The sequence below is a fragment of the Aliiglaciecola sp. 2_MG-2023 genome, from assembly GCF_030548145.1.
In the GTDB taxonomy this organism is placed as follows: Bacteria; Pseudomonadota; Gammaproteobacteria; order Enterobacterales; family Alteromonadaceae; genus Aliiglaciecola; species Aliiglaciecola lipolytica_A.
Window position 1 is genome coordinate 57672 of the sequence record NZ_JAUORY010000015.1, and the last position, 57671, is coordinate 115342.

The 57671-nt window shown below is 41.8% G+C and carries 45 protein-coding genes (1 of these 45 only partly in view); 31 read left to right on the forward strand and 14 right to left on the reverse strand.

Features of this window, described 5'->3' with window-relative positions:
- Both Q4567_RS14895 and Q4567_RS14900 read right to left on the reverse strand, forming a co-directional pair.
- Window positions 1-997, reverse strand: the 5' portion of a protein-coding gene (locus Q4567_RS14895; protein ID WP_303500904.1) for an acyl-CoA dehydrogenase family protein. It extends 767 nt beyond the left edge of the window; 997 of the gene's 1764 nt are visible here — the first part of the coding sequence; the start codon lies at window positions 995-997; its stop codon lies beyond the left edge, outside the window.
- A 101-nt stretch (window positions 998-1098) separates the two neighbouring features.
- Window positions 1099-1785 carry an NUDIX domain-containing protein gene (locus tag Q4567_RS14900; RefSeq protein WP_303500905.1) on the reverse strand — a complete coding sequence of 229 codons (687 nt, stop codon included), beginning with the start codon at window positions 1783-1785 and terminating at the stop codon, window positions 1099-1101.
- A gap of 194 nt (window positions 1786-1979) precedes the next feature.
- On the opposite strand from Q4567_RS14900, the gene Q4567_RS14905 reads away from it, so the two are divergent.
- From Q4567_RS14905 to Q4567_RS14920, 4 genes are all read left to right on the forward strand, one after another.
- Entirely contained in the window at window positions 1980-3047 is a 1068-nt protein-coding gene (locus Q4567_RS14905) for an efflux RND transporter periplasmic adaptor subunit (RefSeq protein WP_216047569.1), read from the forward strand.
- A gap of 10 nt (window positions 3048-3057) precedes the next feature.
- Entirely contained in the window at window positions 3058-6168 is a 3111-nt protein-coding gene (locus Q4567_RS14910; protein WP_216047568.1) for an efflux RND transporter permease subunit, read from the forward strand.
- A gap of 70 nt (window positions 6169-6238) precedes the next feature.
- Window positions 6239-7360, forward strand: a complete 1122-nt coding sequence (locus Q4567_RS14915; RefSeq protein ID WP_216047567.1) for a hypothetical protein — start codon at window positions 6239-6241, stop codon at window positions 7358-7360.
- A gap of 2 nt (window positions 7361-7362) precedes the next feature.
- Window positions 7363-8001 carry a triacylglycerol lipase gene (locus Q4567_RS14920; protein ID WP_216047566.1) on the forward strand — a complete coding sequence of 213 codons (639 nt, stop codon included), beginning with the start codon at window positions 7363-7365 and terminating at the stop codon, window positions 7999-8001.
- 622 nt (window positions 8002-8623) lie between these two features.
- Here Q4567_RS14920 and rpoD read toward each other — a convergent pair.
- The 4 genes from rpoD to rpsU form a co-directional block, all read right to left on the reverse strand.
- Entirely contained in the window at window positions 8624-10453 is a 1830-nt protein-coding gene (rpoD, locus tag Q4567_RS14925) for an RNA polymerase sigma factor RpoD (protein WP_216047565.1), read from the reverse strand.
- A gap of 287 nt (window positions 10454-10740) precedes the next feature.
- The gene (gene dnaG, locus Q4567_RS14930) at window positions 10741-12525 is read right to left on the reverse strand and encodes a DNA primase (RefSeq protein WP_303500906.1); all 1785 of its coding nucleotides are present in this window, start codon (window positions 12523-12525) and stop codon (window positions 10741-10743) included.
- 126 nt (window positions 12526-12651) lie between these two features.
- Window positions 12652-13095, reverse strand: coding sequence for a GatB/YqeY domain-containing protein (locus Q4567_RS14935; protein WP_216047563.1), 444 nt, complete (start codon window positions 13093-13095; stop codon window positions 12652-12654).
- Between the two features lie 105 nt (window positions 13096-13200).
- Window positions 13201-13416 carry a 30S ribosomal protein S21 gene (rpsU, locus tag Q4567_RS14940; RefSeq protein ID WP_008845199.1) on the reverse strand — a complete coding sequence of 72 codons (216 nt, stop codon included), beginning with the start codon at window positions 13414-13416 and terminating at the stop codon, window positions 13201-13203.
- A gap of 234 nt (window positions 13417-13650) precedes the next feature.
- Here rpsU and tsaD point away from each other — a divergent pair, with 234 nt between their 5' ends.
- Window positions 13651-14664, forward strand: coding sequence for a tRNA (adenosine(37)-N6)-threonylcarbamoyltransferase complex transferase subunit TsaD (gene tsaD, locus Q4567_RS14945; RefSeq protein WP_216047617.1), 1014 nt, complete (start codon window positions 13651-13653; stop codon window positions 14662-14664).
- Window positions 14665-14819: 155 nt separating this feature from the next.
- Here the strand turns inward: tsaD and plsY are convergent, their stop codons facing one another.
- A complete protein-coding gene (plsY, locus tag Q4567_RS14950) occupies window positions 14820-15440 on the reverse strand; it encodes a glycerol-3-phosphate 1-O-acyltransferase PlsY (RefSeq protein WP_216047562.1) in 621 nt (206 codons plus the stop codon).
- 124 nt (window positions 15441-15564) lie between these two features.
- Between plsY and folB the strand changes: the two genes are divergently transcribed.
- The 4 genes from folB to Q4567_RS14970 are packed head-to-tail and all read left to right on the forward strand — an operon-like array spanning window position 15565 to window position 17652.
- Window positions 15565-15918: a dihydroneopterin aldolase gene (gene folB, locus Q4567_RS14955; RefSeq protein ID WP_216047561.1), complete on the forward strand. Its 354-nt coding sequence runs from the start codon at window positions 15565-15567 to the stop codon at window positions 15916-15918.
- A gap of 3 nt (window positions 15919-15921) precedes the next feature.
- Window positions 15922-16425, forward strand: a complete 504-nt coding sequence (gene folK, locus Q4567_RS14960) for a 2-amino-4-hydroxy-6-hydroxymethyldihydropteridine diphosphokinase (RefSeq protein ID WP_216047560.1) — start codon at window positions 15922-15924, stop codon at window positions 16423-16425.
- Window positions 16422-17222 (forward strand): undecaprenyl-diphosphate phosphatase, encoded by an 801-nt coding sequence (locus Q4567_RS14965; RefSeq protein ID WP_216047559.1) that lies wholly within the window; start codon window positions 16422-16424, stop codon window positions 17220-17222. The genes folK and Q4567_RS14965 overlap by 4 nt, the downstream gene beginning before the upstream one ends.
- Before the next feature lie 58 nt (window positions 17223-17280).
- A complete protein-coding gene (locus tag Q4567_RS14970; protein ID WP_216047558.1) occupies window positions 17281-17652 on the forward strand; it encodes a histidine triad nucleotide-binding protein in 372 nt (123 codons plus the stop codon).
- Here Q4567_RS14970 and Q4567_RS14975 read toward each other — a convergent pair.
- Window positions 17649-19535, reverse strand: coding sequence for a bifunctional diguanylate cyclase/phosphodiesterase (locus tag Q4567_RS14975; protein ID WP_303500909.1), 1887 nt, complete (start codon window positions 19533-19535; stop codon window positions 17649-17651). The genes Q4567_RS14970 and Q4567_RS14975 overlap by 4 nt on opposite strands.
- 229 nt (window positions 19536-19764) lie before the next feature.
- The gene (locus tag Q4567_RS14980) at window positions 19765-21450 is read right to left on the reverse strand and encodes a Zn-dependent hydrolase (RefSeq protein WP_303500911.1); all 1686 of its coding nucleotides are present in this window, start codon (window positions 21448-21450) and stop codon (window positions 19765-19767) included.
- Window positions 21451-21722: 272 nt separating this feature from the next.
- On the opposite strand from Q4567_RS14980, the gene Q4567_RS14985 reads away from it, so the two are divergent.
- Window positions 21723-22556, forward strand: a complete 834-nt coding sequence (locus Q4567_RS14985; RefSeq protein WP_216047556.1) for an HDOD domain-containing protein — start codon at window positions 21723-21725, stop codon at window positions 22554-22556.
- Window positions 22557-22650: 94 nt separating this feature from the next.
- Here Q4567_RS14985 and rdgC read toward each other — a convergent pair whose 3' ends face one another.
- Entirely contained in the window at window positions 22651-23550 is a 900-nt protein-coding gene (gene rdgC / locus Q4567_RS14990) for a recombination-associated protein RdgC (protein WP_303500912.1), read from the reverse strand.
- 203 nt (window positions 23551-23753) lie between these two features.
- Window positions 23754-25481 (reverse strand): sensor histidine kinase, encoded by a 1728-nt coding sequence (locus tag Q4567_RS14995; protein WP_303500913.1) that lies wholly within the window; start codon window positions 25479-25481, stop codon window positions 23754-23756.
- A gap of 298 nt (window positions 25482-25779) precedes the next feature.
- Between Q4567_RS14995 and phoB the strand changes: the two genes are divergently transcribed.
- The 6 genes from phoB to Q4567_RS15025 all read left to right on the forward strand — a co-directional run bounded on the left by phoB (window position 25780) and on the right by Q4567_RS15025 (window position 35562).
- Window positions 25780-26469: a phosphate regulon transcriptional regulator PhoB gene (gene phoB, locus Q4567_RS15000; RefSeq protein WP_216047553.1), complete on the forward strand. Its 690-nt coding sequence runs from the start codon at window positions 25780-25782 to the stop codon at window positions 26467-26469.
- Between the two features lie 54 nt (window positions 26470-26523).
- Entirely contained in the window at window positions 26524-27855 is a 1332-nt protein-coding gene (gene phoR / locus Q4567_RS15005; RefSeq protein ID WP_303500915.1) for a phosphate regulon sensor histidine kinase PhoR, read from the forward strand.
- A 14-nt stretch (window positions 27856-27869) separates the two neighbouring features.
- Complete coding sequence (locus tag Q4567_RS15010) at window positions 27870-28814, forward strand: phosphate ABC transporter substrate-binding protein (RefSeq protein WP_216047615.1); 945 nt, start codon at window positions 27870-27872, stop codon at window positions 28812-28814.
- A 36-nt stretch (window positions 28815-28850) separates the two neighbouring features.
- The gene (locus Q4567_RS15015) at window positions 28851-29687 is read left to right on the forward strand and encodes a 2OG-Fe(II) oxygenase (RefSeq protein WP_216047551.1); all 837 of its coding nucleotides are present in this window, start codon (window positions 28851-28853) and stop codon (window positions 29685-29687) included.
- A gap of 271 nt (window positions 29688-29958) precedes the next feature.
- A complete protein-coding gene (locus Q4567_RS15020; RefSeq protein WP_303500917.1) occupies window positions 29959-32757 on the forward strand; it encodes a hypothetical protein in 2799 nt (932 codons plus the stop codon).
- Window positions 32758-32910: 153 nt separating this feature from the next.
- Window positions 32911-35562 (forward strand): TonB-dependent receptor, encoded by a 2652-nt coding sequence (locus tag Q4567_RS15025; protein ID WP_303500918.1) that lies wholly within the window; start codon window positions 32911-32913, stop codon window positions 35560-35562.
- Between the two features lie 318 nt (window positions 35563-35880).
- Here the strand turns inward: Q4567_RS15025 and Q4567_RS15030 are convergent, their stop codons facing one another.
- From Q4567_RS15030 to Q4567_RS15040, 3 genes are read right to left on the reverse strand one after another with little or no spacing between them, the layout of a single operon-like run.
- Entirely contained in the window at window positions 35881-37479 is a 1599-nt protein-coding gene (locus Q4567_RS15030) for a general secretion pathway protein GspF (RefSeq protein ID WP_303500919.1), read from the reverse strand.
- A gap of 23 nt (window positions 37480-37502) precedes the next feature.
- Window positions 37503-39971 (reverse strand): LamG domain-containing protein, encoded by a 2469-nt coding sequence (locus Q4567_RS15035; protein WP_216047547.1) that lies wholly within the window; start codon window positions 39969-39971, stop codon window positions 37503-37505.
- Window positions 39972-39973: 2 nt separating this feature from the next.
- Window positions 39974-41125 carry a hypothetical protein gene (locus Q4567_RS15040; protein WP_303500920.1) on the reverse strand — a complete coding sequence of 384 codons (1152 nt, stop codon included), beginning with the start codon at window positions 41123-41125 and terminating at the stop codon, window positions 39974-39976.
- 903 nt (window positions 41126-42028) lie between these two features.
- Between Q4567_RS15040 and Q4567_RS15045 the strand changes: the two genes are divergently transcribed.
- From Q4567_RS15045 to Q4567_RS15115, 15 genes are all read left to right on the forward strand, one after another.
- Window positions 42029-44761 (forward strand): hypothetical protein, encoded by a 2733-nt coding sequence (locus Q4567_RS15045; RefSeq protein WP_303500922.1) that lies wholly within the window; start codon window positions 42029-42031, stop codon window positions 44759-44761.
- A gap of 12 nt (window positions 44762-44773) precedes the next feature.
- Window positions 44774-45514, forward strand: coding sequence for an SH3 domain-containing protein (locus Q4567_RS15050; RefSeq protein ID WP_252728916.1), 741 nt, complete (start codon window positions 44774-44776; stop codon window positions 45512-45514).
- Entirely contained in the window at window positions 45484-46128 is a 645-nt protein-coding gene (locus Q4567_RS15055; RefSeq protein WP_216047544.1) for an outer membrane beta-barrel domain-containing protein, read from the forward strand. Before Q4567_RS15050 ends, Q4567_RS15055 begins: the two co-directional genes overlap by 31 nt.
- 37 nt (window positions 46129-46165) lie before the next feature.
- Window positions 46166-46678, forward strand: a complete 513-nt coding sequence (locus Q4567_RS15060; RefSeq protein ID WP_216047543.1) for a TlpA disulfide reductase family protein — start codon at window positions 46166-46168, stop codon at window positions 46676-46678.
- Between the two features lie 83 nt (window positions 46679-46761).
- On the forward strand, window positions 46762-46980 hold the full coding sequence (locus tag Q4567_RS15065) for a DUF4266 domain-containing protein (protein WP_252728931.1): 219 nt from the start codon (window positions 46762-46764) through the stop codon (window positions 46978-46980).
- 13 nt (window positions 46981-46993) lie between these two features.
- Window positions 46994-48136 (forward strand): DUF3570 domain-containing protein, encoded by a 1143-nt coding sequence (locus Q4567_RS15070; RefSeq protein ID WP_216047541.1) that lies wholly within the window; start codon window positions 46994-46996, stop codon window positions 48134-48136.
- A gap of 8 nt (window positions 48137-48144) precedes the next feature.
- A complete protein-coding gene (locus tag Q4567_RS15075) occupies window positions 48145-48681 on the forward strand; it encodes a hypothetical protein (protein WP_252728914.1) in 537 nt (178 codons plus the stop codon).
- Window positions 48682-48732: 51 nt separating this feature from the next.
- The gene (locus Q4567_RS15080; RefSeq protein WP_303500924.1) at window positions 48733-50652 is read left to right on the forward strand and encodes a hypothetical protein; all 1920 of its coding nucleotides are present in this window, start codon (window positions 48733-48735) and stop codon (window positions 50650-50652) included.
- On the forward strand, window positions 50649-53594 hold the full coding sequence (locus Q4567_RS15085) for a tetratricopeptide repeat protein (protein WP_303500925.1): 2946 nt from the start codon (window positions 50649-50651) through the stop codon (window positions 53592-53594). Before Q4567_RS15080 ends, Q4567_RS15085 begins: the two co-directional genes overlap by 4 nt.
- Window positions 53581-54396, forward strand: a complete 816-nt coding sequence (locus Q4567_RS15090; protein ID WP_216047538.1) for a M48 family metallopeptidase — start codon at window positions 53581-53583, stop codon at window positions 54394-54396. Before Q4567_RS15085 ends, Q4567_RS15090 begins: the two co-directional genes overlap by 14 nt.
- Window positions 54393-54737 (forward strand): hypothetical protein, encoded by a 345-nt coding sequence (locus Q4567_RS15095; RefSeq protein WP_216047537.1) that lies wholly within the window; start codon window positions 54393-54395, stop codon window positions 54735-54737. The genes Q4567_RS15090 and Q4567_RS15095 overlap by 4 nt, the downstream gene beginning before the upstream one ends.
- Window positions 54738-54860: 123 nt before the next feature.
- Complete coding sequence (locus Q4567_RS15100; protein ID WP_216047536.1) at window positions 54861-55514, forward strand: MotA/TolQ/ExbB proton channel family protein; 654 nt, start codon at window positions 54861-54863, stop codon at window positions 55512-55514.
- Between the two features lie 6 nt (window positions 55515-55520).
- Entirely contained in the window at window positions 55521-56060 is a 540-nt protein-coding gene (locus Q4567_RS15105; protein ID WP_216047535.1) for a biopolymer transporter ExbD, read from the forward strand.
- Between the two features lie 13 nt (window positions 56061-56073).
- Window positions 56074-56604, forward strand: a complete 531-nt coding sequence (locus Q4567_RS15110) for a biopolymer transporter ExbD (protein WP_303500927.1) — start codon at window positions 56074-56076, stop codon at window positions 56602-56604.
- Entirely contained in the window at window positions 56601-57605 is a 1005-nt protein-coding gene (locus Q4567_RS15115; RefSeq protein ID WP_216047533.1) for an AgmX/PglI C-terminal domain-containing protein, read from the forward strand. The genes Q4567_RS15110 and Q4567_RS15115 overlap by 4 nt, the downstream gene beginning before the upstream one ends.
- Window positions 57606-57671: the final 66 nt, after the last annotated feature.

Genomic DNA, 57671 nt, shown 5'->3' on the forward strand with positions numbered 1-57671 from the left:
CTGGATTCTGCACTAATTGAGGGGCTCTTGATTGTAAACGGTCACGGGCGTAGGCGAGGGCACCTTGATAAGAGCCTTCGGCAATACCTAAACCTTGTAATCCAACCTGAAAACGAGCGTCATTCATCATGGTAAACATGCATGCTAGCCCTTTATGAGGCGCACCTACAATAAAGCCTGTTGCTTGGTCAAAATTCATTACACAGGTTGGGCAGCCTTTTATCCCCATTTTCTTTTCTAAACTACCCACAGAAAGTGAGTTTTCTTCGCCCAGTTCGCCGTTATTAGAGACCATGATTTTAGGAACTGCAAATAAACTGATACCTTTTACACCCGCAGGAGCATCAGGCAATCTGGCCAGTACAAGGTGAATAATATTGTCGGTCCACTCTTGATCTCCACCGGAGATAAAGATTTTATTACCGGTAATTTTATAACTACCGTCTTCTTGAGGTTCGGCTTTAGTCGATAATAAACTTAAATCGGTACCGGCTTGTGGTTCAGTTAAACACATAGTGCCCGTCCACTCGCCAGAAATAAGTTTTCTAAGATAAGTATCTTTTAATGCTTGATCACCGTGTTTGTTAATCGCTAAAACGGCACTTTCGGTTAACATGCTGATTAAACGCCAGCTTATATTCGCTGAGCAAAGCATTTCCTGAACTGGCACTGCCATGGTATGGGGAAGATCTTGACCATCGTACTCAGGGTTCCCGAGCATGGCATTCCAGCCATTAGCAATATATTCATGATATGCAGCTGCAAAACCATCAGGTGTGGTTACTTTGCCGTCTTCCAGCTTACAGCTTTGTTCATCACCTTCACGGTTAAGAGGGGCGATAGCCTGCTCAGCAAATTTAGCGCCTTGGCTAAGTATTTCATTTACTAAGTCCTTGTCGAAGTCTTGAAGACCTAAAGACGAATAATGATCTTCTAATTTCAACCAGTCGTGCAAAAGAAATTGCATGTCTGTTATGGGAGCTGTGTATTGCGGCATATATTTTCACCCTTTTGGTTAATTTAACTGTTCAGACCAGTTGTTGGGTGAAGTATACAGGTTCAGCGGCCAAAATTTAAATTACAGATAGTAATAGATTATTATTTAATGTGCGCAGGTTGGGGTGGTACCGCAGAATCTTCTACTTTATTAAACATATCGCGGACCGCAGTCAACTGCTCTGGGAAACGCCATTGATTGAACTCGGTTGCATAGGGATCCACTAATTGGATAGAAACCACCTCTAAACTGGCCCATTCTGGTACTGGAAATTCGACAAAACTATCATCAAAATTTGCATCCAAATTACATTCGTAAAAACGCATTCCATTGGCACTTGTACCTAGCCACTGGCGAACCTCAACATTAAAGCCGGTTTCCTCCCATGTTTCTCTATGTGCAGTGCATTTGGCTGACTCAAGGTTATCAGATGTTCCACTAGGTAAATCTAGTTTGCCACTAAGCCGATGAGTTACGGTTACTAACTTGTCACCTAACCTTATCAGACAGGCTGCGTTTGCGGTTTGTTGTGGGTATTCGGATTCATCTACTCGACAAACTGGATCGCTTGGGGGCGTTTCGCTGCAAGATGTAAGACAGAATGACGATATTGCTAGGTAGATGACTAATTTATTTTTCACAATAGAGGGTACAATATTGGCTAACCTGAACTCAGGATAAGGAGCGTTTTTTGATAACGCTGTTTTTGAGCCTAGCGTCGTTGTGTTTTTTAGTAATAGCCAGTTATTACTTTCAAAAAAACGCCGTGCTATCCGCAAAAATTTCATAATCGATCGTTATTCACTCATTTGAAGTCGAGCGACTGTGGATAACGGATTGAATTGTTTATTTAATTTATTTTGCATAAACACTTTTTATCCCGAGTTTAAGTTGAATAATTTCTCTACCAGCAGTTTACTACTTTATTACGCCAAATAATAACTGCTTAGATTAAACACACTATATTATTCAGGAACTATTCATGACAATAAAAACAATGCTATCACCAGTATTGATAGCCACGCTTGCCCTTATTGGCCTGCTTGTTTTCTTAAACTATCCAGGTTTTAGTGAGCAAGAAAAGACTGCTAGTAAAGGAAGAACGGCAACACCCGTGGCCTATTTTGAAGTTTTAAGAACAGATTTTCCTGTCATCGTTGAAGCATTGGGTACGGCCAGAGCAAATGAAGCGGTTTCGCTTACTCCGTTGGAGTCAGATGTTATCCAAGAACTGTACTTTGATGATGGCGATGTTGTTAAAAAAGGTCAGCTGTTAATGCGCATGAATGATAGAGAAGAGCAGGCTAGATTGAATGAGCTAAATATTAATTTACAAGAAGCTCAAAGACAGTTGAAACGAATAGTGAACCTGGCCAAAAGTAGTGTGGCTTCGCAGCAATTATTAGATGAACAGCAGGCCAAAGTAAACACCCTAATTGCTCAAATTGAAGTGGCCAATGCACAGCTATCTGAATTGACCTTAAAAGCACCCTTTGCCGGTAAGTTAGGTATTCGTATGGTGAGTGTCGGTGCCTACGTTACACCCAGTGATGTTATTACAACCTTGGATGATCTACGTAAAGTGAAAGTAGACTTTAATATCTCTGAAAGCCATTTACCGTCATTGTCTGAAGGACAACAGGTAAAGGCACTTTCAGTTGCTTATCCAAATGAAGTCTTTATTGGTGAAATTAGGAGTGTGAATTCACGAGTTGATGCTAATACGCGCTCAATTCAAGTTAGAGCACTAATTGACAATCCAGACTTAAAGTTACGTCCCGGAATGTTGTTACAAATAAATTTACAAAAACAAGTTTTAAAATCTATCGTGGTGCCTGAAAAAGCGATTATTCCCAACGAAGATAAACAGTTTGTGTTTGTCATCGAAGGCGATAAAGCCATATTAAAAGAAGTAAAAGTAGGCATGAGACGTCCTGGTCTTGTGCAGATTCTATCAGGTCTAGAGGAAGGTCAGAAAGTTGTCACTGAAGGTGCATTACGATTGGTTAATGGCTCCTCTGTTTCGCTTTTAGAACAAGCGACTTTGTAGGGGAATTACCATGCTTTTATCTGATATTTCTGTTAAACGTCCGGTCTTTGCGTCAGTTGTTAATTTACTATTAATTATTTTTGGCGTAGTTGCAATTAGCCTATTATCGTTGCGCGAGTTTCCGGATATTGATCCACCCATAGTTTCGATAAATACAAATTATCCTGGCGCATCTGCATCCATTGTCGAAACTCGAATTACGCAATTGCTGGAAGACCGTATTTCTGGAATTGAAGGTATTAAAAATATTACTTCAACCAGTCGTAATGGTCGTTCAGACATTAGTATTGAGTTTGATCTTTCTAGAGATATTGATGCCGCTTCCAATGATGTGCGTGAGCGAGTTAGCCGGGCGCTAAATAATCTACCTGATCAAGCTGATCCGCCGGAAGTGTCAAAATCAGATTCTGATGAAGATGTTGTGGTTTGGTATAACTTACGCAGCGATAACATGTCAGTAATGGAGTTAACTGATTACGCCGATCGATTCTTAGTGGATCGTTTGTCGGTGGTCAACGGGATTGCTCGGGTTCAATTAGGTGGTGGCCGCACCTATGCGATGAAAGTTTGGTTAGATCGAAACGCTATGGCTGCTCGAGAGATTACAGTTGCCGACGTAGAAAGAGTGATTCGCTCTGAAAATGTGGAGTTGCCTGCTGGTGAAATAGAGTCAAATGATCGAGACTTTGAAGTTCGTGTTGCCAGAAGCTTCCTAACCCCAGATGACTTTGCTGATTTAACCATAAAAGTGGGTGCTGGTGGCTATTTAGTCAAATTAAAAGAGATAGCGATTGTTGAACTAGCCGCTGAAGATGATGAATCCGAGTTTCGTGGTGATGGCGTCAACATGATTGGTATGGGGATTATCAAACAATCCAAAGCCAATACATTGGAAGTTGCCCGTGAAGCGCGAAAAGCAATTGATGAGATTTCGGAAAGCCTACCTGACAATATTTTTATTGTTCCAAGCTATGATTCTTCAGTATTTATCGATGAGTCAATTAACGAGGTTTACAATACCTTAGGGGTAGCAATGGCCTTAGTGGTCTTTGTTATTTATATCTTTTTAGGCAGTATTCGAGCGACTTTAATTCCGGCGGTCACAGTACCTGTTTCCCTAGTCGCTGCATTTATCGTGATGTATGCGTTGGGCTTTTCGATTAACTTACTGACGCTTTTGGCTATGGTCTTAGCCATCGGGTTGGTGGTAGATGACGCCATCGTGGTGATTGAAAATATTTATCGTCGCTTAGAAATGGGTGAACCGCCTTTGCTTGCAGCTTTTCGAGGAGCAAAAGAGGTAGGATTTGCGGTCATAGCAACCACATTGGTTTTGATTTCTGTGTTTGTGCCACTTGTTTTCTTAGAAGGAAATATAGGTCGTTTATTTACCGAGTTTGCTTTAGCAATCGCTGCTGCTGTGGCTTTTTCTAGCTTTACAGCCTTAACGCTATCTCCCATGTTATCTTCTAAATTGTTGAAACAAAGGTCTCGCAATTCAGGTTTCGGGAAATGGATGGACGATTCTTTTAAGAAAGTAGAAGGGGCTTATTATAATAGTTTAAACCGAACCCTACATCAGCCAATTTTGATTGTAATAATGTTGCTCGCTAGCGTAGTCGCTTTAGTGCAAATGAGCCAAAAAATCCCTAGCGAATTTGTACCTAAAGAAGACCGAGGAAACTTTTTCCTATCACTTCAAGGTGCTGAAGGTGCTAGCTTTGAAAGCAATTCAGTCAACTTAAAGAAGGTTGAAGATTTACTGTTGCCATATCTTGGTGAAGGTGAAATAGAACGAATTATTGTACGTACACCAGGTGGCGGTGGCTCTGCAGGCCGTGCTGTAATAGGTATGGTTCCGTTCGATGAAAGAGAGCGTTCTACTTTTGAGTTAATGGATGAATTGAGTGTTAAATTATCGCAAATTCCCGATGTTCGTGCTTTCGCAATAATGCGTCCAGGTATTGGTGGGCGAGGCTTAGGTCGTCCCGTACAGTTTGTATTGCAAGGCGATACATATGAAGATTTAGTTAAGTGGCGAAATACACTATTAGAAAAAGCGTCTGAGAATCCAAAATTGCTACGCTTAGATTCCGATTACAAAGAAACTCTGCCGCAAATATTGATTAACATTGATAGGCAACGAGCCGCGGATCTTGGCGTTTCAATATCAGATATCGGTAGTACTTTAGAGACCATGCTTGGACAGAGACGTGTGTCCACCTATTTGGATCGAGGGCAGGAGTATGACGTGATCCTTGAAGGACAAGAGGAAGATTACCGGAGTCCACAGAGCATAGAAAACTTGTACGTAAGGTCTGCTACTACCAATCAACTTATTCCAATGGATAACTTACTGACTTTCGAAGAACGAGCCACTTCGGCTCGACTAAATCGCTACAATCGTATGCGCAGTGTGACCATAAGTGCAAATTTAGCCAGTGATTACACTGTAGGAGAAGCGTTAGCCTACTTGGAAAACATTGTTGAAACTGAGTTACCCACAGGAGTTTCAATAGACTATAAAGGTGAGTCTCAACTTTATAAAGAAACTGGTAGTTCGATTATTTTTGTGTTTCTTTTGGCACTGGCAATTACTTATTTAGTATTGGCAGCTCAATTTGAAAGCTGGATCCATCCGTTGGTTATTATGTTAACTGTTCCATTGGCCTTGTTAGGTGCGTTCATTGGGCTCTATGTTTCAGGTGCCAGTTTAAATATCTACAGCCAAATAGGGCTAGTGATGTTGATTGGGCTGGCGGCCAAAAATGGTATTTTGATAGTGGAATTTGCCAATCAATTACGTGATGCTGGAATCGAGTTTGAAGCGGCCTTAAAACGAGCCGCAACTCAACGTCTACGACCGATAGTGATGACCGGTTTTACCACTGTTTTCAGCTCACTTCCTTTAGTGGTTGCGACAGGCCCAGGTTCTGAGAGTAGGGCAGTGATTGGTATCGTCATCTTTTACGGTGTTTTGTTATCAGCTTTGATGACGCTTTACGTTGTACCAATTGCTTATTATTGGTTAGCTAGACACACAGGCTCTCCAGAGCAAATTGCTCACGAACTTGAAGAACTAGATGAAAAAATACCTTATACAAAAGGTGACGCAATTTAGTTTGAAATTAGTCTACTAATTCATTTGAGGTTAGACTGTAAAACATTGTTGATAGTGTTTAAGAGCTCAAATGATTATACGGATATGTTTATTAACGCTTTACGGGTTTTGTTCTGCGGTTTTGGCCGCCGAACAAAACCTGTTAGATAGTGCTGAACAAGCAATTCTTTATGTTGTTGGCGACGATGTTCAGAAGCAACCGTATGAGGATCTCGATTTACAGGCATTAGAAGACGCTGCCGACATACTCAGCAGAACAATTGAGTATTATGATTTGCCACTCGAACGAAACCTTTTTGTTCATCAGGTTTTCATTAAAGCTCTCACAATATTAAACTTTGCAAGAATTGAATTGGACCAAAATGTTCATATTGAACAGTTAGAACGTGGTCTGAAAAAAGTGGACGAACTGCTTGAACACAATCCTAATATTTCGGATTTTGGAGATTTGCTGTTTGAGTCTGGTCACATTGCACGATTTCTATTAGAAGCTCCCCGTTTAGGTTATCAGTATTGGCATTTGTGTGCTAAACACGCCCATGCTGGCTGCATGAATATTCTTGCTTTTAACTACTTTTCCGGCGGTTACGGAATTCGGCAGGACATAGAAAAGTCATACTATTGGCATAATCAAACCTATCTAACTGGGACTCGCTTTCATTGTGCAGGTGTTTATTCTGCAAGGATAGCCAGAGAGATATTATTTTTATTTCCAGAAGTAAGTGACGACAAAAAGTGGCAGGATTGGAGTCCTGAAATTGACGAGCTGATTCGACAGTTAGAAGAGAATGACGAAGCTAATATTGCAAATATGTGTGGCAAAGGTCAGAGTCTTTTAAAACAGTATCTATATGAGTTAACGGATAATAATAAACCCAATGTTGCATTGCTAGAGCACGCGAAAAACATAATTAAATCAGCTCAAACAAGTGAAAATGAAGGTGAACTGATTGAATCATTTGAAATCATTGGACGGGCAGATTTTTTTGATAAATCTCTAAATTTGCTTCAAAAAATTGAAGATCCTTTCGCTAAATGCAATATTGCTTTTAACCATATTCTGTATTCACAAGCACTAAAAGCAACACAACATTCTGACGCTGTTTTTTCCATAATGTCTGCACTGGATTCGGAAATTTGCAAGCAAAATATTACTAGCATTGAATTGATGCGAACTAAAGGTACTTGGTAAAGATGGTGGTTTTGTTTGTTCACGGCATGGGGCGCACGCCAATATCGGCAACTCCTATGTTATGGCGATTGCGTAGACATGGTCACTCGGTTGATGTGGTGGGCTATTTTACAGGCACTGAAACTTTCACTGAGATTGTAAATAGGGTCGGTTTAAAAATTCAAGAAGTGGCGGAGAAAGGAGAATATGTCTTAATTGGGCATTCTCTGGGTGGTTTAATGCTAAGAGCAGCGTTACAAAACATGCCGCTTACCGTCAAATTGCCTAAACATTTATTTCTGTTAGGCTCGCCGGTGACGCCAGCACGATTAGCTCAAAAGAGTCAGCATGAACTGGGATTTCAATTAGTCTCAGGGGATTGTGGACAACTATTGGCTAGCCCAACGAGGTTGTCAAAAATTAGTATGCCAGACGTGCCTACAACGGCCATTGTTGGTACCCGCAGTTTTCCACTGACCAAAAAGTACTTTCTTGACGAAGAAAATGACGGCGTAGTATCGGTAAATGAATGTGCCCACCAAGATATTCATGAAGTCATTAAAGTTGCTGTAGTGCATACCTTTTTGCCCAGCAGTCGAAAAGTCAGCAGGATTATTTTGGATAAAATAAATTCGATTCAATCCAGTTTATTGGCCTTGTAGCATGGTCTTTAGGCCATGGCATTGGTTGGCTTTTTGCGGGGCTAAAGCACCCACCTACAGGTCATGGAACCCCGAATCCAAAAGGAGATGTAGCATGGTCTTTAGGCCATGGCATTGGTTGGCTTTTTGCGGGGCTAAAGCACCCGCCTACAGGTCATAGAACCCCGAATCCAAAAGGAGATGTAGCATGGTCTTCAGGCCATGGCATTGGTTGAGCTTTTCGCGGGGCTAAAGCATCCACCTACAGGTCATGGAACCCCGAATCCAAAGTAGCATGGTCTTTAGGCCATGGCATTGGTTGAGCTTTTCGCGGGGCTAAAGCACCCGCCTACAGGCCAAGGAACCCCGAATCCAAAGTAGCATGGTCTTCAGGCCATGGCATTGGTTTGCTTTTCGCGGCGCTAAAGCACCCGCCTACAGGTCTGGGCATCCTGAATCCAAAGTAGCATGGTCTTTAGGCCATGGCATTGGTTGGCTTTTTGCGGGGCTAAAGCACCCGCCTACAGGCTATGGTATTTGTTGTGCTTTTCGCGGGCTAAATCATCCTGCTACACCAAGAGTGAACACAAACAAAAAAGCCGCTATTAAGAGGCTTTTTAAAGGTTTGTATCTATGCAACCAATTACTCGTCCAAGAAGCTGCGTAATTGTTCAGAGCGGCTTGGGTGACGTAATTTACGTAATGCCTTAGCTTCGATCTGACGAATACGTTCACGGGTAACGTCAAACTGCTTACCTACTTCTTCCAAAGTGTGGTCAGTGTTCATATCGATACCAAAACGCATACGTAATACTTTTGCTTCTCTAGCGGTTAGCCCTGCAAGTACTTCTTGAGTCGCGTCTTTAAGACTGCCGCCAGTGGCAGAGTCGAGAGGCTGTACAATAGTACTATCTTCAATAAAGTCACCTAAGTGCGAATCTTCATCATCACCGATAGGCGTTTCCATGGAGATTGGCTCTTTAGCAATTTTAAGTACCTTACGAATTTTGTCTTCAGGCATGATCATGCGTTCTGACAACTCTTCAGGTGTTGGCTCTCTACCCATTTCTTGTAGCATTTGACGAGAAATACGATTCAATTTATTGATCGTTTCAATCATATGTACCGGAATACGAATAGTTCTAGCTTGGTCAGCAATTGAACGTGTAATTGCTTGTCGAATCCACCATGTCGCATAAGTTGAGAACTTATAACCACGACGGTATTCAAACTTATCAACCGCTTTCATCAAACCAATATTACCTTCTTGGATAAGATCCAAGAATTGTAGTCCACGGTTTGTGTACTTTTTAGCAATGGAGATAACCAAACGTAAGTTAGCTTCAACCATTTCTTTCTTAGCTCTGCGAGCTTTCGCTTCGCCAATCGACATACGACGGTTGATGTCTTTGATATCAGCAATGATAAGCCCAGTTTCTTCTTCAACTTGGTTCATCTTGCTGATAGCGCGTTCTAATTCTTCTTTAACTTCAAGTAGTGCAGGAACATAACTAGCACCACTTTCAAGCACTGTTACCAACCAATCAGTGGTGGTTTCATTGCCTGCAAATGCCTTGATAAAGTCTTTCTTAGGCATTTTTGCGTTTACAACGCAGTGTTTCATTACAATTCGTTCTTGCACGCGCACTCTATTCATCATGCCGCGCATGTTTTTAACCATGCGATCGAATTGTTTTGGTATTAATCTGAACTCTTTAAAGACTTCACTTAGTTCATTAATTTGTTTTCTAGCGTCTTTGTGTGAACGGCCCTTGAGAGCGATTACATCGCGGGCTTTAATGTACTGCTTACGCAACTCATCAAATTTTTCTCTAGCCAGTTCAGGATCAGGACCAGTATCTTCTTCTTCCTCGTCCTCATCATCTTCGTCGTCATCTTCGTCATCCAGTTCTTCTTCAGATAACTCAGAACCAACGTGGGTTGCGGTAGGAGCAACATCGGTTTCATTAGGATCGACAAAACCAATAATAATGTCACTAAGACGAATTTCTTCAGCTTCGAATTGGTCCCATTGGTCAAGCAAATAAGTAATTGCCTCTGGGTATTCTGCAACTGAGCATTGAACTTGGTTAATGCCATCTTCAATTCGCTTGGCAATTTCGATCTCGCCTTCACGGGTCAGAAGTTCAACCGTACCCATCTCACGCATGTACATACGGACAGGGTCAGTTGTGCGACCAATTTCACTCTCAACCGTAGCTAGCGCTTGAGCCGCTGCTTCAGCCACTTCTTCATCGGCTGTCGTTTCTTGCATTAACAATTCGTCAGAATCGGGAGCTGATTCGAATACCTGAATACCCATATCATTGATCATTCGAATAATGTCTTCGATTTGATCAGAGTCGACAATGTCTTGGGGAAGGTGATCGTTTACTTCAGCAAAAGTTAAATAACCTTGCTCTTTTCCTTTTACAATAAGGAGTTTTATCTGAGACTGCTTGCTTTGCGCCATATAACCTACGTTTCTCAAAATCAGTTGAAAGTGTACCTGGAACTGCCCAATCTAAATTGTCAAATCCAGATAAAATCTGCGTGCACCGAGGCGTTTGCGAATTAGCCAGTATAGCAGAAAACCCGTTAGTCAGGCCAGTTAATTAAGCCATTTTCCGGTATTTTATCGTTAAACCTCACAGTTTCTCTTATGTATGGGTGAATAGTTTTTATTCAAGTGCCATTTGAATAAAACATGCGCATAAACAGCGTGTTAAATATTTACCATAAGACAAGGTTGTACAATTTTTATTCGGCACTATAAGTCGCTTTTGTTTGGGTCAGCAATTTTACTTCTTGCATTTCTTCTTTGGTCATCGCTGAACCTTTGGCCATAAGTTGTTGATAGCGAGCTTTAAGCTGTTGTTCAATCAATCGATTAAAACTGTCGACGTAAAGCTTGTCTGGGCGTTTGTCGTCAGCGTCATGGTCAATTTGCAGTAGTTGTTGCAAAAACTTCGCTTCTGGATCACCTCTGAAGTGTTCCAATACATGGCCCGTATTGATCGCTGATTGAGACGCACAAAACGCCTGCATTTTTATCAACACATGCAAACCTTTTATAAAGTCAGGATTTAATGCAGCCGGTTGGATATCTGGGTGTTGTCTGGCTAAATTAGGGTGCAACAATAACAGCCGCAATAATTTTCTAACCGGCGACATGTTATTTTTATTGGGTAATTGGTAGTCGAGCTTTTGCGCTTTGCCTACTCGATTTGCTTGTTTAATATCTTCTAAAATATCGGCTTTGTAGCTGTCACCTTTGATCTTTTTACGTAACTCTTCTTTCAATAGAACCACAAGATTTTCAGCATTGATTTGCTCAATATATTCATTCGCGGCTTTGGTTAACGCAGCTTTTCCTTCGCTACTGCCGACGTTGAATTGCTGAATGAGGTTTTCAAAAAAGAATTGAGACAAAGGTACTGACTTCTCTCTTAAAAGCGTTTCGAATTGTTCTTTTCCGGTTTGTCGCACTAGGGTATCTGGATCTTCGCCATCGGGCAGAAACAAAAACTTCATTTCCACGCCATCTTTAAGTTGCGGCAGGGCATTTTCTAAAGCACGCCATGCTGCTTCACGACCGGCACGATCGCCGTCGTAGCAACAAATTATCTCTGGTGCAGCGCGAAATAGCATTTGTATATGCTCTGGGGTCGTGGAGGTGCCCAATGAAGCTACCGCGTAGTCGATACCAAATTGCGCTAACGCTACTACGTCCATGTAACCTTCAACAATCATTAAACGTTCAAGTTTTCGGTTAGCTTGCTTGGCTTGGTAAAAGCCGTATAACTCATGTCCTTTATGAAAAATGCGAGTTTCTGGCGAGTTTAAATACTTGGGGCCGCCATCTTCAAGTACGCGACCACCAAAGCCAATTATTCGGCCTCGTTTATCGCGGATCGGGAACATGATCCTATCTCTGAAAAAGTCATAACGACGGCGATTATCATTTTCTGTGATCAATTTTAAATCAAGCAGTTGCTGTTGTTTTTCTGGCGTAGTGCCAAACTGTTTATAAATTCCATCCCATTCAGGCGGAGCATAGCCTATGCCAAATGCTTTGACTATTTCACCACTGAGTCCACGTTGCTTTAAATACTCAATCGGCTTGTTTTTTTGCTCGTGCTGCTTGAGTTGATGTTCAAAAAATCGAGAGGCTTGTTCCATCAATTGGTAATCATCAGCAATTTGCGCTTTTTGCTGTGGCGTGGGCCCGGGTTTGGCACCTTGCTCTCGCGGAACTTCTAAACTATGAAATCTGGCTAGCTCTTCTACTGCTTCTGGAAATTCTAGACGGTCGTATTCAATGATAAACGAAATCGCATTGCCATGAGCGCCACAACCAAAACAGTGATAAAACTGTTTGTCTTGGCTAACGGTAAATGAAGGACTTTTCTCACTATGGAAAGGACAGCAAGCTTGGTAATTTTTACCTGCTTTTTTTAATTTAACGCGACTATCGACTAATTCGACTATATCAGTACGAGCAATCAGATCATCGATAAAATCTTTTGGAATTCGTCCAGCCATGAATAGGATTCAAACTTGTAAAAAAGGGGTTAAACAATCATTACTTTATCAGTAAGGGGCAGAAACAAACAAGCCGCAATTTTGCAATTGCGGCTTGGGAATAGTTTTGCGAGTGGCTTAAGGTAATCAGGCAAGCTTAGCTTTAATTTGACCACTTAATTTGCCCATATCAGCACGGCCTTGGACTTTTGGTTTTAACCAGCCCATAACCTTACCCATATCCTGCATCCCCGCAGCCTGAGTGTCTTGCATCGCTTGTTGAATCAAATCATCTAATTCCTGTTCCGTTAACGGTTGAGGTAAAAATGATTGAATAACTTCGATTTCTGCTTTTTCGGTATCCGCCAAATCTTGACGACCCGCATCTTCAAATTGGTTAGCAGCATCTTTACGCTGTTTTACCATCTTGGTTAGCAGTACAATAACATCAGTATCAGTTAACTCAATTCTCTCGTCTACTTCACGCTGCTTAACCGCTGCAAGTGCCATACGTATTGTGCCAAGACGAAGTTTGTCTTTAGCGCGCATTGCATCTTTCATTGCTTGATTTAGTTGTTCAAGAAGGGTCATCTGAAAACTCTAAAACGTAAAACTATTTAGACAGCTTGGCGCTTGAAACTAGGTATTTAAAAAAATTCAAATACCCTTTAAATTTCAAGCAACAGAAGCGAGATATTAGTATAACTTGATGCGACGTGCGTTTTCGCGAGCTAACTTTTTCAAGTGACGCTTTTTAGCAGCTGCTTTCTTACGCTTACGTTCCCAAGTCGGCTTTTCAAAAAATTCGCGACGACGAACTTCTGAAAGAACACCTGCTTTTTCACATGAACGCTTGAAACGACGCAGTGCTACGTCAAATGGTTCGTTCTCTCTTACTTTAACGATTGGCATTAAAATCTCACCTCAAAATATTAAATCTGGTTACCAGCCCAAAAAATAGCCGGTGCGGTCAAAAATGGTGCGGAATTTTAATCATTCGCTGAGCGCTTGTAAAGGGAAGATTGAATATTATTTTACTTTTGCAGTAAGTTTTTTGCTTTTTATTGTTTAAATTAGCAGAACTATAGCGTCTTCGGTGGTGCAAAGGTAAACTTCGAGCAATTTTGATGCAGAGTATAATTGAATATGCGAATTTTAGGAATTGAAACTTCCTGTGATGAAACTGGCGTGGCCATATTGGATGATCAGTTAGGGCTGCTTTCCCATGAATTATATAGCCAGGTAAAGCTGCACGCTGATTATGGTGGTGTTGTGCCAGAGTTGGCATCTCGGGACCACATAAGGAAAATCGTTCCATTAATTAAAAAGGCGTTGTCGGATGCAAATACGACCGCGCAACAGATTGATGGTATTGCATATACTCAAGGCCCTGGATTAATTGGTGCTTTGCTAGTTGGGGCATCTGTTGGCAGAAGTTTAGCCTTTGCTTGGGACGTACCGGCTGTTGGAGTCCATCATATGGAAGGCCATTTGTTGGCACCTATGCTTGATGATCCCAAACCGGAGTTTCCGTTTGTTGCTTTGTTGGTGTCTGGCGGACACACAATGATGGTCAAAGTTGAGGGTATTGGGCAATACGAAGTCTTGGGAGAATCAGTGGACGATGCTGCAGGTGAAGCATTTGATAAAACCGCAAAAATGATGGGGCTCGATTACCCCGGAGGTCCTTTGTTGGCTAAGTTGGCTGAAAGCGGTACACCGGGACGATTCCAATTCCCGCGACCCATGACCTCTAAACCAGGGTTGGATTTTAGCTTTAGCGGCTTAAAAACTGCAGCCGCCAACACGATTCGTTCAGAAACCTTAGATGCGCAAACTAAAGCCGATATCGCCTATGCATTCCAAGAAGCAGTAGTGGATACACTGGCAATTAAATGTAGGCGAGCCCTCAAACAAACAAAATTAAAGCGCTTAGTGATTGCCGGCGGAGTCAGTGCCAACACTATGCTCAGAGAACAGCTCGAAGGGTTGATGAAAAAGATTAATGGTAAGGTGTATTACCCGCGCTTAGAATTTTGTACAGATAACGGCGCTATGATTGCCTACGCCGGTTTACAGCGTCTTAAGGCCGGTCAAGTAGAATCGCTCAATAGTAAAGCCAAACCTCGCTGGTCTTTAGATACGTTGCCTGCAATATAACTTTATATTCAGTTTTTTTGGGAAAATATTGTAATTTGTTTTTGTACAATTCTACTGATGTTCTTAACCTAAGACTAAATGCTCATTTTGATGAGGGTTGGATTGCTAAGAGTTTATAGAAAAAAATAAGGTAGTTAATTTTCCAAAAGCCATTTTTATTTAGATGGCTTTTTAAATCCCCGCGCTTTGCCTTTTTCCCAAATCTTACTTTCCTGACCACGAAACAACCTTATTAGGTTATCTTTGTGACGCAAGATAATAAGTACTGCAAGCATGCTAACGGGCAAGGTATATTCAGGTTTTACGAAGTAGGTAATAATTGGCGATAACGCCACTGCTGATATGGCGGCTAACGAAGAGTATCCAGTGGCGAATACCACCAAACCCCAACACGCTATTAGAGCGCCGGCTAATTCTACGCCAATGGGTAACATTGCGCCAAATGCAGTAGCCACTGCTTTTCCGCCTTTGAAGCTGAAAAATAATGGGAAAATGTGCCCTAAGCATGCTGCTATAGCCACAAACCCAAGGATTAAAGGTGAGAATCCGAGGTAATAGCTAAACCAAACTGGAATTGTTCCTTTTAAAACATCAAACAACAGCACCAAAATTGCGGGTAGTCTGCCGCCTAAACGTAAAATATTGGTCGCGCCAGGGTTGCCTGAGCCGTGCAATCTAGGATTAGGTAAATAAAACAAGCTACTTACCAGCATTGCACTGGATATAGATCCGGCTAAATAGGCTGAAGTGATCATCAATATTGTTAGTGCTGTCATATACTTGGTCTTCCTAACAAGTTAAACTCTCGAACCAGTAAACCGGATAAAGTGATTTTGCGTTAACTTCTCATATGCGCTGTCACTTTACTGCATTTAGATATTATAACTGCGCGGATCTGTCATGGACAAAATTATTATACAAGGCTTGGAAGTCAAGTCACTAATCGGTGTTTACGATTGGGAAAGAGAGGCAAAACAAGCGCTGTTGATTGATATCGAACTGAGTTTAGATCTTAGTGCCGCTGCAAAGTCGGATGATGTTAAAAACACTATTGATTATGCCGCTTTAGCATTAGCTGTTGAAGAAATCGCCAATAACAGTGAATTCCAGTTGTTAGAAGCGTTAGCTGAGCATGTGATTCATCATACTTTGAGTTATCGCGGTGTTGAAAGTGCTAGAGTGTCGGTGACTAAACCTAATATATTGCCAAATGCTAAAGCAGTGACAGTACAACTTTATCGGGAACACGCATAAGTAATGTTACATCAAATTTATATTAGCATTGGCAGCAATGTTGAGCGGGATAAGTATACACGTGCCGGATTAAATGGTTTATTTGCTGAGTTTGGTGAACTAACCCTATCTAATGTGTATGAGAGCGAAGCTGTTGGTTTTAGTGGGTCACACTTTTATAATATGGTGGTTGGCGCTAAAACGTGCAAATCAGTACAGCAAGTATGCGAAATCCTTAAATCCATAGAAAATGATAATGGTCGAGTGCGTGGTGAAAAGAAATTCGCGCCAAGAACACTGGATCTGGATTTGCTGTTGTTTGACGATGTGGTAACCGAAGATGGCGTTGTATTGCCGCGCCACGAAATTGATTACAATGCCTTTGTACTAATACCGTTAAGTGAAATAGCTGGAGATGTCATTCATCCAGTACACCAAATAAGTATTGCCGCAATGTTGGCTAACTATGACCAAAGCCAACAAAAATTATGGACGATTGAATTTAACTGGAGCCCCGCGACACTATGACTTTGTTCGAAATTATAATATTAGCCATCATTCAGGGCATTACCGAATTCCTACCTATCTCAAGTTCTGCACATTTAATTCTTCCATCTGAATTACTCGGTTGGCAAAATCAAGGCTTGGCCTTCGACGTGGCAGTCCATGTGGGCAGCTTACTTGCCGTTATGATTTATTTTCGAGCGGACATTGCACGGATGTTGGTAGCTTGGGTGCAATCGGGTTTTAGTAAGCAGCAGACCGATGATAGTAAATTAGCATGGTGGGTTATTTTGGCGACAATTCCAGCTGTGGTTATTGGTTTCTTGGCTAAAGATTTTATTGAAGAATATGCCCGCTCAGCATTGGTTATTGCCTGCACAACCATAGTCTTTGGTTTGGTACTTTGGTATGCCGACGTCACTGGCAAACTAACTAAAAACATTTATCAACTAACATGGAAAAATGCACTTTTTATCGGTTTAGCGCAAGCGATTGCGTTAATTCCTGGTACATCCCGTTCAGGTATTACAATGACCGCTGGGTTAATGTTGGGAATGAATCGAGAAAGCGCTGCACGTTTTTCTTTTTTACTATCGATACCGGTTATCCTCGGGGCTGGGTTGTTAGCAACTTTAGACCTATTACAAGCAGATACTTCGGTTGACTGGGAAGCATTATTTTACGGTATTGGTCTGTCTTTCATTAGCGCTTATGCTTGTATCTTTTTGTTCCTTTCTTGGATATCAAAAATTGGTATGTTGCCGTTTGTCATATATCGATTAGTGCTTGGCGTAATTTTGTTAGGCTTTGTTTTTTGGTAAACCTAGTTGTTCGGTTTATCCGTTTATTGTTAAAACGTAATTAATGAGGAGCTAGATTGTGTCTGAAACTATTTTTACAAAAATAATTAACCGTGAAATACCTGCAGAGATTATTTTCGAAAATGATCAGGTACTTGCCTTCAAAGATATTAATCCACAAGCTCCTGTGCATTTTCTTGTTATTCCTAAGAAGGCAATAGCCACTATCAATGACATTCAAGCTGAAGATGCAGAGATTGTTGGTCAACTCTACTTAGCGGCTGCTCACATAGCTAAAGAGCAAGGTTTTGCTGAAAGTGGTTATCGCGCTGTGATGAATTGTAATACAGATGGTGGGCAGACAGTTTACCATATTCACTTGCACGTTTTAGCTGGAAAACCTATGGGGTGGCCGCCTTATCAAGATACCTTAAAGCAGCAATTACCTTAATCGATTAGCGGTAAAGCGCGTCCTTTTAAATATTGCTTGAGCATTGATGTTTCCAAGGGTTTAGCGAAATAAAACCCTTGGAGATGATTTACACCTGCTTTTCTGAGGATCTCTGCTTGTTGCAAGGTCTCAACCCCCTCAGCTACTACATCGTAACCAAACGCTTTCGCAATTTGCAGTACTGCATTCACAATTGGCATACCATTGGTGTCTAAACTGGCAACAAAAGCTTGGTCAATTTTAACCTTATCAGCGGATAGTTCTTGGATGACAGAAAGTGAAGAATATTCAGTCCCGAAGTCATCAATCGATACTTTGATTCCTCGGTTTTGAAGGCAAGCTATTTTGTCTAGTAAGGTTTCTTTGTCTGCAGCAAATACAGACTCAGTAATTTCAATGTGCAGAAACTTGGCGGGTAAGCCAGATTCAGATAACGCGTTATCTACAATCTCAATAAAATCATTGTCTTGTAATTGAATCACGCTGACATTTACAGCCACCGACAAGGCTTTTTGAGTTTGCCACGATTTAGCTTCTTTGCAGGCTTCACATAACACCCAAGCGCCAATTTTTCTGATTTGACCATATTGTTCAGCAATGGATATAAACTCATATGGCGGAATGTTTTCGTTTACCAGTTGCCACCGTAGCAGCGCCTCAAACGCAACAGGTTGGAATGTTTCGCTGTCGACAATGGGTTGAAATACCAGTCTGAGTTGTTGGTTCTCAATTGCTTCACTCAATGCATCTTTGAGGCGTTGTTCGCGGGCCAGCTGTTTACCAAGGTGCGCAGAAAATACTCCCGCGGTAGAGGGAAATGCTTTTTTCTGATAATACATTGCAGTATCGGCTAACTGGATAAGTACTTGTTCATTAGTCGCATGCTCTGGATACATGGCAATACCGATAGTGGCACTAATTGATAAGCGATTTTTAGAGAAAATATAAGGTGCCGAAATATGTTTTATCAGGTTATCCGCGATAACGATAGCTTCACTTTGATTGGTATTTTCTAATGCAATTAAAAACTCATCTCCTCCCCAACGACATATAAGTTGATGGTTTTTGTAGTTTTCTTTTAGACGGTCTGATGTCTGTTTAAGTACCATGTCGCCAGTTTCATGGCCAATAGTATCGTTGATTTTTTTGAAGCCATCCAAATCAATAAACAATAATGCCATCGGCTTTTCAGCTTTGATGCTACTTTTCAAATCTGCACGCAAGTGATTCAAAAAAGCACTGCGGTTAAACAGTCCAGTTAGTGGGTCAATGTTCGACAGCTCGTAAATCTGATGTGTCCGAGCTGTGACTTCGGCTTCCATATGTTCAACTAAGGTTGCATTGTCATTTTTCAATCGTATTGCGAGGGTCGTGAAATCCGCAGACTTATTCGCTGTAAGCAGCATTATAAAACCAAACGACAAGCCTAATATCCCCAAAATATATTCGTGAAATTGCGGTTCAAGTAGCAATGCAATGGAAAAAGGAATTAACAAAATAGCACTGTATAACATCGCTGTAGCTTTGCTACCGGCTAGCACAGTACTGGCTCCTCCAGCCATTGCTGAGACAATAATTATATTAAAGGCAAGCTCAATAGTATCTATATAGGGGAATAGTATGAGGCAGTAAACACACCACATGGTTGCAGTCGCTATAGTACCAACTGAAAATCGAAGAATTGATCGTTTGCCATCCATTTCTGGGGTTTTGTTTTTTTTAAGCCACAAGAATGTGTCAGCTAATCGAATTAGCAACAATCCAACCATCGAAACCCACCAATAGATTTTAAAGGTTTGGATTTCTGCATTGGTAAAACCGAAGACGAGAAGAGAAGATGCAACAAGACTAATAACAATGCCCGCATAACCATTGCTGTACAATATCTCAGCAGCATCCTGATGATGTTTTGATTGAAGTGCTAAGTGAGATTTAATCGTTTTGCCTCACAATTTGCAATAACGTTAAAGATTGTTGTGATTTATAATATTAGTTAATTAAATGCGATTCGCTAATTAACCTTAAGCGCGTAATTTAACTGCAAGCAACTCATTTAATCACGCTTTGTAGATATTGTGAACACCTACAAAGCGTTGTTAACTCAATTTTAGACTAAAGTTTAAGAACTTCTTTACCTTGTTTGAAAATGACGTCCACTGGAATATTCGCATCAGTCAATTTTTGCAAATCTTGGGCAAGGACTTCTTTAATGATTCCTTTTTCTGCTACCAATTGGCCAACACCTTGATAATCTCCATCACCTTGCAAGGTTAAGATAACTTCCGACAGCGCAGCTATAGCATCGCCCATCTTTTCCATATTGACTTGATAGAGACCATTTTCGTCTCGGCTAAAGGCACCTTTTTCTTGGAAAAAATTAAATCGAATCATGTTCGCTTTTCCATGAGCACTTGATGCACCAAATCGCACAGAACGGAAAATACCAGCCATAAAGGTGACGTAATAATCTTCAAGTTGGCCCTCGGTTATTGCACCTTTCTTAAGAAGTTGCTCAACCATATATAGACCTAGAATATCGGCTTTGCCTTCTTCTAAAGCTGAAGCATGCTCTTTCAACGCTCCGCGAACGGTTCCTTCACCATCAAGGGTGTTTTTAATACCGAGTCCGTGGGCAACTTCGTGGAACATAGTGTTGGCAAAGAACGCATTAAAGGTAATGTGCTTACGTTGTTCTGGTGTAATCAATAGTTCAGATATTGGCATTAGTATGTGATCAAACTTTGCGCGCATGGCATTTTTGAGCTGTAGCCTGCGTGTACCATTTTTAAGTTGTACTTCTTCATCATTAGGCAAATTAATTGCTATGGTTTTACTGCCAGCATTTGAATGTCCGGCATAGTAGATCACGTCATAAGCATTGAGATCTGCATTGCTGCCAGGCATTTCGGCTTTGTATTCATCTGCAACTGGAAGGCCTTTTTGAAGCTCAGGTAGATACGCCGCATATTTAGCTAAACGTTCGCTCCAACTGAGATCTTTTAATAAAACATAGGCTTCAAAGGCAGCTCGGTAGCCAAATAGTTGATCTTCATAGGTTTCGATTGGTCCAATAACTAGTTCTATTGGATTATCTTTCATTTGCATCCATGCAAAATCAGATGGCTGATAATTGTCGGTGACCAAAGCGTCGGCACGAATTTTTAAATAATTTGCAAAGGTTTGATTGTCAGCTAATTCTGATGCTTGAATTAATAGATCAGCGGCCGCTTCTAATTCATCAGCAAAATAATCTGCATAAGGTATTTCTATTAATTTACCGTTTTGATCCCGGGAAACCATAGAATACAGATTGTCTTTTTGTTTTATATCACTTGCTAAATACTCTTCTTTACTCATATCTTCAGGGTAAAATTGAGCTCCTAAAGGTTTCTCCTCGGTTTGAGTTAGAAATGGTTTATCACCGTTTAATCTATCCCAAGGCCCATAGTTGATGTCAGCAAATGCCCGCACTTTAGGGTCAGTCAACGAATCCAAAAACTCTTGCTTAGGTTGACCAAATGCCTGCATCCAAAACAGCTCGTCCATAATTTTGGACGCATCGATTAACAACGACAACATTTGCTTCTGATTATCACTATAAGCTGATAAATCTGCTGATAGTGCCACTGGGTAATAAATATCTAAGCGTTCCTCAGCTCCGGCAAGCAATTCAACTTTTTCAGTTTTAGCCGGCGTTTGTTGCTGAGATTTGGTGATTTCTTGCTGATTTGATGAATCTGAACAGGCGGCCATAAAAACCGCGGAAATAGTTAATACGAGAAGTTTTTTTCTAATCATTGCTCATCCTAATTTGTATTTTTTATTGAATGCATAAATAATTGAATTGCAAATTTAAATTGGTATGCGTAGCTTATAAGCTCTGTACATAATCAATTGCAGTATAAATTAGCTTTCGCTGCTTATTAAAAGCAATATAGGTTATAAGCCTTATAGTATCTTTAATTTTACCAATACAATAGAGATGAAGATACTCAACAGACTAATTATTGATACGACTGCCGTCATTTTAAATGTCGAGTAGGTTTCCGCTCAATTATATAGGAAGAAATATGTCCACAGAGAACGCGTTGCTAACTATTCTTGTTGAAAAAATTAAAAATGATACGATTGTTCTGCCAACACTTCCCGCCATCGCCTTGAAAGTTAGGCGCGCTGCAGATGACCCGAAAATTAATCTTAATTCCATGGGGGATATTATTGCTCAGGATCCCTCGTTAAGTGCTCGAATTATCAAAATTTCCAATAGCGCTTATTTAGGCAGAACAATTAAAGTGACTTCAGTTTCTCAAGCCGTAACGCGCATTGGACTTAGTCAAATCAAAAACATTTCAACTGCTTTAGCAATGGAACAACTATTTGTTTCTAAAAATGAATTGGTGAAAAGCTACATTGCGCAGATGTGGGACCAAACTATCGAAAGTCTGTCTTATGCAGTGGCTGCTTTACAGTTTTATTCAAAAAGTAAAAAACGTCATTTAAGCTTAGACACACTGACATTGGCATCGTTAATTCACAATATTGGTGTATTGCCGATTTTGACCGAAGCAGAACGTCATGAAGAAGTGTTTGCGAACCCTAAATTTTTAGATGCTGCGATTATCAAATTGTCCGGACACATCGGTGGTAAAATCATGCGTCAATGGGATTTTGATGAGCAGTTTGTCAAGATTGCAGAAAAGTGGCGAGATATGAGCTACCAAGAAGAAGAGGCCAGTTTCATTGATTTTGTTAGACTTGGAGCTGCGTTAAGTGGTGTGTTCGATAGCCAAAAAGATGCGGTTTTAAAAATATGTTTAGACAAGAAAATTATTGAAGATGTGAGCTTGTTGGAAAGTCCAGAGTTTATCGAGGCCCGTACCAGCGCAAAAGCCGTTTTTGCTTGATAATTAAATAACTTAAACGTTATAAATTTAATGCTGTATTAAGGAGTCCTTAATACAGCATTAGTTAAATCAATGACTAAAGATTCGGAACAGACTACTCTTGATCCAAAGCGAAGGTTTTAACTAACCATTGTGAAAAACGCACTATTTCACCAGACATCAATGTAAAGTCGGCATCTAACCGCGCTAATTTGTCTTCTTTGGCAATATCATCGTTTTGTTCTTTTACCACATCGGTAAATTTAAGACGCTTAACTGATAAATCTTCTTCAAGCATAGCTGTTAGGCACTCATCCCACTCAATAGCCAGTTTGTGGACAAATTTACCGGCTTTGATATGGTGCAGAATTTCATCATCCATCAATTCTTGATTTTTGACCCGTATGATGCTGTCTTCTTCCCCTTGCCCGCGGAATTCTGCTTCTTCGAGCAATACCACGTCACTAGGTGCAGAAGAGTCTTGTATCCAGCTTGTTAGCTCGCCTTGAATACTTTTACGGGACAAAGGCACTACCGGCAAAGTCGTCATAGCTTTGCGGATCATTGCTAAAAAGACTTCTGCTTTGCCATCGGCTGAGGCGTCTACTACAACCAAGTTGTCTTTGGTTGAGATGAAGCCATGGGTAAAACTGTTTTTGGTAAACGCTTGTGGCAATAGCCGACGAATTATTTCTTCTTTTAAATCTTGTTTGGCTTTTTTACCTACAGCAGAGCCTGTTTCAGTTTCTATTTGTGCAACTTTTTCGGCAAGTTCAGCATTCACTACAACGGCAGGTAAGATCCGTTCTTGCTTTTTAAGGGTGATCCAAATTCGCCCTTGGGCGCTGTGAAGTAAGCTACTGCCAGACTCGAAAGGAGAGGAGAAGCCCATGGTGGATAATTCTTGGCTATTACACGGACGAAACTTAAACTCCGCCAATTTTTGTTCTATATCATCTTCTTGCCAGTCTAATGTTTGCGTAATGGCAAAGAGTTTTAGATTTTTAAACCACATATTCTCTACTTAATCAGGATTTTTTAATTGGTATTCAAGCCCAGCACTAAGTGTGCCTCTGACCATTAGTTGAATACAATGAAGGGCGCGAAGACTATCATGTTTATAGCTAACGCGTCTCGTATAATAATGGAATATCTCAATGGGTTTTAATCACTTTTTAGCCCATTATTCAGTTTAATTGCAGGCGTTTATAGACAACATTATGCGTGCAATGGGAATCTAATCTCATATTTCAAGCCTTCCCCTTCAACGCTGCTAGCTCTAATTTTGCCATCTAACGCTTGAGTGACTAAGTTATACATAATGTGAGTGCCTAAACCACTGCCACCTTTACCGCGCTTGGTGGTAAAGAACGCATCAAAATGCCGATCTAAATTTTCTTCAGACAAGCCTTTGCCATCGTCCGCATATTCCACTACTACTTCATCGTCTTGTTGAGAAACATTAATGGTTATTTTGCCATTCTCTTTTTCATCCAAACCATGAATTAATGAATTCATTATCATATTGGTAAAAATTTGCGCGATGGCGCCAGGAGCACATTTAACCACTAAGTTTTCAGGGCAGTTAACACTGATTGAATGGGAAGTTTTTTTGAAGTTTGGTGCTAATGACTGAATCACTTCATGGATATAGAGTTTAAGATCAACGTCACGAACAGCTTCACTAGTTTGGTCTACAGCCACTTGCTTAAAACTAGAGATGAGTTCTGAGGCGCGATTTAGGTTGCCCAATAGCAGTTCAGTGGTTTGATTAGCCTCCGATAAAAAGTTGCTCATTGTCTTGCCGGTTAAGGTTTTGTCTTCGTAAGCATTTTGCAAATTGTTAATGCGTTCTTGCAGAAAGCTTGCAGCTGTAACACCAACACCTATTGGTGTATTAACATCATGTGCAATCCCCGCGACTAATCCGCCTAGTGAAGCCATACGTTCAGATTCTATCAACTGATCTTTGGCTATTTTAACAGTTTCCATTGACTCGGCTAATTCAGTATTTCGCTTTCGCAATTCGTCTTCAATGTATTGACGATTTTCGTTTTCTTGTCGTAATTCTCGTTGGTTGACAATTAGTTCGTCTTTTTGCTGTTCCAAATCCAACATAATTTTACTTAAAGATGCCGTTTTTTTAGCAACTTCTTGTTCAAGCATGATGTTTTGGTCGTCTAATCTGCGGTTCGCATCCGTGAGTTCGTTTCGAGTGACTCTGAGCTTTTGTTTGTAGTCGATTAAATCATCTATTAACTCGTTATAGGAGACTTGTAACACCTTTAACTCATTATCGTCTTCTATGTGCAAATGCAGCTTAGAAGACTCTGGCCGGTTTACATCAAACTCGCTTATTTGTTGGGTTAACTCTTCAAGGGGATCGGTAAGCATTTGCCGAAAGGCATTCAAAAATAGGAAGACTAAAAATGCGGTTTTAATGATGGCGTTTCCAATTAAGAAAAATACCCCAACTTCAATACGCCCAAAAATAATATTCGCACTTGAATACAATGTGACATCACCTACATGCGAGGTTCGTCCAGAAAATTCAAAGATAAGTGGAAACGAATAACCAAAGGTTCCACCAGGATGGTCTCGCATGATACCTGAAGTAATCATTTCTTCGGGTAACGAAGAGGTGCGTCCTTTGTTGGCAATATATTCACCGTTTTCATCGCGAATTTGCACCCCTTCAATAATAGGTAATGCCATTAATCCGTTTGAAATGTCGACAGCTTGTTCATTGTTAAGCTCCCAAATTGCGCGGGTTAAGCTAACGCTAAAGGTGTTTTTGAGTGTTTGTAACTCGCTTTGAATATGATTTTTGGCATTTAAATATTCAGTAAGGATTTGTCCAACAGTGACGATTAACGTCAGTATGAAGTAAACGGACAACACACGGGTCAACAACTTTTTAGACAAACTAGTTTTGACTTTAGCCATTCACGAACCTTAAGAAACCTAATAATTAGAACGTTTTAAGAAAATAAAGAATATGCGGAAAACGTTCAATTAACAAGAAGCACGGAGTAATTGTTTACCTTTCTAAGCAGTTTTTAAATTAAAAATTGGTTTTACACTTGTGCACCGAATGTTTGCAGTTAAATTAGACCGATAATTAAGATAAAACCCGCTTCTTTTGCTTAACATGACTGAAATTTGACATTTATATGATAAGTTTAATAAAAGTGTCACAACCTAAACTAATAATGGCGCCTTTATTATGAGCAGGAAAAAACTAATGGCCAGAAGAATTTTGCTGGTAGAGGACGAAGCGCCGATCAGAGAGATGCTTGAGTTTGTTCTAGAACAATCCGGTTTTGAAACCCAACAAGCAGAAGATTATCAAGTTGCATTGGATTTAGTAAAAGAACCTTATCCAGATTTAATCTTACTCGATTGGATGTTGCCTGGAGGCAGCGGTGTACAGCTCGCTAAAAAATTAAAACAACACGAGTTTACCCGGGATATCCCTATCATTATGTTAACCGCCCGTGGTGAAGAAGAAGATAAAGTACGTGGTCTTGACTCCGGAGCGGATGATTACATCACTAAACCTTTTTCACCGAAAGAATTGGTCGCCCGAATTAAAGCCGTGATGCGCAGAGTGACACCAACGTCGGCTGAGGAACCAATTGCTATAAACGGTCTTGTTTTAGATCCCGTTTCTCATCGTGTTACTGCCGAAGAGGAGCCTCTAGACATGGGACCAACGGAATTCAAGCTACTACACTTTTTCATGACTCATGTTGAAAGAGTATATAGTCGAGAACAGTTGTTAGATAACGTTTGGGGAACTAATGTTTATGTGGAAGACCGAACGGTTGATGTTCACATACGTAGGTTGCGTAAAGCGATTTCTAAGTATTCTCATGATGACATGATTCAAACCGTGCGCGGTGCTGGATATCGGTTCTCAGCAAAAGTGTGATCAGCTTAACGATAAACGGTTGGATTTGACGTTCAACAAAGGATCCATTGATACATGTATTATCCATTTTCATGGTTAAAAAATTTACTCAGGATTGGTGGGTTTTACGTAATCGTGATTTTAATTGGGCTATATTTTGATGCATTGGCAATTGCCATTGCATTTGGCTCAACCTGGTTATTAGGCTTTTACTCTTGGCATATGTACCGATTTAATCGATGGATATGGCATAGTAAAAAAATGACCCCGCCAAAAGTGCCAGGCTTTTGGGAACATGTATACGAGGGAGTTTATTACATTCAACGTCGAAATAGGCGTAAACGTAAAGAACTCACCCGTATGGTCAAACGATTTCGTGAAGGATCTGAAGCCTTGCCGGATGCCACTGTGGTGGTAGATTCAAATGCGTGCATTGTTTGGTGTAATCGGCTGGCACGGATCGAATTAGGGCTACGTTGGCCGCAAGATTCTGGTCGGCGGGTAGACAATTTAATCCGCCATCCAAAATTTATAGAATACTTCCATAGCGGTAAATACGATTATCCTGTGGAGGTACCTTCACCGTCTAATGTTCAAAAAATATTTGAATATAGAATCATGCCTTATGGTGAAGATCACCTATTGCTGATTGCTCGAGATGTGACTCGATTAACCCAGCTCGAACAAATGCGCAAAGATTTTGTTGCTAATGTGTCCCATGAGTTACGTACTCCTTTAACCGTTTTGAACGGTTATTTAGAAATGCTACCCAATACTGAGAATGTGCCCCCTGCGTTTCTAAAAAAAGCCTTCGGTGAAATGCGTTCACAATCTGAAAGAATGCAGAATTTGGTCGAAGAGTTATTAGTTTTATCGAGAATCGAGGCGAGTTCAGAACGGGTCTTTGAAAAACCAGTTAATGTGCCGCAAATGCTGTCTGCGATTCAGGTTGAGGCAAATACCTTAAACAAAGATAAAGGCCATCAAATCGATTTCGATATTGATGCAAGTTTAAAAGTTTATGGCATCGAAACTGAACTTCGCAGTGCATTTTCCAATCTGATTTTTAATGCAATTAATTATACTCCATCACCAGGTAAAATAGTGGTTACTTGGAATAGACAGGATGGTCACGCGCATTTTTCTGTAAAAGATAACGGTGAAGGAATTCCGGAAAAACATCTAAATCGGCTGACCGAACGTTTTTATCGAGTGGATAAAGCACGTTCTCGAAAAACGGGGGGATCTGGATTGGGTTTGTCTATTGTGAAACACGTTCTAACCCATCATAATTCGAAATTAGAAATAACCAGTGAAATAGGTGTCGGAAGTGAATTTTCTTTTTCTTTTTCCAGTGAACTGTCGGTGCAAAACCCGTCTACAGGTAAGTTGGAAAAAACAAATTGATTAAGCGGCTGAAAATGCTCGTTTGGGTGTGGAGTAGCGTCGCTATTTGTGCGTTATTATTGCCAGCGCAAGCGGCGGAAACCTATCAAAAAAAACCCGGAGTGGCAGGTTCTATTACCTCTGTCGGCTCAGATACCATGGCGAATTTAATGACAATCTGGGCGGTTGAGTTTAAGCAACTTTATCCTCAAGTGAAGTTTCAAATTCAAGCATCAGGTTCATCGACGGCACCACCAGCAATTACTGAGGGAACGTCAAATATTGGGCCAATGAGCCGCGAGATGCAATCCAGCGAATTACGCTATTTTAGTGGGCAACATGGGTATCAACCGCTTGCAATTAAAGTGGCTATTGACGCAATCGCGTTGTTTGTGGATGTGAATAATCCTATTTCAAATTTGACTATCCCGCAGATCGATAGCATTTTTGCGGCTACACGGTTTTGTGGCTCCCGCAAAGAAACGCGCTATTGGAGTGAATTGGGAGTAACGGGAAGTTATGCCAACAGAAAAATACAGGTTTTTGGGCGGAATTCGGTTTCCGGTACTTATGGTTTGTTCAAACAGTTAGCTTTATGTGACGGTGATTTTAAAGCCACTGTGAACGAATTGCCTGGATCTGCATCGGTTATTCAATCGGTTGCTTATTCGAATGGCGCTATTGGTTACGCAGGCTACGGCCAAAAGACCGCTGCGGTAAAAGCACTCGCTATTGCTGATTACACTGGTAAGTTTATTCCTGCGACTACACAAACTATTAGCAGTGGTGAATACCCTTTATCGCGGTTTTTATATCTCGTAGTTAACAAGCCACCGAATGAAAGGTTACCATTGTTGGAAGAAGAATTTTTGCGATTTGTGTTATCCAATAAAGGTCAACAGGCAGTGCAGCAAGATGGGTATGTAAGTATGCCCTCCAACGTCATAAAACAGCAACTTGAAGTATTATCTTCAAACTAAGTTTCAGGTTTAGTTCATTTTATAAAGGCCACTCAAATGTCATCATTACCTCAAAATTGGAAATCTTGGGTTTTACAAAATCTATTGCAAGGAACCGACAGTATTGAAATTCTGAAGATTCTTCTGCAAAACGGATTTACGTTTGAGTCAGCTAAAAAGGTTCTTGGCAATAATTTACCTGCCGGAACGAGCTGTAATAAAGATGAAGCATTTTATAAAAAAGTATCTCAGCCAAAACTACTAGAGAATCTCGACCATTATGATGCGAAGATAATTGATGATCCTCGAGTGCAGATGCTACAAATTAACAACTTTTTGTCTGCCCAAGAGTGTAATGCCTTAATTGCGCTGACTAAATCTAAATTGCGGCCATCGGAAATTCCTGAAAGGGAAGGGGATTTGTATCAAAACTTTAGAACCTCTTCTACATGTGATTTACCTTTTACCAAAGATCCTTTGGCAAAAGAGATAGATCAAAAAATTATTGATGCTTTAGGCTTGGGGCTTGGTGAAAAAGAAGTGATTCAGGCTCAACATTATGCTGTAGCTCAGGAATTCAAAGCCCATTGCGATTATTTTGCGCCCGGCACCGATGACTTTAAAAATTACAGCAAGGACGGTGGGCAGCGTACTTGGACGTTTATGATTTATCTTAATGATGAATGTGAAGGAGGGGAGACTGAGTTTATTAAACTTGGCCGCAAATTCAAACCTACACAAGGAATGGCTTTAGTCTGGAATAATTTGCGTCCCGATGGTTCAGTTAACGAAGATACAATTCATCACGCTCATCCAATTATTAGTGGCGAAAAAGTGGTCATCACTAAATGGTTTAGAGAAGATGTTTTTGTCCCTAAAACTAAAAAGAGCTAACTTCTTAAGTTAATAACGTCATAACGCGGCGTTTTCCTGACGCCGTAACTCTTCTATATCTACCACCTAGTTAGAAGTTAACTGCGGCATTTCCTTTATTATTCTGACATTTACTTCAGCACCCTCAATTATGAAACTTTTGTGACAGTTCTGTAATGTAACAAAACTGTCATTGAGCTTGGGTAACCTTCTCGCGATTTTACAACTTTCGTTATCAAGTCATTAATAGAAAAAACTTGAAACTATTTAACACTCGCATTTGGAGAGCTCGATGGAAATCAAAAACATCTTTAAAGTAAGCGCTATAGCAACTGCTTTGGTACTTGCTGGTTGTGGTGGTGACATTAATATTAGCGAAGGCGATATTGATAACAGTTCTACCGTTAACAATCCACCTACTACTACACCTACACCAACGCCTACTCCTACTGAAGATGCTCCAGGTGAGCTAGATTCTGCTCTAAGTACAGCTGTTTCCACGGCACTAGGTGAAACCATCGAAGTGCGTACCTTATCTGGCCGTTTAACTGATGCTGATGAAGATAGCAGCGGAAAAATCACCTTAACCAACGACATCGTATGGGCACTAGACGGTGCTGTTTTTGTTGGTTCTGATAACGCTGATAGCACGGTATTAGAAATTGAAGAAGGTACTATTATTTTCGGAAGCACTGGTAGTGATTACTTGGTAATTAGCCGTGGTTCACAAATTGAAGCCATGGGTACTTCATCTGACCCTATCATCATGACTTCTTATAATGATGTTATCGGTGATGAAATTGGCGCTGGTCAATGGGGTGGTTTAGTACTTCTTGGTAACGCTCCTTCAAACAAATGTCCAACCGATGCTGATTGTGCCTTGCAAGTTGAAGGGGTAGAAGAAGGTGCTGTTTTTGGTGGTGACGCTGAAGACGACAACTCAGGTATTTTGAATTACTTGGTAGTTAAGTATGCTGGATTCGAAATTTCTCCAGATAACGAATTAAATGGTATTACTTTCGGTGGTGTTGGTTCTGCTACTGAAGTGGATTATATCCAAGTCCACGCTAACGCCGATGATGGTGTTGAATTCTTCGGTGGTAACGTGAATGCCAAGCACCTTGTTTTGACTTCTAACCAAGACGACAGTGTTGATTGGGATAACGGTTATCAAGGTAAGTTGCAGTACGTTTATATTGAACAAGATAGCGCTAACGGCGACGCAAACCGCGGTATTGAAGCTGATAATGACGGTTCGCTTCCTGACAATGATCCACAGTCAAACCCTACTATCGCTAACCTTACCATTATCGGTAACGATTTTGACGGTGAAGATGACTCAGAAGGTGTGTATCTTCGCGAAGGTACTGGTGCGCAAATTTATAATATGGTTATCACTGGTACAGATGGTATGGGTGAATGTTTGGAAGTTGAAGGCACATTAGAAAGCCAAACCAACTTGTCTGACGGAACCATTACTATTGAAAATTCTGTTTTGGCTTGTACTAACGGCGAAAACTTCAAAGATGGTGCCTTACCAGATGGCGCAACTCACACAATTGTTGATCTTGAAGCTTGGTTCTTAGACGAATCTCGCGGTAACCGTGTATCTGAATCAGTGATGCTAAATGCTGATGGCACACCAATGACTGGCTCTTTGCTTCTTGAAGGTGCTGCAGATGTTTCAGAAATAGACGGTTTCTTTGATGCAACTACGTTCGTTGGAGCGGTAAGTTCTGATGATGATTGGCGTCAAGGTTGGGCATTTGGATTTGGCGGTGGAACCGTTAAAGTTACCCAAACAGCCTCAGGTTGTCCTGCTGGAACTACGACTATCGCCGCTGTTGATGGTGTAACCAACACATGTGAATTATCAGGCCGCATTACTTCTGATTTAACTCTTACCGAAGGTAACTTGTATGCCTTATCTGGTGCAGTTTTTGTCGGTGATGACAACGAAGATAGCGCAACTCTAACTATCGATGCTGGTGTAACTGTTTACGGTGCTTCAGGTAACGATTATCTAGTGGTCAGCCGTGGTTCTAAAATTGATGCGCAAGGTACGGCTTCTGAGCCCGTTACCCTTACATCATCTGCCGCTGTTCTTGGTGGACTTGAAGCTGGTGAAGCGGGTCAATGGGGTGGTTTGGTTATTCTAGGCAACGCGCCATCGAATAAATGTCCAAGTGACGCGGATTGTGCTCTTCAAGTTGAAGGTGTTCAGGAAGGTGCAGTATTTGGTGGAACAGATTCTACTGATAACTCTGGTACGCTTCGTTATGTTCGCGTAATGCACGGTGGTTTTGAAGTTGCACCTGATAACGAATTAAATGGTGTTACGTTCGGCGGTGTTGGTTCAGGTACCACTGTTGAGTATTTACAAGTTCACAAAAACGCGGATGACGGTGTTGAGTTCTTTGGTGGAAGCGTTGACGTTAAATACTTAGTGCTAACAGACATCCAAGACGACAGTGTTGATTGGGATAACGGCTTTGTTGGTCGTATGCAATATGTCTTAGTGCGTCAAGCACAAGATAACTCTGATGCGAATCGCGCTATCGAAGCTGACAACGACGGTTCAGTGCCAGATAGTGAGCCTCAATCTAACCCAACTATCGCTAATATGACGATTATCGGTAACGATTTTGACGGCGAAGATGATGCTGAAGGTATCTACTTACGTGAAGGTACAGGTGCACAATTATCTAACGTCATCATTACTGGTTCTGCTGGTATGGGTGAATGTTTCGAAGTAGAAGGTGTATTGGAAAGTCAAACCAACTTAGGTGATGGAACTACCACTTTCACTAACTCTGTTATTGCTTGTGAAAATGACGAGAACTTCAAAGATGGTTCACTACCGGATGGTGCTACTCACACAATCGTAGACCTAGAAGACTGGTTCTTAAACAACCAGACTGGTAACAGCGTAGCTGCTAATCAAGCTGCGGTTCTAGACGGAATATTCACTATCTCTGAAGTAACGCCTAAAGATTTCTCTGGTGATACATTCTTTGATAATGCTGACTTCATCGGTGCTGTTGATGAAGACGCTGATTGGACGTCAGGCTGGACTGTTGGTCTAGAATAGGGTTCTTTATTAACTCGTTTTTAGATTTGATATGCGCTTTTTTGGAAACGAAAAAGCGCATTTACGATTAAGATAAATGACACAATGTATAAGGCAGTAACATCGTTTTTAAAATGCATTTAGCTGCCAGTTTGTACGACAATGAGGTTAATAATGAATACGCCTTTTAACAGGTTTCCTCTCAAGCCAATTTCTTTAGCCATTTTAGTTGCTGTAACACTGCCAAGTGCGCCGTTATTTGCTCAGGATGCTTCCGAAGAAGACGTGATTGAGGAAGTTGTTGCTACCGGTACGCGCTTGAAAGGAACAGCTTCTGCTGTACTTCAGGAACGTAAAAACCAAGCTTTCGTAGCAGATATTCTCGGCGCTGAGCAAATATCCCGTACTGGTGATAGTGATGCTGCAGCAGCACTTCGTCGTGTAACCGGCCTTACGCTAGTGGATGGAAAATTCATCTATGTACGAGGTTTGGGTGAACGTTACTCAAGTACCCAATTGAATGGGGCATCAGTTCCCAGTCCTGATCCGACTCGTTCAGTAATTCCTTTGGATTTATTCCCTGCAGATATTATTGAAAGTTTATCGGTACAGAAGTCCTTTTCACCTTCAATGCCTGCTGCCTTTGGTGGGGGGAATGTTGATATTCGCTTAAAATCCATTCCTACTGATTTTGTGTTTAACATCACAGGCAAATTAGGAACTAACACCGATAACTTTGATGATGCATATCAATACAACGGTGGTGGTGATGATTGGATGGGCGAGGATGACGGCACCCGTGCTGCACCGGATTCTTTTGTGGCGCTATGGGATAGCAAACAATTTTTAGACAATATTAGTACCACTGAAGCCCGTGATCTGTTGAAAGAACTATATACTGACTATGATCCGGTTTTACAAAGTGTTGACCCTGATTATGGATTCAATTTGTCTTTGGGCAATAGCTTTGATTTAGATGACGATTGGCGTGTGGGTTTCTTGGTTACGGCAGGCTACGACAACTCATGGAATGTGAGTGAACAGTTTATTGGTGAGCAAGCCCAGCGAAGTGGGGATATTATTTCCTTTCCTCGTTACTTTGATGAAGTGGATGTAACCGAGCATAATGTGCGCTTCTCAGGTATGGCAAACTTTGGAATTGACTATAACCGGAATCATCGTATTGATTTTTCCTCAGTCGCGTTAAATGACACTAATGATGCAATTAGTGAAAAAGTAGGTAATACCAACAACATCCAATTGAGTGATGGACAACGAGTTCGAGATTTCGAAGTTGTATACGAAGAGCGTCAGATGTGGTCTAACCAAATTCGTGGTAAACATACTTTTACTAATTTGGATTTTTTAGGCTTTGATTGGCAATATACTAAAAGTCGTTCAAGTCGATACGCACCAGGCACGATCAATACTCGATTCATCTTAACCGATGATAATGAAGACGGTGTGTATGATAAGCAAACTGAAAGTTCACTAACAAACGCAACTACAGCTGCACGTTATCAGTTTCAAAGACTTGATGATCGGGTTGAAAACTTGAGCTGGAATCTTAACTACCCATATACCGTAGACCGTTTTGATATGGAATTTAAAGTGGGTGGCGATTTTGTCAGTAAAGCAAGAACTGCCGAAAACCGCAGATTCGATATCAACACCCGTGGGTTTTCTGATAGCTCTGTACTAGCTGGTGGCGTGTTCAACGAGATTCTTAGCGATGAGAACTTAGATGGTGCTGAACTTTCTTCTATTCCGCTGTTGTCAGATACCACCATTGCTGGTGATGATTATGTGGCAGCGCAAAAGGTTGATGCTTACTATTTCGAAGCTGACATTTTCTTCGACAATACGTGGCGTATCAGTGGTGGAGTAAGATGGGAAGACTATCGTCAAGCAGTGGTTCCATTTGATCCCAAAAGCAATCAAATTGATTTGTCTGATGAAGACGACCGTTCTCAATTGGCATTCCAAGAAAGTGATTTCTACCCTGCATTGGCTGTCACTTATATTATGAGCGAGAAAGTTCAATTCAGAGCAAGTTACGGTGAAACCGTCGTTCGTCCTGACACGCGCGAACTGGCGTCATCAACCTATATCGATCCGCTTACTGATTTCCCAATCGGTGGTACTCCTGGATTACGTACAACGCAAATTAAAAACTACGATTTCCGTTGGGAGTGGTACTTAGATCAGGGTGACAACTTGTCTGTGGCGCTATTTTATAAAGACATGGATAGCCCGATTGAATCGGTTCAGTCACCTGCTCAGGATGGTCCGCCATTAGTGCGTATCGCCAATGCAGAGTCTGGTGAGCTGTATGGTGTCGAATTTGAATTCTTGAAAGGACTAGGGTTTATTGGAGATGGCGTTTGGGATAATTTATTTGTATCTGGAAACCTCACGTTAAGTGATTCTGAGATCCAATTAGACGGTCAAAATGTGGTTGAGCAAACTGGTGTCTCTACTTCAGTAACTAACTTAACTCGTCGTTTAACCGGTCACTCTGAATACGTGGTAAATACCCAAATCGGTTTTGACTCTGATAACGGTGAGCATTCAGCGTCTTTGGTTTACAACGTGTTTGGTGAGCGTATTCTAATTCCTGGTATAGATGGATTTGACGACAGCTATGAGCAGCCGTTTCACTCCTTGGATTTAGTTTATACTTACTATCCAAACTTCAACACAACAGTGAAGTTTAAAGTTCAAAACATGCTAAACCAACAAAAAGACATTGAATTCGAGAATACCTTGTTACGTTCAGAAACTAAGGGCTCTAGCGTTAATTTATCGCTTAAATACGAATTTTAAGTTGTTTTTTAAAGCTAACAAAGCCGCTTCGTTTAGCGGCTTTTTTATTGGCTATTATTTGTCGTTTGGATTTAGTTTGGTGGGTGTTTTCCATGGCCTGGAGGCCATGCTACCGCCCGATGATAGATCTCCATGGCCTGAAGGCCATGCTACAAGGGGGGATTTGGGTAGAATTTGTAGGTCGGGCTTTAGTCTGATGAGAAGTTTCCATGGCCTAAAGGCCATGCTACAAGGGGGATTTGGGTAGAATTTGTAGGTCGGGCTTTATTCCGATGAGAGGTTTCCATGGCCTAAAGGCCGTGCTACAGGTTGGTTACATCAAGACATGGTACCGCTAACAATGGGTTCAAAGGCGGTCAGGCTATCCATCAGTGTGCTATTTCCCAACCCATTAGATGGGAACAAACTACTAAAATTACCTTGTTCACCGTGTAACGCCATGTAATTCAAAATGACGGTTTCTACCAACAAATTAACATTGTTAGCCGCTGGGGTCGCGGCGGTTTCCACAGAAGCATCGCTGCGCATATAACCAATTTGTTGATGTTGTGCTTGTTGTTCAGTGGTTGCGCCTATGAGTTGTGGCGTGCCGTTGGGGTTGTACACCAAAAAGAAAGATGCCGCAGTTGATGAATTATCACCAGTCCAAACCCCTTTGCCTCGGCCGTCCACTGAATCGTCGATCATTCCGTTACTCGAAACTGAGCCGTCACTACAAACGTACATCATTAGCGGCACGCCTACGCGCGCAGCGTACTCCATGCAGGCTCCCATGCAGCGTCCCGCTCGTAAATCTCGTGTTTCACCGACCATGCGATTGCCAGTGTGATAATCAAACCCACCCATAGTAATAGTGCCAGCCCCGGCAAAGCCGTTGATCACTAGTTTCATTACGGCCGCAGTTTTGCGGAATTCACTATCACTGTCGAACTCTTGCTGGGTGAAAATCCCAGATGGACCAACGATGTCGCCATCTAATTCAGGATCAAGTGACGACGGATCGCCGAAGCGGTCGGTAATATCTGCACTTTTCACGTAACCACAACGCACCAAATCTTTGATCACATCATCGGTGGTAATTTGCGTGTTCACTCTGCCCAACTTCATGTCACTGATACGTTGAATCGACTCCATGACTGCTACTGAGTCTTGCTGGCTCAATAGTCCAACTAAATCTCCAGTATCCACTAACCCGGTTACATCAGAGGGACGGTCGACTTTAGTTGGACGCTTTGCAGTATCTATCATTGATGCCGGTGACATACTATTGCCACCTGAATCAGAATTACGAGAGCCAATTAAGGTCAATAGAGAACCATCTGCGCCCACTTGGTTAATCCCGTACATAGGATTATGTGGATTATTACCGGTATCGTTTTCGGAACGTGCCGGTATCACTGCACCGTTAATATTGGCGCGATTTGCCGGATTTACTTTTTCTAAGATACCGCGCAAATAAGCACTATCAGCGTGAAAAGCTAAGCCCAGTTCATTGTTGATAAAATCACTTAAACCAGAGGTTGGGTTCATGATTGAAGGCACCATATCACCTGGTAAACCTAATTTACTGTAGCCACCGGTGCTAAGGAAATCCATTTGCCCGCCACGACCGCCAACCAGCACATTGGAGCCTGCGATATTTGCTCCGCCAGCTAGATCGAAACAAATAAACGGAATTTTTCCCGCTCCTTGGGTTGCTATACCACAACTGGCTTTTAATGCCTCTAAATCACTGGATAACGCGGCATTGGCTTTTTTAGGGTTGGCAAACATACTAAATACTGAACCTGCCATTACCGAGCCTAAACCTGCAGTAAAACCTTGAGAAATAAACTCGCGACGCGTAACCGGCTTAGCGTGATCATCGTGCAGCAGAGGAGCATCGGTGGATAAATTGTCAAACTTAGTTTTCTTCATTTTATTTACCTAAAACTCTCTGCTTATTGAATGAGTATCGCTGCGCTACCAATGGTGGCGGCACATGTCGCTTTTACAATAGTTTGGGTGTAAGTGGCGTTACATACTTTATCGCCACTGCAATCGGAAAGAGTGTCGATTAAATTATTTAATTCGTTGCTCACCTCATCTCTTTGCGGCTGGGTAGCAATGTTGTTACCAATTGTTTTGTCTAATAATGGCGTTAGAATAAGGTTGCGATCTTGCTCGATAAAGGCTGTATTTGCAGGTTGAGTGAAATCAAAACCGCTAAAATAGCTTGCCCGTAAACTGCTATTTTCGACTAATTGATCACAGTACTTAATTGCCATTTGTGTCACTGCCATTTGGTTTGATGCCAAGTAGCTATCAATATTTGTGACGCTAGGAAGCTGCTGTTTGAGCTTTTCAAAGGATGCTTTTACTGCGGCGTTACTTGTCGGCACGCCCGTTACCACTGACATGCTGGCATTGATTTCAGCAAAGTTACGCACGCCTATATCAGATTGAGGCTCTAAATCTGCAGGTAATGCCGCTGCAGGCGGATCGGCTTCTATTACTACATTTGTGGCACTGCCAAGTTGCTCGAAAGTCAGGAAAAACTCATCAGCTTCAGGGCTTTTTTCAATTGCCACTGTGGTCCCTAGAGAAGACAGGGCTTGACCTTCACCCGTGATGTAATCGCCATCGGTGATTGTCACATCTAAATTCTGGAAAACCTGACCTGTAGTCGCTTCACGTCCGTTAATACCAATACGCATACCTTGTATAGGAACCGTTGAAATAGTCGCATTGTCATCCAAGCTAATGAAAAACGGTTCTGCAAATAAATAACTGTAACTATCAAATTGACTAACTTCGAGTACCACATAACTTTGTGCTATGCCTGTGTGCTGAGTAACGTTAAATAAGAGGAAAAACTTTTGTCCGATACCGGCTGCGAAATTTTGCGCAATTTGTTCTGATGTTAAGGTTCGATTGTGCACAGCTACCATGCGTATTGAACCCGCCCATGGAATATCACTGGATACTTCGTTACCTAAAACAAAGGCATAGGTGTCGTTCCATTCGTTAAAATTACCTACTTCTACATTATCTGTCACGCCGGAGTGCATGCCATTTACGTAGATTTGGCGACCATTTATTTGATCATATGTAATCACCACATGTTGCAAACTAGATTGCAGTAATTCGTCAGCATCAGCTGTGGATAATGCAGTTTCACCATTGGCGTCAGTATTACTTGTTCTAAGTAAATAATCATAATTGTATAAAGTCTGACCAAGGGTGAAGTTACGTGTTTGAGAGCCACCTGAATAACTGATTATGCGGGCTGGACCTTCTTGGGTTACGTTCGCAGGAACGACCCAAGCTTCAATTGACATTTCACCTGTGGCGGTCAGCAGAGTGTGCAACTTTTTGCTACTAGCAGTGCTTCCTTGGGCTTTGCCATTTACCATTTGTAGCCCCCATCCGCCAATCCATGAAACATCGCCACTGAGGGTTAAATCAATCGCCGGTTCCACGCCACTGGTGTCAAAAGCCGTCGTTCCTGTGCCGGTTTTAAATTCCCACTTGGCAATTAGGTCATTTTCGAATCGTCCACCACCTGTGGCTAAGGTACCTTCGAATAACGTTAGGGCTTGGCTATTTACTAATTCGGGGGCTAGTTCGGTTATATCTATGCCATCAGCCATGGCTTGGATAGCCGCACTTAACTCACTGGCATCACTGCTACAGTTACTCCAGCAGTTATGGAACTCATCTCTGAGTCGGCCGACAAAACGCGAAGACTCAGGAGTATCTAAACTGATTCTGGCTTTCGAGGCTTGGTAAGCTTCGTCTATATCGCTAGATGCAAAATAAGGTGATATAGGAATCGTTGCTGAATTGGTGTGACAACTGGCACAGTAGGTTTCTAATAATGGGTGCACTGTTGCTGCAAATAAGGCACTGTCTTCAGGAAAGTTTTTATTTGCTCCTGGAGATTTCTGAGCGGGTGCTTCTAGTTGAATCTTATTCGCACTGACATCATTATCGGCCCAATTCGCTATCCAAGTAGTCATAATATCTGCACAGGCAGACGGACTTGCCAACCAACAATTGTGACCACCGGCAACTTTAGTGACCAAGGTTGAGGTTTCTGGCTCGTCTAAATTAACCAACGGGTTAGTGGCGGAATAGGCAAGGTTAATATCATCCGCTCTAACAAATTCCGGTGATTGACCACTTTCAACGTGACAAGCACCGCAGCGCTCTGCGCTACTAATATTGTCCCATAAATTAAGTTTGTAGCGCTGCACATCGTCAGTATTTGCTGGTGGCCCTGAATAAGTCTCGCCGGGTTGAGAAACTAGCGGTGGAGTCGGGTTTTGTTCAACTTTTGCTGCGCTGCCACCACAAGCACTGAGCAATAGGGTTAGTAACGCAGTCAATCCAAGTTGTTGTATTCGGGAGGGAAATAATAACCTCATATTTAGCTCCCTTTACAGTAGTTAGCGGCATCGGCAAATACCCGTTTAATCTGATATCCACTTCCTTCGAAGTTATCCACCATTGCATCTACTTGTGCCCAATCTTCACTGTCTTGTGGTGCGCGCAAGCATACATTTTGAAAGACTTTTTTAACCTGACATTGAGAAAATTGTGCGCTGTGGGCAAGTTCTTGGCCCATGCTTTTAGCACCGTATCCCCTACCTGGAAGACTCGCATCCCAACCCAAGTTTTTATTTAAACCTGCTCGCCAATAGTTGTCCCATTTGTCATCTTGAATCATAAATCCATAGGGGAAGTTATTGCCATTGATTTGGTGTTTAGCGGTGACTCTTGAACCGGTTTCTGGATCTACTTGACCCTCTGTGTTGTAACTTAAGCTGCCGTTTAAACCGTCAGGGTCGGTTTCGCTATCGTAGTTATATTCATAATACGCAAATGCCTGCGCTAAGGGATCCATTCCAGAGTGACAGCCAATACAGGAATTTAAAAATATTCGGCTATCACCACCGGGGCTTCGACTCACATCCTGTCGAATGCGATCAGGCACGCGGCTGGTGTCTTTCACGCCTTCCAAATCTGTGCATAAATGATTGATCAGGGTAAATCGGAACATGGCCCGATTCGTCCCGTCTTTGAAGAATGATTTTGCCGCAGCCCTGGTGGTTAACACCCCTGCGGTAGCACCTTCTGGTAATCCTGTGACCGCGGTTTGTGTTGTAGCAACTAGACCGTCTTTGAGGTCAATCTCTTGATCCTCTAATGCCTGATAATGGGCGTTGTTATCTATGCCGTATGCAGGAATATCGAGTGTATTGTCGCCGACGTAAAGAATATTACCGCTTAATAACAAACGAAAATCTACATCATCCCTAGCCATGCCTATAACGGTTGCCGTGTAGTCATTCAAAGGTGCAAAAACGTCAGCTTCTTCATTCGTCCAAGGGGTCACCCAGTTTTTCAGGGTAACATTGTAAAAAGCCGAATTATCCATGGCTAAATAGGCGGCCTCTGAATTTTTTCCTAGCTCAATCAAACTGCTCATCTGTTCGAGAGTATTAGAGGTCGCTGGCACGCCCGTTAGGCGATTGTGCATGCGCTGAGCTTGTTCGGTGGGGCCAGCAAAAACACTCATGCTGAAGCACATAAGGGATAATGAAGCCCAACCAAAAAAGTGTCTAGTTAGTTTTTGCAGGAGGAATCTATACTCTCCCTTTTCTGATATTGCTGTTTCCAAGCTGGCGCTCCTCAATACGATACATCTAAAAATAGTCGAATTTGCCAGCAAGGGTAAATATGACAGTCTACTATTGGGTGTTAATTTTAATACCCAAATTACTTTTGGATTAAACAAGCTCAACAAATTATGAGGTTGTTTTTCAGATGGTCCACTCCTAAATAACCTTACGAATTCAGTTGCTCAACTTCACATCTTGAACCTAAGTTGTTGATCTTAAGCTAAGTAGCAGTTTTTAGGCCAGCCCAGTGATTACCGGCATTTGAGACTATTGTTTAGACTCCAGTGGCAGTAAAAGCAATAAATTAGTCTTTATAGCACTACACAAAATATTAAAAGTATTTACTTTATCAACATAGTGCTATGAAAAAATAACAGAAAAACAGTAAGATACTGCATATTGATGACGAGTTTGATGGCGTGTTGAATCCGCTACACTCATTATAGCGTTAGCGCTGCATAGCGTTTTTATTCGTTTTTTATCGCTGTTTTATTCGCCCAGTGGATTCAATTAAGGTATTAAAAACTATCACTATGCATCAATCCTTAAATTGTTTTGTTAATCACTTAATGAAACACTTTAGCCCATAGAATACCGTTGAATTGTGGTTCAAATTAAATTGAACGAAGGATGTATTAACTGGTATCGGCGAGTTGTCGTGAAGCAGAGACAGTTTAAAGTTTTATGCTTACGATGGATAATTAATACTTTTGAGCTCCACAGAGCTTGAGTAAATAGTTAACACTCTAATCCAGTTGCGAAACAGTTAGTTTCCAACAAATGAAGGTTCAGCGATATTTATGTCACGTATTTTTAGCCGCACAGCAACAGAATTGATTCGCAACACTGCACTTTGTGTAGTTATCTGCGTTTTATTAGTGAGTTGTGGCGGGGAAAATCAGTTAATTTCGTCATCTCAAGAGCCCGATCCCGTGGTTATTGATGTACCTATAGCTTATGTCAAACGCCCGTTACCTTTAGATGAAGATGGCGTGTTAATCACTGACGACTTAAGACAACCTTTTGAATTTTTGCCCGGAGCGGCTTTATATATTAAGCCCCGTGCGTCCGCCAGTGCAGTGGAAACTAACATAACGGACCGCGCTTTTTTCACTGCAGAACAAATCGAACAAGCTACAGAACAAAATCCCTTAGCTGGTTACGACGTGAAAGATGTGGATGTGTCTTATGACTCTGAACGATTAGTGTTTGCTATGCGCGCGCCGGAAATTGAAGGGCTAGATGATGATCAACAACCAACTTGGAATATTTGGGAATATAACCGTATTTCTGACCAATTGCGTCGGGTGATCAGCTCTGATATTCAAGCCGAAGAAGGGCAAGATACCGGGCCTACCTATTTGCCCGATGGTCGAATTGTATTTAGCTCAACCCGTCAAGCAGGGAATCAGGCAATATTATTAGATGAAGGCAAACCTCAGTATCTTGGTTTAGACGAAGGCTTAGATGAATATGCGTCAGTGATTCATGTGATGGAGAGTGATGGCTCCAACATTCAGCAAATATCTTTCAATCAAAGTCATGATTTGGATCCGGTTGTACTAACGAGTGGTAAAATTTTGTTTAGCCGTTGGGATCAGGCTGGCAATAATAACAGCATCAATCTTTATCAAATGAACAGCGATGGCTCCGGTCTCGAGATTCTGTATGGCCGTCATAGTCATGCTAGTGAGCGCACAACCCAAAGTTTGCAGTTTGTAAAAGTCAGAGAATTACAAGATGGCAGCATATTAAGTGCGATCCGTCCGTTTGATAGTGACACTATTGGTGGTGATTTTGTCAGTATCGATTACATGAATTACATCGACAACAACCAAAGCATCGCTTCGCAAACAGGTTTATCTGGACCGGCACAAACCCCAGCCCTTTTTGATAATATTGTTATTGATGGCAGCCTTTCGTTGGGTGGCCGATTTGCATCAGTTTATCCACTGTGGGATGGCAGTGGACGAGTTATTTTTAGCTGGAGTCAATGTCGCGTTTATGATCCAGAGCAAGAAATTGCTGAGGGTGAAGTAGTTGAACGTAAAATTTTACCCTGTGACGATAGCCATCTTGAAAACCCAGATATTCATGAAGCGCCGCTGTTGTTCGGTCTTTGGATGTATGACGGCAATGAAAATACCCAGCTTCCTATTGGTGTGCCTGTTGAAGGTGAAATGTATACCGAAGCGCTGGCGATGGAAGAGCGTGCTTTTCCTGGCAATGCACAAATAGCGGATGAATATGAACAAGCCTTGGCTGATGAAAATCTAGCAAAAGTGCATATTCGTAGTGTCTACGATTTTGCCGGTGTGGATTCTTCTGCACAGGGAATCGCGGCGATGGCCGATCCTACTCAAACACCGGTATTACAGCGTCCAGTGCAGTTTTTAAGGGTAGTCAAATCGGTTTCGATTCCCGATGACGAGGTGAAAGATTTTAGTAATTCCGCATTTGGTCGCAGTCGCAGTCAATTGATGCGTGAAATTATCGGTTATGTCCCTGTTCAACCTGACGGTTCAACCATGTTTGAAGTACCGGCAAATTTACCACTGGCGCTTAGTTTGGTCGATATTGATGGCAAGCGGGTGGGAGCGCGCCACCAAAACTGGTTACAGTTTGCTCCAGGTGAGGTCAAAACTTGTAACGGTTGCCATACACAACAAAGCACACTGCCCCACGGTCGTTTGAGTGCTGAAGCCGAATCCATAAATTTTGGCGCGACTTCCACAGGCGTTCCTTTCCCGAATACTAATCCAGCGTTATTTGCGGACTTGGGTGAAACCATGGCGCAAACTGCAGCCCGGATTAATGGTGCCGATTATCCACAACCTGACTTAGAATTTGTTGATATCTGGACTGATCCTGCGATAACCACGCCAGCGGAATCATTTACTTATTCCTACGCCGACTTATCCTCACCGTTGCCAATTACTGCAGCCTGCGCGACAAATTGGACAAACCTGTGTCGGATTCAAATCAATTATCCCGAATCTATCCATCCCATTTTTGAGGTAACACGTGAGGTGTTTGCTGATGATGGTGTCACGGTAGTCGAAGATAACACCTGTGTGAGCTGTCATTCGCCAACAGATGAAGCTGAAATGCCTCGAGTGCCTGTTGCTCAATTAGATTTGAGTGGTTCGGTTTCTACCGACAACCCAGATTATCTCACTAGCTATCGTGAACTGATGTTTGCCGATGTTGAGCAAGAATTAAATGAAGGCGCCATTGTTGATCGCCTAGTACAGGTGTTTGATGCCAATGGTGACCCCGTTTATGAACTAGATGAAGATGGAGAACTAATTCTTGATGCTGAGGGCAACCCAATTCCAATCTATCGAACGGTAACTGTGGCCAATACTCTAAGCACTAATGGAGCTCGCAGCAGCGCAGCCTTCTTCACGCTCTTCGAGGATGGTGGCAGTCATCAGGGATGGTTAACTAAATCTGAACTGAAACTAATCGCTGAATGGCTGGATATTGGCGCTCAATACTATAATAATCCCTTTGCAGCTCCGGCAGATTAGTTGATGGAAAGTATGGCAAAGTGGATCGCCCTTATCGGGTTAATGTTAATAATAAATACGGCGCATGCCGAAGAACAGTTGCCTGAAGTGCAAATTGTTGAGCCTTATATCGATATGCGCACAGGACCCGCTGTAGGTTATCCAATTTTTCACGTAGCTGAAAAAGGCGAATGGATCAGTATTCTTAAACGTCGCACTAGTTGGTTTAAGGTACGCACTCAAAAAGGCAAAGAAGGTTGGGTGTCGTTAGATGAACTCAAGCTTACTGTGAGCAGTCAGGGTGAGCCTGTACAGATAGAAGATGGCAGTTTTAGTAGCTATCAACAACGTGATTTTGAATTGGGCGCCAGCGGTGGCTCACTAGAAGGTGTGCCGTCGTTAAGTATTTTTGGTGCTTGGGTCGTCACCGAGAATATTGCCGCAGAACTGAGTTATAGCCAAGCATTGGGTGACTTTTCTGAAAACCAATTTGGGTTGTTAAGTGTGACCCACACAACGTTTCCAGAGTGGCGCTTATCGCCGTATTTCCGCCTTGGTTTTGGACAAATTAAAACCAAGCCTACAGCTAATTTAGTGCAATCAGGTGAAGAAACTCGAACCAACGATTTATTGGTTGGTGGGATTGGGGTGCGGTATTACCTAGCGCAGAATTTTGTCGTGAAATTCGAATATCAAAACTTACTTGCGCTGACTGAGCGTGATGAAAATGAGGAGCTTGAAGAGTGGAAACTCGGATTTGCAGTTTTTTTCTAGGGGTCATTTTAATTAGTACAGGCAATTTTGCTTATGCGCAGGCAGATGATCGAGCTGCGGTACAAAACGTGATTGAGCCTGATCTAAAACGCAGAGATATAAATGAGTCGAATATTGATACTGAAGATTTCGAAATTGGCTTATTCGCTGGGGTGATTAGCATCGAAGACTTTTCATCTAGCTCATTAGTTGGAGCACGATTAACTTACCACATTAATGAAGATTTTTTTGTGGAGGCTAGTTATGGTCAAGCAACAGCAGGCGAAACGAGTTTTGAGTTATTAAGTGGCGGCGCGCCTTTCTTAACTGAAGACGAACGAGAATATAGTTATTACGACCTGTCACTGGGTTATAACCTCAATGGCGAAGTGTTTTTAAGCCGTGATTGGGTGTTCAACTCTGCCACTTATTTTACGCTAGGCGCAGGTAGTACAGAATTCGGCGGCGATAATCGTTTCACCGTCAGTGTAGGAGCAGGGTATCGGTTGTTATTAACTGACTATTTTGCAGTACATGTGGGGCTAAAAGACCACATTTTTAATAGTGAAATCATTGGCGAAGAAAAAACAACGCACAACATCGAGTATGGACTCGGTGCCACGTTTTTCTTTTGAGCCTAATAAATAACAGAATATTTGACGGAGTATTGTCATGAATTCAAAACCCTTATCTAACTTTGTTTTATTGTTTATCGCTGTGATGTCTTTAACCATACTAACAGCCTTTACCGCAGGAGCTGCCGAGTTGCAATCAGCGCCAGATTTCACCTTGAAAAGTAATAGCGGTGAAAATTTGCGACTTGAAGAGCAGCAGGGCAATGTGGTCATAGTCAATTTTTGGGCTTCTTGGTGTGCTCCTTGCCGTGAAGAGTTACCGCATTTTGATGCTATGCAAAAAGAATATGAAGATCTTGGTTTTACCGTTTTAGCCGTGAATGTTGATGAGTACCCTGAAAAAGCGAATAACTTGCTCAATGACATTCCCGTTAGCTTTCCGGTCTTGTTCGATAATCAGGATCAAGTGAGCAAGCTTTATGATGTAAGAGCAATGCCAACGACTGTGATAATCGACCGTGATGGTAATAAACGTTTAACCCATTACGGTTATAAAAGCGGTGACGAAGCTAAGTATGAGAAGGTCGTTAAAGCGCTACTTCGAGAGTAAGCACTTACTTTTATAATTGGCTAGATTTTAAAAAATAAAATACACAAGGATTGATGATGAAAAAACAACTGCTTCGATACAGTATGGGTGGCTTGATTTTCACCAGCGTGCTGTTTGTCAGCGGCTGTGCAACTTCCATTGAGCCATGGGTGAAGCCCTATGAACGCGACAATTTGGCTGACCCAATTATGAGTGCAAATCGCAATCCTGTATCTTTTAGTTATACAATGCATGCGTTCCAAGCGCGCGAAGGTGCTCGTGGTGCGGAAGGCGGTGCTGGTGGTGGTTGTGGGTGCAACTAGGGTGAACACTAATATGAACAACCCCAAGCTTGTTATTTACATCCTAATGCCATTGTTGTTGATGGTTTCTAGTACCAGTTACGCAGCAGTTTTACCGCAAGAACGTGCTGATGTGATGTATCACTCCTATGAAGGCGATGGTATGTCCATTGATGGCCCATCGGTGTTGGTGCGCAAACAAATCGGTAATAAAGTGTCGGTTTCAGCAAACTACTATGTAGACATGATTTCCGGCGCATCCATCGATGTATTAGCCACAGCCAGTCCTTACGAAGAAGAGCGCACTGAACATAGCGTGGGGGTTGATTTCCTTCACAATAAAACCTTAATGAATCTTAACTTTACCAGCAGTTCCGAAAACGATTTTGAAGCTCGGTCGGTGCATTTTGGTATTTCTCAAGATTTTTTCGGCGACTTAACCACTTTAAGCATGGGTTATTCAAAAGGTTGGGATGAAGTGGGCAAACGCGGTGATGACAATTTTCTTGAAGAAGCTGAACGTCAACAATTTCAATTCGGTATAACCCAAGTACTCACAAAAAATATGATTGTTGGTATCAACTTCGAAAACATTTCAGACGAAGGTTACTTAAATAATCCCTATCGTGCAGTGCGTTATGTTGATCCGACCGCCGATCGGGGATATCGTTTCGAAACGGAAGTTTATCCAAATACCCGTACCAGTAACGCCGCCGCAATCAATCTGAATTACTATTTACCTTATCGAGCCAGCATTTATGGTGAAGCGAGAGTCTTTTCAGATACTTGGGGAATAGATGCCAATAGTTACAAAATTGGTTATATCCATACCTTTGGTGACAATTGGATTTTGGATTTACGGGTTAGGCAATATCAACAAGGTAATGCTGATTTTTATCAAGATTTATTTGCTCGCAGCGCTGAATTTAATTTTCGTGCCCGTGACAAGGAAATGAGCTCATTTAAAAATACCTCTGTTGGTTTGAGTGTCAGCTATGAATACCGATTTTCTCAGAGTTCTTGGGTAAAAAAAGGTACGATAAATTACGAATTAGACCATCTGCGCTTCCAGTATGATGACTTTAGAAATGTTTTGGCCGATGCACCTGTTGGTGAAGAACCTTTATTTGAATTTTCTGCCAATGTGACACGCTTATATGTGTCGTTTTGGTATTAGGGAACGAGATGAAACTGATGACTTTACGCACTTTTATGCTGACTACTTTATTGTTCTCGATTGTATTTCAAAGCAATGCGCAGCAATCAGATGTCACTGAACAACAGACGGTTGCAAAGCAATTACAACAATTAAGAAAAGAAGTGATTGCGCTTAATCGAGATTTGTTTGTACTTGAGGAAGATTTGCTTTTCCCATCAAGCACTCAACTTGTGGTGTACCTTTCCGTGGATGTAGGTACTTACTTCAAGTTAGATGCGGTGGAATTGAAAATTGACGACAAAGTCGTAACCGAATACCTCTACACAGACCGTCAAGTCGATGCGCTCTACCGTGGTGGTGCGCAACGCTTACATATTGGCAATTTAGCACAAGGGAAACATCAGATTAGTGCGTTTTTTATTGGCTTAGGTCCACAAGGGCGTGAATTTAAAAGAGCGACTAGCTTAACCTTCACTAAAGACTCCGATGCCAAAGCGTTGGAGCTCAATATTAATGACCAAACTGGGAAGCAGCAACCTGAGTTTACAGTGGTAGAACTTTAGTGATTGGAATTTTGTTCAATGGTTAAAAAGTTTTTAATCCTACGAAATTCAATGTTGTCAGTGTTCGCCTGGCTGATGCTCAGTGGACCGGTTTTGTCGGCACAAAAATGTGACACCGTCTTAGTCGATAAAGCATATCAAGAAATTTTGTATTTCTACTTCCAACACGACTTCTATCAAGCCTTAACCCAATTTGAGATACTCCAACAAGCCTGTCCCGACTCGTTATCAAAAATTACCCAGCCAGGAGTCGATCCGCAGCTACTCAAAGGTGGCATTAGCTTAGCTTATGGCCTAGATGACCAAGCGGCTGAGATTTTTAATCAGTTATTGACTAAAGCCGCAACCTTGGAGACACAAACTCAAGCTTGGTTTTTGTTAGGTAAATCATTGTTTGAAAAGCAGCAATACCAAGCTGCATCGACTATTTTGAATAAGATCAATATAGATAATGCTGACCAATATCTACAAACACAAGACAAAGACCAATGGTTATACATGCAAAGTCAGCTGTTCAATTGGCAGACCAGCCAATCTATTACTGTGGCTCGGGACAACAGCTATTGGTTAAATGAATTATCTGATGATTCGGTTTTTCGCCAATACGTGATTTATAATCAAGGTTTGCATCAACTTCAATCTAATCAGTATGTGCAAGGGATTGAAACCTTAGAACAAATTGGCTTATCCGATAGCAGTTTTTTGGACGACTTGCTAGGTGGATGGTGGTCACCGTTAACCGTAGTCGACCAAACTGAAACCGATGCACTGCGAGACCGAGCTAATCTAACAATTGGCTATGCCCATCTTAAAAATCAGCAAGCATTAAATGCATTAGACGCCTTTAATCGAGTTCGACTTGATAGTTTAGATTCTGACTCAGCATTACTTGGTTATGGTTGGGCTGCCGCGCAAAGAGAAGAATATCAAATCGCTTTATCGGCTTGGCAACGTTTACAACAACAACCGCGCAGCAACGAATATGTAATGGAATCGTATTTGGCTTCAGCCTATGCGTTTGAACAGGCATTTGCACCGACTCAAGCATTGGATAATTTACAGCGAGGATTAAAACGCTTTGCCCTAGAAAAAGATTTTTTACGTGCCCATCAACAGGAAATTGACGACCAATATTTTATTCAATTGGCGAAGACCAAGGATTGGTCACTGCAAATACCTGCCCATTTATCATCGATAATGCTCAGTAGCGCATTTCGGAATAAAATAGCTTGGCTGGAAGAGAGTTTAACTCTGCAAGCGCGGTTTGAACGCTGGCAACAGCAGCTTGATACATTCAGTCTAATGTTGGATGAGCGTCAACAAGAAGCGCAGTCACGACAGCAGGCCCTTAAACAAAACGATTTATTGTCTAAATTGCAACAATACCAAATGTTACGAGATTCGCTGCAGGCGAAGTTAGTACAATCTTCAACTGAGCCCAAAATATTAGCCGAGCAGCAAGAGCTGGGTTGGCAAGCACGACTTGAACGCGCTCAGCAACGACATAAAGATGTTAGTGATGCTTGGTTAACGTTGAATAAAAAACCTTTGAAACCTCTCTATGCAGACCGTCTAAAACGGTTAGAAGGAATAATGATTTGGAATGCTTCTGAGTCTTACTCTAAAAGACGTTGGCAAGCACAGAAATTGTTAAATGAATTGGATGAATTGATTGCGCAAACCGCACAACAGCAAGCACAACTCATCGCTCGACTAAATCAGACACCTGAATACCCTGCGCAGCGACAACGGATCGCACAACTACAAGAAAATCTTGAGGTGCAGCAGCGACGCAATCAATCTATACAAAGCCAACAGTTGGCAAGTTTAAATTTGTTATTTGTGGAACAAATAAACCAACAAATTGCGCAATTGGAAAGTTATGAGTTACAGGCCCAGTTAGCCGTAGTAAGACTTAACGATAAAGCCTATAGAAAAGCCGAAGCTGACAAACAGGGGGCAAAACAATGAGCCAACCTGTTTATTTTTCACGACTATTTTCAGTCCGTACGCTTCGTTCGTTAGTCTTGCTTATCAGTACTTTTTATTTGCTCGCGTGTGCAGGCATGTTTGACGAACCACCAGCGGTCAATTCTGTGGAAAAACGTAAAACGCTGGGCGAATTCTACTTTGAGCCTGTGACTTTGAATCATGACCCCTTGCCCGATCAGGGACTAAAGACATTGCGCGATGCGTACGTGAGTTTACTGGATATCGTCGAGGATCAAGAAACCATAAAAATCGTACAATATCGTCTGGCGGATTTAGAAGTATTGCTCGCTGAGCAACAGCAAGAGGTTGGTTCCGCTCCCATGGATAGGGGGGTTTATGACCTTGCAATTGCCCAATATCAATCAATTTTGGAACGTCATCCTGAACAAAAGGAAAATGCAGAGGTTCTTTATCAATTAGCCAAGGCCCATGATTTGCAAGGTGAGTCGCAGCAGAGTTTGCAAGTAATAGATAGGCTTTTAAGTATATACCCTCACACCCTTTATTTAGCTGAATTGCAGTTCAGACGCGGTGAAATTCTATTCAACAATAAAGATTACAGTGCGGCTATTCAGGCTTATCAGACCGTGCTCGAGCAAGGCCCTTATACTGACTACTTCATGACCGCAGCCTATATGTTGGGCTGGAGCTATTTTAAAGTCGAACTTTATCAAGACGCGTTATTGGCCTTTACTCAACTACTGGATCAAAAATTACCCAATAGCGTGATAGATTTTCAGATGTTGAGACAATTGAATGCTGAACAGCAATTAGAAAAGTTGCCGGTTGGAGAAAAGCGGCTAGTCAACGATAGTATTCGTATCATGGCGCTGCTGTTTTCATATCAAGGCGCTGAGCAAAGTATTAAAGCTTTCTATCAGCAAGTAGGCGAACGCCATTACGAAAATTTAGTTTACGACCGTTTAGGCCAACAATTTTTAAACGAAGATCGCTTTAGAGATAGTGCTTTAGTGTATCGAGGTTTTACTGACGTTCATCCAGAGCATAATCAAGCGCCGGTGTTTGCGGTAAAACAAATTGATGCATACATTATTGGTAAATTCCCAACATTCGTATTACCGGCCAAACAAGATTTTGTTGACCAATACGGTATTAACGGACCATTTTGGCAAGATTGGGGACAACTGATTCAAGAAGAAGTAAAACCTTTCTTGAAAGCTTATATTCAAGAACTTGCGCAGTACGAACATAGTAAAGCGCAATTGTTAAGCAAGGCCGCCAATCAACCAACGGAAGAGCAGTTAGATAAGGTAGATGACAATCGTCAAAAAGCACAAATTGCTTACGCTCAGGCGGCTAGTTTGTACCGCGAGTTTATTGAAACCTTTCCTCACGATGACTTAACTCCGCAAATTACCTTCAATTTGGCAGAAAGCTTATTTGAAGCTCAAAATTATCAACAAGCCATCACCGCCTATGAAAGATATGCTTATGAATATCTTAATGAACCCAGAGCTGCAGAAGCAGGTTATGCGGCGATTTTATCATTTAGGGCTCTACGAGAAACCTTGACTGATGTTGCCGCGCAACAACACTGGCAGGATGAACAACTTGCTAGCCAACAACAATTTGTCAGTCGATTTAGTGATGATCCTAGAGCCGTGGATGTGCAGTATGACACCATGCAGCAGCTATTTGATTTACAACGTTATTTACCAGCAATCAAAAGCGCAGAAGTTGTTTTGTCTTGGCAGCCAGAGGTCAGTGAGGAACGAAAAATGGCCGGTCAATTAGTGATTGCCCATAGTGAGTTTGCGCTGCAACAATATCAACGAGCTGAATTGAGTTACGAACAAATTTTGGCTGAATTAAACCAAGATGACCCTCTTTATAAGGACATGCTTGAACGATTGGCCGCCAGTATTTATAAACAGGCGGAAGGGAATCTCGCAAAACAATATGTCGCCTTAGCAATCGAAGACTTTTTGAGAGTCATTGCCAAGGCTCCTACCAGTAGCGCACGTGTTAACGCACAATATGATGCGGCAACCTATTTGATGGAATTGAAGCAGTGGCCAGAAGCAATAGGGTTGTTAGAAGACTTCAGAGTACGTTTTGCAGCCCATTCGTTGGCTGAAAACATACAAGATAAACTGATATTTGCCTATCAACAAAACCAAAACTGGTTGCCTGCCGCTAACGAATTGAAACAATTGTGGCAAGCCAATCCAGATTCAGAAGAAGGTCGCGAAGCTCTGTATATTGCTGCCCAATATTATCTCAAGGCCGAGCAACGGGATGCTGCACTTGATAGTTATCGCACCTATGCTCATCGTTATCCGCTGCCATTTAACCAAGTCACTGAAGCACGTTTTCAAATGAGTGAGTTTTATGCGCAAAGCAACGAACAGGCGAAACGACGATTTTGGCTCAAAAAGCTAATTCAAGGTGATGGGCAAGCGAGTGAAGCCCGCACAGACCGTTCACGCTATCTTGCAGCAATGGCTTCTATGGTCTTTGCTGAGGATGACGTACAGGCGTTCAACCGCGTCAAGTTATCCTTGCCCTTGAACAAGAGTTTAACTAAAAAACGCCAAGTATTAGATAAAGCGCTCGATTCTTTAAATGCAACACTGGAATACAAAATCGCTGAATTTAGTACAGTGGCTAATTTTAAAATTGGTGAAATATATGGACAGTTAGCCCGGGACCTAATGGACTCTGAGCGACCTAAAGGCTTGTCTGAGTTGGAATTGGAGCAATATAATATTCTTCTTGAAGAACAAGCCTATCCGTTTGAAGAGCAGGCTATTGGTATCCATGAAGCGAATATTCAGCGCACTTGGCAAGGGGTATACGATCGCTGGGTGAAGGAAAGCTTCGATGCGTTGCGTAAACTGTTACCTGGCCGTTATAACAAACAAGAACAGTTATCGGAGGCCACCAATGCGATTTTCTAACGCGCAGGTAACGAACAAATTTTGGCATTCTGTTGGCTGTTTTTATGCACTATTGGGCTTGATTGTGTTGTTACCTGGTTGTGCCAGTATGGACAGTCTTTTTAGCTCGCCATCGACCTCTGAATCTGCGTCTCAGGAAACGTTGAGTGAGCAACAAACTAATAGCAATGCTATAACCCCAGAAGTTGCCCCTTTGGATCCCATGCAGGTCAAGATTTTAGCATTAAAATCCCAACCAAATTTATATTTGTCAGGCTCTACTGCGGTAAAAGCGTCAGTTAAATACCAATTTGACCAAGCCCTTGCCGCGAAGCAGGCGGGAAACCTCAAACAGGCCAACCAGTTATTGCAAAAATTGATTAGCCAAGAACCCACATTATCCGGTCCTTGGGTACAGTTAGGTGATCTGAAAATGCAACAATTTGCAGACACCGAGAATAACCACGAAGAACAAAAAAAAGCCTATTTAGTTGCTGCTAAGGCGGATTATGAAACGGCCCTTGGCTTGAACCAACATAATTATTTTGCGCATAATCGTTTAGCCAAAGTATTCCGAGAAATGGGCGAGTTTGAGCTAGCTGAACAGCATTATCAATATGCTATTAGCAGTTATCCTGCTTATGACAATGCCTATTTAAACTTGGGAATATTGTATGATTTGTATCTGGGTAAAAAGCAACTAGCACTTGAAAACTACGAGCTTTATCAAGGGTTACAGGACAAGCCTAAACGACAAGTTAGGGGCTGGATAGCTGATTTACAGCGGCAGATTGCAAAATCTCAAAATGGAGTTAACAAATGAAAATTAGACCCAAAATGTTAAGCTTCTCATTCATTACTTTGTTCAGTTCTGTTAGTGTGTTTGCGCAATCTGAGCAGCAACCCTTAGATACTAATCAAGACGAGACAAAATCCAATCAAATAGTCACTGAGGTAAACGGAAAAATACTGATCCAAGATACAATTCGAGGTAATAGGGAACAGCCAAGAGTGTTATCAATTGTGCCTTGGCAACCTCCGCGAGATAAGGCATCCCTACCGAGCCCTTTTGTAAAACGAATAGAACAAGACTTTATGCCGTTAGATCGTGAAGAGTTCACCCGCAAAGTGGAACACTTTGAACGCGCTACGGGTAAAAAATAAAACAATAACTGGCTAACAGCCGAGTAGTAAGTTATTAAAATGATTAACTGTGTGGATAATCACATACGCTAAAAACAGACAGTAATGCGTAGACTGTCGGTATTGCAAAATTAAGGTAATTTTATGGATATTATAGTTCGCTTCTTTCAAGAAGGTGGTTCCTTTATGTTTCCCATTGCTGTGGTTCTGGCATTAGGAGTCGCTATCGCAATTGAGCGCTACGTGTTTTTAAGCAAGGCGAAAAAAACCAATCAAAAAGCATTCAAGTTAATCGAACCTATGTTGGAATCTGCCAACTATGAAGGCATTTTGAATTTTGGCAAAACGAATAAAGCGCCCATCAGTCGCATCATTGGCGCCGGTATCGCCAGAATGTCGTTGAGCCAACGCCGTGAAGATATTGAATACGCCATGGAAGAGGGCTTGATGGAGACGACGCCGCGTTTAGAGAAGCGCACAGCTTACCTAGCTACATTGGCGAATATATCTACTTTGTTAGGCTTGTTAGGGACTATTATTGGTCTTATCGCTGCGTTCTCAGCCGTTGCAACTGCCGATCCATCAGAAAAGGCTAGCTTACTTTCACAAAGTATCTCTGTGGCCATGAATACAACTGCATTTGGCTTGATAGCGGCTATTCCGCTGTTGGCTTGTCATTCTATATTGCAAACTAAAACCACTGAGATTATTGATAGTATGGAAATGGCTGGGGTGAAGTGTTTAAACACCTTGATGGGACGCCAGGCAATTTCTACCCGTTCACGTAACACGGATTAATTCCATATGTTGGGCAGAAAAAAACGTCTGCAAAAGCAGGATGCGGAATTAGATATCACTTCATTTATGAATTTGATGATAGTTTTAGTGCCTGTGTTACTGATGATGATGGTGTTTTCTCGAATCACCGTTTTAGAACTGACGTTACCAGAACTTGGTGAAGCCTCAGAGCAAACTGATTTGGATGAAGAAGACAAACAGTTGGAAATTATCGTGCGTCACTCTGGTCTCGAAGTTTTTTATCCCCAAGGATATTTAGTTAAATCGATTCCAAACTTGGATCAAGAGTATGATTATGAAGCGCTGCAATATGTGTTAAAACAAATTAAACAAACGCTCAAAAATCAAGAATTGGAAAAGAACCAAGCCACATTGTTGCTAGAACATGACATACCTTATCAGGTCATAGTGGCATTAATGGATACCACCCGTTCATATGAAGACGTCGTAGTGGCATCTGTGGTTCAAGCTGAATTGTTTCCACAAATTTCATTGGGTGATGCGCCACTAGAAGACGTTTCTAACCAATCGAACCAAACCCCATAGCAGAGGATTAGCGATGAAAAAATCAGTACGCGCCTCTCGCATGGAGAGACATCACAAGCGCATGGCACAAACGTCCAAACTAAGTTTGGTATCGTTAATGGATATTTTTACGATTCTGGTATTTTTCTTAATGTTTAATGCATCAGATGTGCAGGTTTTACAAACTGATAAAAGTGTTAAATTGCCAGAATCTACAGCCGATACGGCAGCCCAAGAAACCTTAGTTTTGCTGGTAAATGCCCAGCATATTTTACTGCAAGGTCAAAAAATGGCTGACGTTGCTCAGGTGATGTCACAATCTGATGAGATCATTCCTGCACTCGAAAAAGAGCTAACCTATCAAAAAAGTCGCACAAAAATTATTGCGGTTGACAGCAGTGAAGAACAAGATCCAAATGAGATTGCTCGAGCGATTACCATAATGGGTGATCAGGCTATTCCTTACAGTTTACTTAAAAAAATAATGCAAACTTGCGCGCAAGCGGGCTATACCAATATATCTCTTGCGGTAGCGCAACATCTACCAGCTGAGGGGGATAAATGAGTTCCCTAAGTCATTATCAGTTTAGAAGCCAGTTGCCCTGGTCTTCTAGTGAGCAGGAAAACAAATTTTTCAGCAAATTAACCATTGGGGTTTTAGCGATTACCTTTATGCTGGCCCTAATCGTTAAATTGCAGCAGTTACCAGAGCAAACCCGAGAAGAAAAGGAGCGGGTTCCGCCCCAGTTGACTAGAATTATCGAGGCTCAAAAAGTTGAACCACCTAAACCTATAGAGCCGCCTAAACCCATTCCGGAAGAGATTCCTGAGGTTAAAAAAGAGCAGCCAAAAGAACCGCCCAAGCCACCAAAGCCAGAAAAAAAGGCAGAAAAACCGAAAGAAAAACCGCAACCTAAAGTCGAGGTGAAAAAACCAACTGACGCAGAATTAGCCAACCAAGCTAGGGAAAAAGCCAGTCAAAGCGGTTTGCTACAATTTACCGATGATTTGAACAGTATGCGTGAGCAAGCCAATATAAATAATTTGGCGGATACCGAAATGATCAAAGGTGCAGGCAAAACTAATGAACAGCAACGTGCTTTTGTGGGCAAAAAAGTGGCAGATAAAAGTGGCGGTTTAAACACCAGCGATTTATCAACTGACGTGGGAGCAAGAGGCCAATTAGCTGGCCGTAAAACCACAGAATTTGATGCCCCCAATGAAGGTTTAGCGTCTCTTGCTGCTAAAGAGCTAGTCACCGAAGATACTGTGCTAGGCAGTCGAGATATTGAATCGATTCGTAAAGGTTTTGATGTCAACAAAGGTGCCTTGTACACCATTTATCGTCGAGCTTTAAGAGATGATCCCAGTTTACAGGGAAAAATTACGGTTAACCTCGAAATCGCCCCTGATGGTTCTGTGACCAAAGTAAAACTGGTATCTAGTGAATTGGACTTTCCAGAGTTGGAAGAAAAGTTACTTAATCGGATTCGATTGATGAACTTTGGTGCTGATCAAGTAACCGCTACGATTTTGGATTACTCCTTAGACTTTTTCCCATTTTAATTCTCAATATCCTGCAGCACGGGCTTTAGCTCGCGGTAAACAATTCAACCTATCCACGGCATAAAT

Coding starts and splice junctions, on each gene's coding strand:
- phoR (WP_303500915.1), top strand. CDS start 26,524: ATGTATTATCCATTTTCATGGTTAAAAAATTTACTCAGGATTGGTGGG.
- Q4567_RS15085 (WP_303500925.1), top strand. CDS start 50,649: ATGAGCCAACCTGTTTATTTTTCACGACTATTTTCAGTCCGTACGCTT.
- Q4567_RS15045 (WP_303500922.1), top strand. CDS start 42,029: ATGTCACGTATTTTTAGCCGCACAGCAACAGAATTGATTCGCAACACT.
- folK (WP_216047560.1), top strand. CDS start 15,922: ATGTTACATCAAATTTATATTAGCATTGGCAGCAATGTTGAGCGGGAT.
- Q4567_RS15030 (WP_303500919.1), bottom strand. CDS start 37,479: ATGAAGAAAACTAAGTTTGACAATTTATCCACCGATGCTCCTCTGCTG.
- Q4567_RS14985 (WP_216047556.1), top strand. CDS start 21,723: ATGTCCACAGAGAACGCGTTGCTAACTATTCTTGTTGAAAAAATTAAA.
- Q4567_RS14965 (WP_216047559.1), top strand. CDS start 16,422: ATGACTTTGTTCGAAATTATAATATTAGCCATCATTCAGGGCATTACC.
- Q4567_RS15115 (WP_216047533.1), top strand. CDS start 56,601: ATGAGTTCCCTAAGTCATTATCAGTTTAGAAGCCAGTTGCCCTGGTCT.
- folB (WP_216047561.1), top strand. CDS start 15,565: ATGGACAAAATTATTATACAAGGCTTGGAAGTCAAGTCACTAATCGGT.
- Q4567_RS15060 (WP_216047543.1), top strand. CDS start 46,166: ATGAATTCAAAACCCTTATCTAACTTTGTTTTATTGTTTATCGCTGTG.
- Q4567_RS15110 (WP_303500927.1), top strand. CDS start 56,074: ATGAAAAAATCAGTACGCGCCTCTCGCATGGAGAGACATCACAAGCGC.
- Q4567_RS14995 (WP_303500913.1), bottom strand. CDS start 25,481: ATGGCTAAAGTCAAAACTAGTTTGTCTAAAAAGTTGTTGACCCGTGTG.
- rpsU (WP_008845199.1), bottom strand. CDS start 13,416: ATGCCAATCGTTAAAGTAAGAGAGAACGAACCATTTGACGTAGCACTG.
- Q4567_RS15050 (WP_252728916.1), top strand. CDS start 44,774: ATGGCAAAGTGGATCGCCCTTATCGGGTTAATGTTAATAATAAATACG.
- Q4567_RS14935 (WP_216047563.1), bottom strand. CDS start 13,095: ATGACCCTTCTTGAACAACTAAATCAAGCAATGAAAGATGCAATGCGC.
- rpoD (WP_216047565.1), bottom strand. CDS start 10,453: ATGGCGCAAAGCAAGCAGTCTCAGATAAAACTCCTTATTGTAAAAGGA.
- Q4567_RS15090 (WP_216047538.1), top strand. CDS start 53,581: ATGCGATTTTCTAACGCGCAGGTAACGAACAAATTTTGGCATTCTGTT.
- Q4567_RS15100 (WP_216047536.1), top strand. CDS start 54,861: ATGGATATTATAGTTCGCTTCTTTCAAGAAGGTGGTTCCTTTATGTTT.
- phoB (WP_216047553.1), top strand. CDS start 25,780: ATGGCCAGAAGAATTTTGCTGGTAGAGGACGAAGCGCCGATCAGAGAG.
- Q4567_RS15010 (WP_216047615.1), top strand. CDS start 27,870: ATGCTCGTTTGGGTGTGGAGTAGCGTCGCTATTTGTGCGTTATTATTG.
- Q4567_RS15035 (WP_216047547.1), bottom strand. CDS start 39,971: ATGAGGTTATTATTTCCCTCCCGAATACAACAACTTGGATTGACTGCG.
- Q4567_RS15095 (WP_216047537.1), top strand. CDS start 54,393: ATGAAAATTAGACCCAAAATGTTAAGCTTCTCATTCATTACTTTGTTC.
- plsY (WP_216047562.1), bottom strand. CDS start 15,440: ATGACAGCACTAACAATATTGATGATCACTTCAGCCTATTTAGCCGGA.
- Q4567_RS15105 (WP_216047535.1), top strand. CDS start 55,521: ATGTTGGGCAGAAAAAAACGTCTGCAAAAGCAGGATGCGGAATTAGAT.
- tsaD (WP_216047617.1), top strand. CDS start 13,651: ATGCGAATTTTAGGAATTGAAACTTCCTGTGATGAAACTGGCGTGGCC.
- Q4567_RS15040 (WP_303500920.1), bottom strand. CDS start 41,125: ATGAGTGTTTTTGCTGGCCCCACCGAACAAGCTCAGCGCATGCACAAT.
- Q4567_RS15015 (WP_216047551.1), top strand. CDS start 28,851: ATGTCATCATTACCTCAAAATTGGAAATCTTGGGTTTTACAAAATCTA.
- Q4567_RS15025 (WP_303500918.1), top strand. CDS start 32,911: ATGAATACGCCTTTTAACAGGTTTCCTCTCAAGCCAATTTCTTTAGCC.
- dnaG (WP_303500906.1), bottom strand. CDS start 12,525: ATGGCTGGACGAATTCCAAAAGATTTTATCGATGATCTGATTGCTCGT.
- Q4567_RS14905 (WP_216047569.1), top strand. CDS start 1,980: ATGACAATAAAAACAATGCTATCACCAGTATTGATAGCCACGCTTGCC.
- Q4567_RS15065 (WP_252728931.1), top strand. CDS start 46,762: ATGGGTGGCTTGATTTTCACCAGCGTGCTGTTTGTCAGCGGCTGTGCA.
- Q4567_RS14920 (WP_216047566.1), top strand. CDS start 7,363: ATGGTGGTTTTGTTTGTTCACGGCATGGGGCGCACGCCAATATCGGCA.
- Q4567_RS14980 (WP_303500911.1), bottom strand. CDS start 21,450: ATGATTAGAAAAAAACTTCTCGTATTAACTATTTCCGCGGTTTTTATG.
- rdgC (WP_303500912.1), bottom strand. CDS start 23,550: ATGTGGTTTAAAAATCTAAAACTCTTTGCCATTACGCAAACATTAGAC.
- Q4567_RS15070 (WP_216047541.1), top strand. CDS start 46,994: ATGAACAACCCCAAGCTTGTTATTTACATCCTAATGCCATTGTTGTTG.
- Q4567_RS14915 (WP_216047567.1), top strand. CDS start 6,239: ATGATTATACGGATATGTTTATTAACGCTTTACGGGTTTTGTTCTGCG.
- Q4567_RS15075 (WP_252728914.1), top strand. CDS start 48,145: ATGAAACTGATGACTTTACGCACTTTTATGCTGACTACTTTATTGTTC.
- Q4567_RS14910 (WP_216047568.1), top strand. CDS start 3,058: ATGCTTTTATCTGATATTTCTGTTAAACGTCCGGTCTTTGCGTCAGTT.
- Q4567_RS14900 (WP_303500905.1), bottom strand. CDS start 1,785: ATGAAATTTTTGCGGATAGCACGGCGTTTTTTTGAAAGTAATAACTGG.
- Q4567_RS15020 (WP_303500917.1), top strand. CDS start 29,959: ATGGAAATCAAAAACATCTTTAAAGTAAGCGCTATAGCAACTGCTTTG.
- Q4567_RS15080 (WP_303500924.1), top strand. CDS start 48,733: ATGTTGTCAGTGTTCGCCTGGCTGATGCTCAGTGGACCGGTTTTGTCG.